The organism is Pseudomonas sp. MEJ108 (assembly GCF_030208985.1).
In the GTDB taxonomy this organism is placed as follows: domain Bacteria; phylum Pseudomonadota; class Gammaproteobacteria; order Pseudomonadales; family Pseudomonadaceae; genus Aquipseudomonas; species Aquipseudomonas fragariae.
Window position 1 is genome coordinate 1 of the sequence record NZ_JARVSW010000009.1, and the last position, 57,671, is coordinate 57,671.

Annotated in this window: 29 protein-coding genes and 2 pseudogenes; 11 read left to right on the forward strand and 20 right to left on the reverse strand. The window is 57.9% G+C overall.

All coding sequences use genetic code 11. The annotated features are described in order from the left end of the window. Positions 1-16,645 (reverse strand): non-ribosomal peptide synthase/polyketide synthase (locus QRN50_RS04890; protein WP_285427502.1); only part of this gene is annotated, 16,645 nt, incomplete at its 3' end. Between the two features lie 657 nt (positions 16,646-17,302). Between QRN50_RS04890 and QRN50_RS04895 the strand changes: the two are divergent. Further along, positions 17,303-17,576 (forward strand): annotated as a pseudogene (locus QRN50_RS04895) (ribonucleotide-diphosphate reductase subunit beta); the annotation flags it as partial. Positions 17,577-17,690: 114 nt separating this feature from the next. Here the strand turns inward: QRN50_RS04895 and QRN50_RS04900 are convergent. The 5 genes from QRN50_RS04900 to QRN50_RS04920 form a co-directional block, all read right to left on the reverse strand. Continuing rightward, positions 17,691-19,778 (reverse strand): AIPR family protein, encoded by a 2,088-nt coding sequence (locus QRN50_RS04900; protein ID WP_096126870.1) that lies wholly within the window; start codon positions 19,776-19,778, stop codon positions 17,691-17,693. A gap of 15 nt (positions 19,779-19,793) precedes the next feature. After that, complete coding sequence (locus tag QRN50_RS04905; RefSeq protein ID WP_096126869.1) at positions 19,794-20,771, reverse strand: PD-(D/E)XK motif protein; 978 nt, start codon at positions 20,769-20,771, stop codon at positions 19,794-19,796. Next, positions 20,734-23,472, reverse strand: coding sequence for a Z1 domain-containing protein (locus QRN50_RS04910; protein ID WP_096126868.1), 2,739 nt, complete (start codon positions 23,470-23,472; stop codon positions 20,734-20,736). Before QRN50_RS04910 ends, QRN50_RS04905 begins: the two co-directional genes overlap by 38 nt. Next, positions 23,469-24,935 (reverse strand): ATP-binding protein, encoded by a 1,467-nt coding sequence (locus tag QRN50_RS04915; RefSeq protein WP_096126867.1) that lies wholly within the window; start codon positions 24,933-24,935, stop codon positions 23,469-23,471. The genes QRN50_RS04910 and QRN50_RS04915 overlap by 4 nt, the downstream gene beginning before the upstream one ends. Before the next feature lie 191 nt (positions 24,936-25,126). Next, positions 25,127-26,725 carry a DNA cytosine methyltransferase gene (locus QRN50_RS04920; RefSeq protein ID WP_096126866.1) on the reverse strand — a complete coding sequence of 533 codons (1,599 nt, stop codon included), beginning with the start codon at positions 26,723-26,725 and terminating at the stop codon, positions 25,127-25,129. 28 nt (positions 26,726-26,753) lie between these two features. Here QRN50_RS04920 and QRN50_RS04925 point away from each other — a divergent pair, with 28 nt between their 5' ends. Further along, a complete protein-coding gene (locus QRN50_RS04925) occupies positions 26,754-27,173 on the forward strand; it encodes a very short patch repair endonuclease (RefSeq protein WP_096126865.1) in 420 nt (139 codons plus the stop codon). Positions 27,174-27,511: 338 nt separating this feature from the next. Beyond that, on the forward strand, positions 27,512-28,066 hold the full coding sequence (locus QRN50_RS04930) for a BRO-N domain-containing protein (RefSeq protein ID WP_096126864.1): 555 nt from the start codon (positions 27,512-27,514) through the stop codon (positions 28,064-28,066). Positions 28,067-28,118: 52 nt separating this feature from the next. Here QRN50_RS04930 and QRN50_RS04935 read toward each other — a convergent pair whose 3' ends face one another. From QRN50_RS04935 to QRN50_RS25805, 7 genes and pseudogenes are all read right to left on the reverse strand, one after another. Continuing rightward, positions 28,119-28,409: a hypothetical protein gene (locus QRN50_RS04935; RefSeq protein WP_096126863.1), complete on the reverse strand. Its 291-nt coding sequence runs from the start codon at positions 28,407-28,409 to the stop codon at positions 28,119-28,121. Between the two features lie 424 nt (positions 28,410-28,833). Further along, entirely contained in the window at positions 28,834-29,202 is a 369-nt protein-coding gene (locus tag QRN50_RS04940) for a hypothetical protein (RefSeq protein ID WP_074952072.1), read from the reverse strand. Next, positions 29,199-30,416: a DUF6861 domain-containing protein gene (locus QRN50_RS25705; RefSeq protein WP_342671335.1), complete on the reverse strand. Its 1,218-nt coding sequence runs from the start codon at positions 30,414-30,416 to the stop codon at positions 29,199-29,201. Before QRN50_RS25705 ends, QRN50_RS04940 begins: the two co-directional genes overlap by 4 nt. 639 nt (positions 30,417-31,055) lie before the next feature. Next, entirely contained in the window at positions 31,056-34,172 is a 3,117-nt protein-coding gene (locus QRN50_RS04950; protein ID WP_096126862.1) for an autotransporter serine protease, read from the reverse strand. 91 nt (positions 34,173-34,263) lie between these two features. After that, positions 34,264-37,269, reverse strand: a complete 3,006-nt coding sequence (eprS, locus tag QRN50_RS04955) for an autotransporter serine peptidase EprS (protein ID WP_096126861.1) — start codon at positions 37,267-37,269, stop codon at positions 34,264-34,266. Positions 37,270-37,751: 482 nt separating this feature from the next. Beyond that, positions 37,752-38,786, reverse strand: coding sequence for a methyl-accepting chemotaxis protein (locus tag QRN50_RS04960; RefSeq protein ID WP_419178427.1), 1,035 nt, complete (start codon positions 38,784-38,786; stop codon positions 37,752-37,754). 249 nt (positions 38,787-39,035) lie between these two features. Further along, positions 39,036-39,317, reverse strand: a pseudogene (locus QRN50_RS25805) (PAS domain-containing protein); the annotation flags it as partial. 242 nt (positions 39,318-39,559) lie between these two features. Between QRN50_RS25805 and QRN50_RS04965 the strand changes: the two are divergent. Beyond that, positions 39,560-39,910, forward strand: a complete 351-nt coding sequence (locus QRN50_RS04965; protein WP_003402554.1) for a topoisomerase DNA-binding C4 zinc finger domain-containing protein — start codon at positions 39,560-39,562, stop codon at positions 39,908-39,910. A gap of 32 nt (positions 39,911-39,942) precedes the next feature. On the opposite strand, the gene QRN50_RS04970 is transcribed toward QRN50_RS04965, so the two are convergent. From QRN50_RS04970 to recQ, 3 genes are all read right to left on the reverse strand, one after another. Further along, entirely contained in the window at positions 39,943-42,162 is a 2,220-nt protein-coding gene (locus QRN50_RS04970) for a motility hub landmark protein FimV (RefSeq protein ID WP_096126859.1), read from the reverse strand. A gap of 95 nt (positions 42,163-42,257) precedes the next feature. Continuing rightward, a complete protein-coding gene (locus QRN50_RS04975) occupies positions 42,258-42,692 on the reverse strand; it encodes a MarR family transcriptional regulator (protein WP_024651731.1) in 435 nt (144 codons plus the stop codon). A gap of 93 nt (positions 42,693-42,785) precedes the next feature. Continuing rightward, on the reverse strand, positions 42,786-44,915 hold the full coding sequence (recQ, locus tag QRN50_RS04980; RefSeq protein WP_003402551.1) for a DNA helicase RecQ: 2,130 nt from the start codon (positions 44,913-44,915) through the stop codon (positions 42,786-42,788). A 177-nt stretch (positions 44,916-45,092) separates the two neighbouring features. Between recQ and QRN50_RS04985 the strand changes: the two genes are divergently transcribed. After that, the gene (locus QRN50_RS04985; protein ID WP_053275859.1) at positions 45,093-45,680 is read left to right on the forward strand and encodes a UPF0149 family protein; all 588 of its coding nucleotides are present in this window, start codon (positions 45,093-45,095) and stop codon (positions 45,678-45,680) included. 10 nt (positions 45,681-45,690) lie between these two features. Then, entirely contained in the window at positions 45,691-46,104 is a 414-nt protein-coding gene (locus tag QRN50_RS04990) for a YbaN family protein (RefSeq protein ID WP_053275858.1), read from the forward strand. A 38-nt stretch (positions 46,105-46,142) separates the two neighbouring features. Here QRN50_RS04990 and pap read toward each other — a convergent pair whose 3' ends face one another. Next, positions 46,143-47,639: a polyphosphate:AMP phosphotransferase gene (pap, locus tag QRN50_RS04995; RefSeq protein WP_003402546.1), complete on the reverse strand. Its 1,497-nt coding sequence runs from the start codon at positions 47,637-47,639 to the stop codon at positions 46,143-46,145. 148 nt (positions 47,640-47,787) lie between these two features. Here pap and mnmC point away from each other — a divergent pair, with 148 nt between their 5' ends. The 4 genes from mnmC (at position 47,788) to QRN50_RS05015 (ending at position 54,207) form a co-directional block, all read left to right on the forward strand. Continuing rightward, positions 47,788-49,785, forward strand: a complete 1,998-nt coding sequence (gene mnmC / locus QRN50_RS05000) for a bifunctional tRNA (5-methylaminomethyl-2-thiouridine)(34)-methyltransferase MnmC2/FAD-dependent 5-carboxymethylaminomethyl-2-thiouridine(34) oxidoreductase MnmC1 (protein WP_096126858.1) — start codon at positions 47,788-47,790, stop codon at positions 49,783-49,785. A gap of 202 nt (positions 49,786-49,987) precedes the next feature. Further along, positions 49,988-50,656 (forward strand): ABC transporter ATP-binding protein, encoded by a 669-nt coding sequence (locus QRN50_RS05005; RefSeq protein WP_096126857.1) that lies wholly within the window; start codon positions 49,988-49,990, stop codon positions 50,654-50,656. A gap of 1 nt (position 50,657) precedes the next feature. Next, a complete protein-coding gene (locus tag QRN50_RS05010) occupies positions 50,658-53,138 on the forward strand; it encodes an ABC transporter permease (protein WP_096126856.1) in 2,481 nt (826 codons plus the stop codon). After that, positions 53,128-54,207, forward strand: a complete 1,080-nt coding sequence (locus QRN50_RS05015) for a lipocalin-like domain-containing protein (RefSeq protein ID WP_096104013.1) — start codon at positions 53,128-53,130, stop codon at positions 54,205-54,207. Before QRN50_RS05010 ends, QRN50_RS05015 begins: the two co-directional genes overlap by 11 nt. A gap of 69 nt (positions 54,208-54,276) precedes the next feature. Here the strand turns inward: QRN50_RS05015 and QRN50_RS05020 are convergent, their stop codons facing one another. Continuing rightward, positions 54,277-54,807 carry a DUF4760 domain-containing protein gene (locus QRN50_RS05020; RefSeq protein WP_003402541.1) on the reverse strand — a complete coding sequence of 177 codons (531 nt, stop codon included), beginning with the start codon at positions 54,805-54,807 and terminating at the stop codon, positions 54,277-54,279. Between the two features lie 745 nt (positions 54,808-55,552). On the opposite strand from QRN50_RS05020, the gene QRN50_RS05025 reads away from it, so the two are divergent. Continuing rightward, entirely contained in the window at positions 55,553-56,191 is a 639-nt protein-coding gene (locus tag QRN50_RS05025; RefSeq protein WP_096126873.1) for a hypothetical protein, read from the forward strand. A 20-nt stretch (positions 56,192-56,211) separates the two neighbouring features. On the opposite strand, the gene QRN50_RS05030 is transcribed toward QRN50_RS05025, so the two are convergent. Beyond that, positions 56,212-57,456 (reverse strand): SGNH/GDSL hydrolase family protein, encoded by a 1,245-nt coding sequence (locus QRN50_RS05030; protein ID WP_096126855.1) that lies wholly within the window; start codon positions 57,454-57,456, stop codon positions 56,212-56,214. Further along, on the reverse strand, positions 57,453-57,632 hold the full coding sequence (locus tag QRN50_RS05035) for a hypothetical protein (RefSeq protein ID WP_058399409.1): 180 nt from the start codon (positions 57,630-57,632) through the stop codon (positions 57,453-57,455). The genes QRN50_RS05030 and QRN50_RS05035 overlap by 4 nt, the downstream gene beginning before the upstream one ends. Positions 57,633-57,671 lie beyond the last annotated feature (39 nt).

Here is a 57,671-nt window from a genome sequence, read left to right on the forward strand (position 1 = left end):
TGCGCAACGGTGGGCGGCGGTGGTCGGTTGGCAGCTCCAGCAAGGCCGGTGCGCCGCTCAGGTGCTGCCGCCAGAAGTCGACCTGCGTTTGCAGCGTCTCGCCCTGCAACCACTGCCGCTGCCACGCGGCGTAGTCGACATACTGGAAGGCCAGTGCCGGCAGAGGGTCGGCCAGCCCCTGGCTGAAGGCCCGGTACAACGTACCGATTTCGTGCAGCAGAACGCCCGTCGACCAACCGTCCGAAACGATATGGTGCTGCGTCACCAGCAGGATGTGCTCCGTCTCCGACAGTTGCACAAGCCGTCCGCGAATCAGCGGCCCCCTCGACAAGTCGAACGGCGCCAGCGCCTCCTCGCCAGCGAGCTGCTGCACCGCCTCGTGTTGCGCTGCGCTGTCCAGAGCGCGCAGGTCATGAGTGACCAGGGCGAAACCCTGGGTCTCCGGCGCGATCACCTGGATCGCCTGACCCTCGTGCAAGGCAAAATGGGTGCGCAGGGTTTCGTGGCGCGCCACGATCCGGTCCAGCGTGGCCTGCAAGGCCTCGCTGTCCAATCGGCCGCGCAAGCGCAGCCCCGCCGGGATGTGATAGGCGGCTCCCGCCGCCCGATCCAGTTGATCAAGGAACCACAAGCGCTGCTGCGCCCACGACAGCGGCAATGGCAGATCGCGGTCGACCAGCGTCAACGGCGTCTGCGCCGAGAGCCGGGCGTTCGCCACCTGACGTGCCAGACCTTGCAGCGTCGGCTCGGCGAACACATCCCGCAGTGCTACCTCGACTTCGAAGCGCTGACGCAGACGCGAAACCAGTTGCACCGCCAGTAAAGAATGGCCACCCAGTTCGAAGAAGTGGTCATGGCGACCCACCCGCTCCAGCCCCAGCAACGCCTGCCAGATCTCCGCCAGCGCATGCTCGACTTCACCTGCCGGCGCCTCGTAATCACGGCTGGCATAAGCGTCGTCCTCCGGCGCCGGCAATGCCCGACGATCCAGCTTGCCGCTCGGCGTTTGCGGGAAACGCGCCAGCGTTACGAAGGCACTCGGAATCATGTATTCCGCCAGCCCTTGCGACAGCTGCTCGCGCAACTGCGCCGCCGACAACACGGCGCCTTCCTGCGCCGTCAGGTACGCCACCAGGCGTTTGTCGCCGGGACGGTGCTCGCGCGCCACTACCACCGCCTCCCTGACCCCGGGGCAAGCCGCCAGCTGCGACTCAATCTCGCCCAGCTCGATACGGAAACCCCGGAGCTTGACCTGATCGTCGTTGCGCCCCAGGTACTCGATATTGCCGTCCGCCAGCCAGCGCCCCAGATCGCCGCTCCTGTACATCCGCGCTGTCGGCTCGGCACTGAATGGGTCGTCCAGGAACCGCTCCGCCGTCAGTTCCGGCATATTCAGATAGCCACGGGCAACCCCCGCACCGCCGATATGGATCTCGCCAATGACCCCGATCGGTACCGGCTGGCCATGTGCATCCAGCAGGTAAATCCGTGTATTCGCGATCGGACGGCCTATCGGAAGTGAATGACCCGCTTGAACAGCGCTGTCGCACAGGTAAAAAGTAGAGTCACCCGCCGCTTCCGACGAACCGTAGAAATTCAGTATCGTGGCCGAAGGTAACCAGGCGCGAGTGCGAGCAAGCAGGGAGGACGAAAACACCTCGCCACTGCAAACGATCAGCCGCTTTTCTGGCGAAACTTGTCGGTTCTCTATTCTCGACAGTTCTTCCAGCAGTGAAGGGACAAGAACCAGACGGGTCAACTGATGCTCTGTAACCGCCTGCCATAGCTGTAGCGGATCCCTGGAGGCCAGCGGCGACACGATATGCAGTTGCGCGCCAAACAGTAAGGGCATCAGCGTTTCAGTCACCGAATCAAGAAAACTGATCGACGTTTTTTGTGCATGCTTTTCGAGTCGCTGACCACCGAAAGTGTTATGCATCCAGTAAAGACGGTTAACCATGGCCTGATGTGGACCGCCCACGCCTTTGGGTTTACCGGAGGAACCCGAGGTATAAATCACATAGGCCAGGTGCTGCGGCGTGATGGCCGGCACCACGGGATTGTGTTCAGGTTCAACCTCCCAGTCGCCCTCTTGCAGATCGAGCGTCCGCACCGCCAACTCGCCCAGTAACCTCCGGGTCTCGGCCTGCACCAGCACCGCCACCGGTGCGCTGTCCTCAAGCATGTAGCGCAACCGCTGCTCCGGATACGCAGGGTCAAGCGGCACATATGCACCACCTGCCTTAAAAATACCCAGCAAGCCCACCACCATTTCCAGGCTGCGTTGCGCACAGATCGCGACCCGATCATCCGGCTGGATACCCAGGCCGATCAGATAATGTGCCAGTCGATTCGCCCGCGCGTTGAGTTCGCCATAGGTCAGGCTTCCGGCGTCATCGACCACCGCGAGGGCATCCGGTTGTTGTGCCACCTGTTCCTCGAACAGTTGATGGATCAACGTGTCCGCCGGGTAGGCCGCTGCCGTATCGTTGAACGACTCCAGTACCTGCCGACGTTGCTCGCAGGACAGCAGCGGCAGTTCTCCGACCGATTGCTGGTCATCCGCCACCATGCCTTCCAGAAGTACCTGCAGGTGCCCCGCGATCCGCTCGATCGTCGCACGCTCGAACAGATCGCTCGCGTATTCCAGAGAGCCGATCAAACCGCCATCCGCCTCGACCAGCGCAAGCGACAGGTCGAACTGGGCCGTCGTGTGCGGCGCTTGCAGCGGCTCCAGGCTCAGCTCCGGCAGGCTGAGTTCGCCGCCGCCCGGGGTGTTGTTCAGCGCCAGCATGACCTGGAAGATCGGGCTATGGCCCAGGCTGCGCGGTGGTTGCAGCGCCTCGACCACCTGCTCGAACGGCAGGTCCTGATGCGCATGCGCCGCCAGCATGACCGCCTTGACCTGCTCCAGCAACGCCGCCACGCTCAGGCGCCCTTCCGGCCTGATGCGCAGCGCCAGTGTGTTGACGAAGAAGCCGATCAGCGACTCCAGTTCGCTGCGCGGACGATTCGCCACCGGCGTGCCGATCACCACATCATCCTGCCCGCTGAAGCGGCTCAACAGACTCGACCAGCCCACCAGCAAGGTCATGAACAGCGTCGCACCGTGACGCTGGCCCAACTGTCGCAACCCCGCCGTCAATGCCGGGCTCAGGGCCAGGCTCACCCTTCCACCTGCGTAACTGCGCAACGGTGGGCGGCGATGGTCGGTTGGCAGCTCCAGCAAGGCCGGTGCGCCGCTCAGGTGCTGCCGCCAGAAATCGACCTGCGTTTGCAGGGTTTCGCCCTGCAACCATTGCCGCTGCCACGCCGCGTAGTCGACATACTGGAAGGCCAGTGCCGGCAGAGGGTCGGCCAGCCCTTGGCTGAAGGCGCGGTACAACGTACCGATTTCGTGCAGCAGAACGCCCGTCGACCAACCGTCCGAAACGATATGGTGCTGTGTCACCAGCAGGATGTGCTCCGTCTCCGACAGTTGCACAAGCCGCCCGCGGATCAGCGGGCCGCTCGACAAGTCGAACGGCGCCAGCGCCTCCTCGCGAGCGAGCCGCTCTACGGCCTCGTGTTGCGCCGCGCTGTCCAAAGCGCGCAGGTCATGGCTCGCCAGGGCGAAACCTTGGGTCTCCGGCGCGATCACCTGGATCGCCTGGCCCTCGTGCAAGGCAAAGTGGGTGCGCAGTGCTTCGTGGCGCGCAACGATCCGGTCCAGCGTGGCCTGCAAGGCGTCGCTGTCCAATCGGCCGCGCAAGCGCAGCCCCGCCGGGATGTGATAGGCGGCTCCCGCCGCCCGGTCCAGTTGATCAAGGAACCACAAGCGTTGTTGCGCCCACGACAGCGGCAATGGCAGATCGCGGTCGACCGGCGTCAACGGCGTCTGCGCCGAGAGCCGGGCGTTCGCCACCTGACGTGCCAGACCTTGCAGTGTCGGCTCGGCAAACACATCCCGCAGCGCCACCTCGACTTCGAAGCGCTGACGCAGACGCGAAACCAGCTGCACCGCCAGCAACGAATGGCCGCCCAGTTCGAAGAAGTGGTCATGACGCCCTACCCGCTCCAGCCCCAGCAACGCCTGCCAGATCTCTGCCAGCGCATGCTCGATTTCACCAGCAGGCGCCTCGTAGCCACGGCTGGCATAAGCGTCGTCCTCCGGCGCCGGCAATGCCCGACGATCCAGCTTGCCGTTCGGCGTTAGCGGGAAACGCGCCAGCGTTACAAAGGCACTCGGGATCATGTACTCCGCCAGCCCTTGCGACAGTTGCTCGCGCAACTGTGCCGCCGACAACTCGACACTTTCCTGCGCCGTCAGGTACGCCACCAGGCGTTTGTCGCCGGGACGGTGCTCGCGCACCAGCACCACCGCCTCCCTGACACCGGGGCAAGCCGCCAGCTGCGACTCGATCTCGCCCAGCTCGATACGGAAGCCGCGGAGCTTGACCTGATCGTCGTTGCGCCCCAGGTACTCGATATTGCCGTCCGCCAGCCAGCGTCCCAAATCGCCGCTCCTGTACATCCGCGCCGCCGGCTCGGCACTGAACGGGTCGTCCAGGAAACGCTCCGCCGTCAATTCCGGCAGATTCAGATAACCCCGGGCAACCCCCGCACCGCCGATATGAATCTCGCCGCTGACCCCGATGGGCACCGGCTGGCCGTGTGCATCCAATAGGTAAATGCGTGTGTTGCCGATGGGGCGGCCAATAGGAATCGAGCGCGAATTGTCGGACAGCGCATGGATCTCATAGGTGCTGGCAAAGGTCGTTGTTTCCGTTGGTCCATAGCCATTGATCAGATGCCTCGGGCGATGGGCGCGGGACAAAACCTTCGCAACGCTCACTGGATCGAGCACATCCCCACCGACCAGGAGATATCGCAGCTTTGAGAAGGCAACGGCGAGTACATCGACATATTCATTGAACAATCCAGCAGTCAACCATAAAGCGCTCACGCCACCTTCAATCAATACATGGTTCAAGCGCGCGGGATTGAGCAGCGTCGCCTGAGACACAACCAACAGTTTCGCCCCATTGAGCAGCGCACTCCAGATTTCCCAGGTCGAAGCGTCGAAGGCCGTATTGGCGCCATGCGCAACGCAATCCTCTGTGGTGATCCTGGCATAAGGATTATTGATAACCAGACGCAGCACACTGCGGTGCTCAATCAGCACGCCCTTCGGCTCTCCCGAGGAGCCGGATGTATACATCACATAAGCCGGCATTCTCGACGTCAGCTCCAGGGCATCAAGATCCGGATTGCCACACGGCAGCCCACCGGTCCCTGAGGACAGGTCCACGCTGTCCAACACGACCTGCGGCACATTCACCGCCGGCAGGCATTCCTGCAGAGCCTCTTGCACCAGCACTGCTACCGGCGCGCTGTCTTCCAGCATGTAGCGCAATCGCTCAGGCGGATACCCAGGGTCCAGCGGCACGTACGCACCGCCCGCCTTCAGAATACCCAGCAAGCCCACCACCATTTCCAGGCTGCGCTGCGCACAGATCGCAACCCGATCATCCGGCTGGATACCCAGGCCGATCAGATAATGTGCCAGTCGATTCGCCCGGGCGTTGAGTTCGCCATAAGTCAGGCTTGCGGTTTCATCGACCACCGCGAGGGCATCCGGTTGTTGCGCCGCCTGCTCCTCGAACAGTTGATGGAGCAACCTGTCCGCCGGGTAGGCCGCTGCCGTATCGTTGAACGACTCCAACACCTGCCGACGTTGCTCACAGGACAGCAGCGGCAGTTGTCCGACCGCTTGCTGGTCATCCGCCACCATGCCTTCCAAGAGCACTTGCAGGTGCCCCGCCATCCGCTCGATCGTCGCGCGTTCGAACAGATCGCTCGCGTATTCCAGAGAGCCGATCAAGCCGCCATCCGCCTCGACCAGCGCAAGCGACAGGTCGAACTGGGCCGTCGTGTGCGGCGCTTGCAGCGGCTCCAGGCTCAGCTCCGGCAGGCTGAGTTCGCCGCCGCCCGGGGTGTTGTTCAGCGCCAGCATGACCTGGAAGATCGGGCTATGGCCCAGGCTGCGCGGGGGCTGCAGCGCCTCCACCACCTGCTCGAACGGCAGGTCCTGATGCGCATGCGCCGCCAGCATGACCGCCTTGACCTGCTCCAGCAACGCCGCCACGCTCAGGTGCCCTTGCGGCCTGATGTGCAGCGCCAGTGTGTTGACGAAGAAGCCGATCAGCGATTCCAGTTCGCTGCGCGGACGATTTGCCACCGGCGTGCCGATCACCACATCGTCCTGTCCGCTGAAGCGGCTCAGCAGACTCGACCAGCCCACCAGCAAGGTCATGAACAGCGTCGCACCGTGACGCTGGCCCAACTGGCGCAACCCTGCCGTCAATGCCGGGCTCAGGGCCAGGCTCACCCTTCCGCCTGCGTAACTGCGCAACGGTGGGCGGCGGTGGTCGGTTGGCAGCTCCAGCAAGGCCGGTGCGCCACTCAGGTGCTGCCGCCAGAAGTCGACCTGCGTGTGCAGGGTTTCGCCCTGCAGCCACCGCCGCTGCCACGCCGCGTAGTCGACATACTGGAAGGCCAGTGCCGGCAGAGGGTCGGGCAGCCCCTGGCTGAAGGCGCGGTACAACGTACCGATTTCCTGCAGCAGAACGCCCGTCGACCAACCGTCCGAAACGATATGGTGCTGCGTCACCAGCAGGATGTGCTCCGTCTGCGACAGTTGCACAAGTCGTCCGCGAATCAGCGGACCACTCGACAAGTCGAACGGCGCCAGCGCCTCATCGCGAGCGAGCCGCTCTACGGCCTCGTGTTGTGCCGCGCTGTCCAGAGCGCGCAGGTCATGGCTCGCCAGGGCGAAACCCTGGGTCTCCGGCGCGATCACCTGGATCGCCTGGCCCTCGTGCAAGGCAAAATGGGTGCGCAGGGTTTCGTGGCGCGCCACGATCCGGTCCAGCGTGGCCTGCAAGGCCTCGCTGTCCAATCGGCCGCGCAAGCGCAGTCCCGCCGGGATGTGATAAGCGGCTCCCGCCGCCCGATCCAGTTGATCGAGGAACCACAAGCGCTGCTGCGCCCACGACAGCGGCAATGGCAGATTGCGGTCGACCGGCGTCAACGGCGTCTGCGCCGAGAGCCGGGCATTCGCCACTTGGCGTGCCAGACCTTGCAGCGTCGGCTCGGCAAACACATCCCGCAGTGCCACCTCGACTTCGAAGCGCTGACGCAGACGCGACACCAGTTGTACCGCCAGTAACGAATGGCCGCCCAGTTCGAAGAAGTGGTCATGACGACCTACCCGCTCCAGCCCCAGCAATGCCTGCCAGATCTGCGCCAGCGCATGCTCGACGTCACCTGCCGGCGCCTCGTAATCACGACTGGCATAAGCGTCGTCCTCCGGCGCCGGCAATGCCCGTCGATCCAGCTTGCCGTTTGGCGTTAGCGGGAAACGCGCCAGCGTTACGAAGGCACTCGGAATCATGTACTCCGCCAGCCCTTGCGACAGTTGCTCACGCAACTGCGCCGCCGACAACTCGACACCTTCCTGCGCCGTCAGGTACGCCACCAGGCGTTTGTCACCGGGACGGTGCTCGCGTACCAGCACCACCGCCTCCCTGACTCCGGAGCAAGCCGCCAGCTGTGACTCGATCTCGCCCAGCTCGATACGGAAGCCACGGAGCTTGACCTGATCGTCGTTACGCCCCAGATACTCGATATTGCCGTCCGCCAGCCAGCGCCCCAGATCGCCGCTCCTGTACATCCGCGCTGTCGGCTCGGCACTGAACGGGTCATCCAGGAAACGCTCCGCCGTCAGTTCCGGCAGATTCAGATAGCCACGGGCAACCCCCGCACCGCCGATATGGATCTCGCCGCTGACCCCGATCGGTACCGGCTGGCCGTGCGCATCCAACAGGTAAATCCGTGTGTTCGATATCGGACGGCCGATTGGAAATACCGAAGACCGATAACAGTCGATATCGTCAATCAGTCTGTGCCAGGCCACCACGTCGCTACACTCCGTGGGCCCGTAACTGTTAATGAATTCGGGCCTCGGCTCGGGAAGCATTTCCAGCCTGGCGACTTGAATAGGCTCTCCGCCCAGTACCACCCGGCGAATGCTGTCGAGCTGTCTTGAATCGTTTGCATCGATGAGTGTGTTGAACGCACTGGGTGAAAGATTGATGTGGGTAATACACTCGCGTTGAATCTGCTCCAGCAGCACTTCGGGAATGAAAGCCTCTCTGGCCAGGTGCAGTGTTCCACCGACCAATAACGGACCGAGAATATTTTTTTGCGTCAGATCGAAGCTATAGGAGGAAACAAGCAGCACGGCATCATCGGAAGCCAGTTTCAGCTCGGCCAGATACCAGTGCATCAGGTTTAGAAAGCCCCTTTGCTCGATCAACACGCCCTTGGGTTGGCCGCTCGAGCCTGAGGTATAGATCACATAGGCCAGATGATCCGGCTTGACGGCTCGCGCCACTGGATCATGGTCAGCCTCAGCTTCCCAGCACCCGCCTTCCAGGTCCAGCAGCGGCACCGCCAACTCGCCCGGCAACGCCCGGGTCGCACTCTGCACCAGCACCGCCGCCGGCGCGCTGTCTTCCAGCATGTAGCGCAACCGCTGCTCCGGATACGCCGGGTCCAGCGGCACGTAAGCAGCGCCCGCCTTCAGGATCCCCAGCAAGCCCACCACCATTTCCGGGCTGCGCTCTACGCAGATCGCCACCCGGTCATCCGGCCCGATGCCCAGGCCGATCAGATGATGCGCCAACTGGTTGGCGCGCGCATTCAGTTGCGCATAAGTGAATGTGCGCGCCTCAAATACCAGCGCAATCGCTTCTGGCGTCTTTTCCACTTGCGCTTCGAATAACTGATGGACGCAGGCGCCTTGCGGGTAATCCACGGCCGTCGCATTCCACTCCTGCAGCAACTGACGCTCGGATCGCGGCAGCATCTCCAGACTGCGCAGCAACGACTCAGGTGAGTGTTCCAGCGCATCGACCAGACTCTCCAGCGCCGTCTCCATGTAAGCACATACCCGCTGCGGATCGATCCCCGCCGTGGCTTGAACGGTCAGGGCAAAGCCCTCGCCCAGATCGTCCACAGCCAGTGTCAGCGGATAGTTGGTTCGCTCATTCCAGCCCAGGACCTCGATTCCGCCCCAGGCGCGGTCTCCCTGCTCCGAGACTTGCGGCTCGGCGCTGTGGCGGTAATTCAGCAGCGCGCTGAACAGCGGCAACGGCGGAGCAATGGCGCTGCAGCGTTGCGCCAGCGCCAACGACGCATGTTCGTGACCGAGCAGCGCGGTCAGGCGGGCATGCGTGGCCTTCACCCCCTCACGCACGCCTTGCTCACCGACGTTCAGGCACAACGGCAAGGTGTTGATGAACATCCCCAACGAGCGGTCGGCGCCATCGCCCCCCTGCATGCGTCCCAGCAACACCGTACCGAATACCACGTCTTCCCGGCCCGACGTGCGCCCCAGCACCTGCGCCCAGGCCAGATGATGCAGGCTGGCAGCACTAACGCCCAGACTTTTGGCTTGCCGACGGATCCTGCCCGCCAGATCTGCGGACACCGCCTGCCTGGCTTGCTTGATGTCCCGACCATCGCCCTGCACATCGTGCAAACCGAATGGCAGCGTCGGTTCTGTCACCTGACCGAGCATTTCCTGGAAGAACGCTTCATGCGCCGCTTGGCTTACGCCCAATCGCGCCTGCGCCACATGATTGCGATAGGGTACCGAATCCGGCAGGCCGGCTGCCTGCCCCAGCAGATCCGCCTGCACCTCACGTTGCACCACTTCCAGCGCCATATGGTCCAGCACCATGTGGTGAAACAGCAGAATCGCCACCCAGCGACTATTCGCTTCGTCGTAGGCGTAAGCCATCTTCATCAAGGGCGCTTTCGTCAAATCCAGCCGAAAATGCCTGGGGTCGAAGCGCTCCTGGAGTTGCTGTTCGATGTCTCCGTCGGCCGCCTTCAGCGCCAACGCCTCCACGGCCAATGGCGCTTCGCGCCAGACTGTCTGAACCGGCTCGTCAAGCCCCTCCCACAGCACTGCTGTTCTCAAGATGTCATGCCTGGCAATCACGCCCTGAAGTGCCCGCACAAACGCCTTCAAGTGATCTTCGCTTGGCAGCGCAAAACGCGTATTTAGCAAATAGGGATCACCCTCGACCGACGCAAGGTGGTGGAACAACACCCCTTCCTGCAGTGGCGCCAGTGCATAGATATCCTGGACGTTCGCCGTCCCGCCTGGCACAGCACGCACAATCCGCTCGATGGCGTCCTCGCTCAGGTCCGCGAGCGGTAACATCGACGGTGTAATTCGTGTGCACCCGACCACGATTCCGTTGGCGGGTACTTCCACCTGATGACCGTTACCCAATACCTCGGCAAACGCCGAAAGGGTTGGCTGGGCAAACAGCATCCGCACATCCGCCGACAGTCCCGCTTGACGCATCCGGCCCATCAGACTGACGGCCAGTAGCGAATGCCCACCCAGCTCGAAGAAGTGATCGTGGCGACCCACCCGTTCGACACCAAGCAGCTCTTGCCAGATTTCGGCAAGCGCCCTCTCGACCGTCCCGCACGGCGCTTCGTAGCCGCGGCTCACATAAGCGTCAGCCTCCGGCACAGGCAACGCCCGGCGATTCAGCTTGCCGTTAGGTGTCAGCGGCCACCCCGGCAATTTCACATACGCGGCCGGCACCATGTACTCCGGAAGACTCGCCTGCAAGGCCGCCCGTAGCGTCTGCACCGCAATAGTCTCTTTCGCTTCTCGCGTCGTGTAATACGCGATCAGACGTTTATCACCCGGCGTGTCTTCCCGGGCAATCACCACCGCCTCTCCGACACCAGGGCACCCAGCCAGCTGCGCCTCAATCTCGCCCAGTTCGATACGGAAGCCACGGAGCTTGACCTGATCGTCGTTGCGTCCCAGGTATTCGATATTGCCGTCCGCCAGCCAACGACCCAAATCGCCGCTCCTGTACATCCGCGCCGTCGGGTCGTTGCTGAAACGGTCTTTCACGAACCGCTCTGCGGTCAGCGCATCACGATTCAAATAGCCGCGCGCGAGCTGTATACCCGCGATATAAATCTCGCCGCAGACGCCAACCGGGACCGGTTGCATGTGCGGGTCCAGCAGATACATCAGGGTATTGGCGACCGGCCGGCCGATCGGCACGATCCCCGCATGCAGGTCGGGCACACAGTGCCAGTAGGTGACGTCGACAGCGGCTTCAGTGGGGCCATACAGGTTATGCAATTGCGCATGTGCAAAGCGTTGCTCGAAGTGCTTTTGCAAACTATAGGGCAACGCCTCGCCGCTACAGAACACCTGCCGCAATGTGCTACAGGCCAGCGGGCCAGCCTGATTGAGGAAGCTCTGCAACATGGACGGTACGAAATGCAATATCGTGACACCCGAGTCTGCGATCAACCCGGCCAGATACTCGGGGTCCTGATGACCTCCCGGACGCGCGATCACCAATTGCGCACCCGCGAGCAAGGGTAGAAAAAATTCCCAGACCGACACGTCAAAACCGAACGGTGTCTTTTGCAAGACGCGGTCTTCGCGACTCAGCCGATATTGGTCCTGTGCCCACAACAGGCGGTTCACAATGGCGCGATGCTCGATCATCACGCCCTTGGGCTGACCGGTCGAACCCGAGGTATAGATCACATAAGCCAGGTGCTGTGGCGTGACCGTCGGCAACACACGATCATGCTTGGCTTCAGCCGCCCGGTTCACGCTTTGCAGATCCAGCACCGGCATTGCCAGCGCCCCCAGCAAGTCCCGGGTCGTACGCTGCACCAGCACCGCCACCGGCGCGCTGTCCTCCAGCATGTAGCGCAACCGCTCCGGCGGATACCCAGGGTCCAGCGGCACGTAGGCACCGCCCGCCTTCAGGATCCCCAGCAAGCCCACCACCATCTCCACACTGCGTTCCACACAGATCGCCACGCGGTCGTCCGGAGCAATGCCCAGTGACAGCAAGACATCAGCCACCTGATTGCTGCGTTCGTTGAGGTCCGCGTATGTCACACGCTCGTTGCCGCACACCAGTGCAAGCGCTTGAGGCTGCTGCTGCGCTTGCTGTTCGAAAAGTTGATGGACCAATAGATCCTGTTGCCAGGCATGATGTGTCGCGTTGAACTCGACAAGCACTTGCCGACGTTCGGTTTCGCCCAAAAGCTCGATCGCGCCCACCACCTGGCGCTCGTTCTCGACCATCGCACGCAGCACCCGTTCCAGATACGCCACGTAGCGTTGGGCCGTCTCGCGGTCGAACAGCGCCGTCGCATATTCCAGCGAACCGACGATCCGTCCCTCCACCTCCGCCAAGTCGAGGGACACATCGTACTTGGTGGTGCGTGCTACCGAATCCAGCAGCGTTAGCTCCAGCCCCGCCAACGCCAGTTCTGCCGGCGGCGTGTTCTGCCACGACAGCATCGCCTGGAACAGCGGGCTATGGGACAAGCTGCGCACCGGCTTGAGCAACTCCACCACCTGCTCGAACGGCAGATCCTGGTGTTCATACGCCTCCAGCGTGCAGGCCTTGACGCGACTCAGCAATGTCTCGACCGTCGGATCGTTCGACACATTCACGCGCAACGCCAGGGTATTGACAAAAAACCCGATCAGGCCCTCGACCTCAGCGCTCATCCGGTTCGCCACCGGCGAACCGATCACCACCTCATCCTGCCCCGACAAACGACTCAATACCGTCGCCCAGCCCGCCAGCAATGTCATGAACAGGGTCGTGCCGTGCCGCCGACTCAGCGCCTTGAGCTCGTGGCTCAGCGTCGCATCCAGCACCACGGGCACCGCATCGCCCGTATAGTCCTGCTGCGCCGGACGGACACGATCAGAGGGCAACATCAGCAATGCCGGCGCATCGAGTAGAGCGGTCTGCCAGTAGGTACTTTGCTTGTGCAATACCGCGCCGCTCAACCAGCCTCGTTGCCACACCGCATAGTCCGCGTACTGGATCGACAACTGCGGCAACGGGTCTGCCTCAGCTTGGCAACCGCTCGCGTAGAGTGCTCCCAACTCGCGCGTCAACACGCCCATCGACCAGCCATCCGATACGATGTGGTGCATCGTCAACAGCAACACATGCTCTGCATCGCTCAGCCGAACCAGACTCCCTCGAATCAGCGGTCCCTGCTGAAGATCGAAGCGCCCAATGGCTTCTTCGTTAATCAGTCGTGCCAACTCACTCGAGCTATCGGCATGCGTCGTGAGATCGTACTTGCGCAACGGGCAGCCTGTTTCCTCGGGATGGATGCACAGCTCTACGGCCTGATCCCCGGTCTGGACAAACGTTGTGCGCAGTACTTCGTGACGCGCCACAATGCGGTTCAACGCACGCTGCAAGGCCGCCTCATCCAGCGCGCCGACGATGCGCAGCCCCGCCGGTATGTGGTAAGCAGCGCTGGCACCTTCCATTTGCGCCAGAAACCACAACCGTTGCTGAGCAAACGACAGCGGCAGTCGCGCCTCTCGTGACGTTTGCACAATCTGCGGCAACGTATTGTTTTGTGCCTGCGCCACCACGCAGGCAAGCGCCTCGAGCTGCGGATGGGCGAATAACGCGGCCAGTTCCAACTCCACGTTCAAACGCTGCCGGACCAGGGAGATAAGCCTCATCGCCAGCAGCGAATGCCCACCCAGCTCGAAGAAGTGATCATTGCGCCCCGCCCGATCAACACCGAGCAGCTCCTGCCAGATATCCGCCAGCGCACGCTCGACTTCGCCTGCCGGCGCCTCGTAGTCACGACTGGCATAAGCGTCGTCCCCCGGCGCCGGCAATGCCCGCCGATCCAGCTTGCCGTTCGGTGTCAGCGGCCATTCGGACAATTTCACATACGCCGCCGGCACCATGTATTCCGGCAGCCTCGCCTGCAAGGCAGCACGTAACGTCTGTGCCGTAATCGCCTGTGCAGCTTCCTGCATCGTGTAATACGCCGTCAGACGCTTTTCACCCGGCGTATCCTCCTGGGCAATCACCACCGCGTCCCTGATGTCCGCGATCTGTCTCAGTTGCGCCTCGATCTCGCCCAGCTCGATACGAACTCCCCGGAGCTTGACCTGATCGTCATTGCGCCCCAGGTACTCGATATTGCCGTCCGCCAACCAGCGTCCCAGATCGCCGGTCCTGTACATCCGCGCCGCCAGTTCGGCACTGAACGGGTCATCCAGAAAACGCTCCGCCGTCAGTTCCGGCCTGTTCAGATAACCCCGGGCAACCCCTGCGCCGCCGATATAAATCTCGCCGCTCACCCCGATGGGTACCGGCTGGCCGTGCGCATCCAACAGGTAAACCTGCGTATTGGCTATCGGACGGCCTATGTGCAATACCGACTGCGTTGCATCGACCAGACCGGATGTGGCCACAACCGTGGTCTCGGTCGGACCATAGTTGTTGATCAGCGCAACCCGACTATCCGGATTGGGAAACTGACGCAACCGGTCTCCACCGATCAGCAACGTTTGCAGCGACGCCGGCTCGATCCCTTGGGCGAACGCAATCTCGGCAATCGGCGTAGGCAAGAAGCTCACATCCAGTTCTTGCCGACGCCACCATCCCAGCAGCACATCGACATCATTGCCAAGCGCTTGTCCAGGCAACAGCGACAGGCTGGCTCCCACGCACAGCGCTGGCCATAGTTCCCAGACGCAAGCATCGAAACCGACGCCCGCCACGCTCGAAACCCGCTTGCGATGGGTCAGATTGAACGCCTCGCAATGCCAGGCCACTAGGTTCACGAGATTGCGGTGCTCGATCATCACGCCCTTGGGCTGGCCGGTCGAACCCGAGGTATAGATCACATAAGCCAGGTGCTGTGGCGCGACCGTCGGCAACACGCAGTCATGCTCGGCTTCAGCCGCCCGGTTCACGCTTTGCAGATCCAGCACCGGCATCGCCAGCGCACCTAGCAAGTCCCGGGTCGTACGCTGCACCAGCACCGCCACCGGCGCGCTGTCCTCCAGCATGTAGCGCAACCGCTCCGGCGGATACCCAGGGTCCAGCGGCACGTAGGCACCGCCCGCCTTCAGAATCCCCAGCAAGCCCACCACCATCTCCACACTGCGCTCCACACAGATCGCTACACGGTCGTCCGGAGCAATGCCCAGCGACAGCAAGACATCAGCCACCTGATTGCTGCGTTCGCTGAGTTCAGCGTAGGTCACACGCTGGTCGCCGCAGACCAGTGCAAGCGCTTGAGGCTGCTGCTGCGCTTGCTGTTCGAAAAGCTGATGGACCAATAGATCCTGTTGCAAGGCCTGATGTGTCGCGTTGAACTCGACAAGCACTTGCCGGCGTTCCGCTTTCCCCATAAGCGCAAGCTGGCCAATCGGCGTCGATTCATGAGCGGCAACCGACTCCAGGAGCAGCGTAATGCGGTCCCGAATCCGCTCAACTTCGTCCGGGCGAAAGCAGGCCAGATTGAAGTTGAAGTCAACGACTACATCTTCATCCGAATAGTAATCACAGATAGCGATTGAGAGCGGCGTCTGATCGAAGCCGCTGTACATCCTGATCGCCTTCGAAGGGGCGCCGCCAAAGACAAAGTCTGCGTCAAATTTTTCGAATGAAAGCGTGATATCGAAGATCTGCTTGCGCCTGGAATGGCCAATATTCAGAGCACGATTCAGTTCGGCAATCGGGAAGTGCTCGTGGCGGTAGCAGCGTCGCAATTCGGCGGCCACATCGCCCATCAATTCGAGCAGGGAACGATTGGGGTCAACCCGTACGCCGACCGGGATGACAGAAGAAAACATCCCGATCGTCTGCTTCTGGCGGGCCGTCGTGCGGTTATGCAGGGGCATGCCGATGATGACTTCTTCTGCACCACCGACGCGTGAAAAATAGGCACTGACGACTGCAAAGAATACCGTGACAGGAGAAAGGCCATGCTCGGTGGCAACCGCGGCCACAGCATTGAACAGGTCACGCTTGATCGTCGAGCGAATATGACCGCTCTTGCACATCGAACCCACGGCATGGTCGCCGGACCACTGCAGCAGGGATGGCGGTATATGTGCGTAACGTTCGCGCCAAAACGACCGGTCACGCTCCAGGCGCGGCGAATTCAGATAGGCCTGGTCTTTGGCCAAGAAGTCGCTGTAGGAAGGGCCTTCCTCGAACGCGTCGATGCCCACCAGTAAATTGTTGTAGGCCTTCTCGACTGCATGGCAAAACAGCGTCACCCCTGCGCCGTCCATGACCAAATGATGGTAGCGGCCCAGCCAGTAGTGACGGGATGCACTGCACCGTACGAGCTGCGCCTCCCAAAGAATGCCTTCCAATGGATTGAACGGTCGGGAAAATGCGTGTTGAAGGTATTCCTGCGCTCGCTCGACACTGTCACCGTAGTCTGAAAAATCGACGAGCGCGAGTGTGATATCGACAGATGGCAGCACCCTCTGCCGGGCTATATCACCCTCTTGGAACAAGGCAAGCCGTAGCGCATCGTTATGCTTGGCAACGAGCTTGATAGCCTTCTCGAACATCGGAATATCGAGATCACCTTTGATCTCCAGCGTCATGCCGATGTTGTACAGCGGTATGTCCGAATTCGCTATTTGACCGAGCCAGATACCCTGCTGTACTGAGGATAGTTCATACGAGACATTGGAGTTGTTCGATACGTGTTGATGTGACGACGTCATGCGTAAACATCCCTGATTTTAATATCCTTTCGGGAGCCGAGTGACGATGTTCGCGGCCCTGCCGAATTCCTGTAGTGCTGACCAGGTTCCCTACAGAACTCGGTAGTTACAGCACAAGTTTGTCGCAGATAAACCGGTTGTCAGAACCTGGCTTGCCCTGTCTGCATGACTGCCATAGGGGCCTGGGAGAATGTCATCGATGTGCCCACAGTACCGGCTAGTAGCACCTTGATACTTCCGGCCTGCGGGTTTCTCTATATTTCCCCCTAAGTCGTGAACGGCCCGAACCGACGAAAAAAGACGCTGACCCCGGATAAGCTGCTAGACCTGCAATAATAGCGTTGACACTTACAAAGAGAAAAACACAAATGAAGTGCTTGTCCCGCATTACCAGTGCAACCATCCCGCATTCAATAAACCGTTTTCGCTTCATTTGTCACAGCAAAAAGCGGGCATATAACCTTACCTGGAGGCGCTGGATTGATCGGTGGGCTCGGGGTTTGAACTTTGCTCAAGGCGCTGCTCGATTGGCTGGCCAGCCGCTTGGTTTCATTGAAGCCTGTCACGCTGAACAGTCCGAAGTCAGTAGGCGCCCCCGTGCCCAAGTAGCCCGTTAGCGGCATCAGACCATAGAGTCCCCCGTGCGCAACGTGCGCACAGATGATCCAGCAACGCACCCAGCTGGAAATCGAATACGCCCGCGACACCATGCCCCGCAGCGTACTCGGCATGAACGCAGCGATGATGGAGGACTATCTGAATTTCATCGCTAACCGCCGCCTGAGCTAGATTGGCTTGAAGGAAAAGTGTCCAGAGACGACCAACCCGTTCCCTTGGATGAGCGAGATCATCGCCTTGAAGAAAGAGAGGAATTTCTTTGAGCACTCGGGTTATTGAGTATCAGACAGGTGGGGCGTTGAGCTGGGATTAAGGTTTAAGGTTTAAGGTTTAAGGTTTGAAGTGAAAAGGCCAATTAGCAAAAGTTTCTTGGCCTTTTTCTCTATATAAACCCGAATAATGACAAGAGCCTAAAACGTTAAGAAAATCACATAGCAATGAATCCTTCATTGATCATCGCATCACGAATTTTCCATATCTCGATACATTGCTTCTCAGTGGGCAACTTTTTAGGTATTTGAGAAGCTATCATTAAAAGACTGTGTTGCTTAGGCGTTAGATGGTTATGCTTCCCTCCCCAATTAAGCATTCGATTCCACTCCGCGCCAGGCACACTAGCAACCTGAATCTGAATTTCAATTCCATCATCGGTTTTTTGAGTTTTTCTGGACTTCTTACCTTCATCAACCACCGAGCTCACATCGACGAGTCTTTCATAGAAGTCGTTTTTAAACGGTATATCAAGCAGTTTAACCTGCTCCCAACAGGCTTGTGTTTTAGCCCATTCAGTCACGTTATCTTTAGGTCGCTCAGAATCAGTTAAAACTTCAAAAACACATTTAGCAACTACTACGAGCTGACTGACAAGCCATTCTGGAACGCATTGCAGATCCCAAATCGCACGAAGATCTAACTGCTTCCCTAACGCTTGTTCGGATATCATATTATGCAGCTTGGCAACCGTATAAGTCACAATGTTAGCTCTGTAACCTCCTTGGTACCAAGGTTGCTGGCTTACAAGTGCCTCTAACCTTTTAAATATTATAGCCAACGAAACAAGCGAGCGAAAATAATCTTCATTGTAATTTTTTCCATCATTAGACCAGAGCTTAGAAATAACATCTGCAAAAAGCATGAAGTTCTTTTGAGCCCCCATACTTACTTTATGAGGCATTTCTCGCCAACTATTTTCATATTTGGCCACGTCAGTTTTATTAAACAACTGTGATTTGGGATTTTGAATAAGAAACTGATTTTTTTGGGCAGCTGTAAGCTTAGCTTGCTCATTCGCAAACTGTCCACGGGCACGTTCATAGAACCAGTGCGTGCCATGCTGAGCCCCACCGATAGGGGAAGTAAAAATACGGCGAGAAAACTCCTCCAGTCGGATGTGATAGGGGTGATTTGAAAAAAAATCAGCGTCACTTACCTTATTCTGACTGTTGGCATATCTAGCGATTTCCGGCGTGAGCATACCAACCCGCTCGGGAGAGAGAATTGACAACTTCATCTGGACCATTACGTTAGAAAGATCAGCAAAATCCTTCTTTCCTGAAGATCCACGCTTTGCATAGGCGAGCGAAGCGGTAGTTTGCCCACCATTAACGATCTGTAGATTAGTAACATTTGTTATACGTAATCCCGCTGGGGTCTCTTGGATTACGACGTTTTCAGCAGTGGCGGCTATACCGTTATTGAAAGCAAAAAACATTTCCGGACGATGACGTATGGTATTTTGTATAGCAGAATTCACTTTGCCTTTGGTGCTTAGAAAAGTCCGAACATTACCCTCTAACAATCTACTACCGTACTTATCATAGATATCCGCCAAAGAATCTCCAGATATCATACACAGATAAGCATCATACTCGTCGCCGGACTGGACTGCGGCTAGAAATGGCAGGCCAGGGCTATCGGCGGTACAAAAATCCACAGAAAGCTCATCTCGTCCAGTAGCGGACACGTACGCAGAATGAAAGCGAGCTATGTCCCAGATATGCAGCTCCACAGGAACATCTTTAACTTCTTCTTCAAACCAATCCTTCTGTCTACTTTTTGAAACCCTATCAGTAACAAAATAAAATTTATATCTTGTAATCTTTGAATGCCAATCCATCAAGTCACAAGCCAGACCGTATCCAGGATTACTCTCATCAACTGATCCGTCAGTTAAAGATCCATTCAGAGCCTCCTCTAAATAGGAGCGAAGTTGTTCAAAAGCACGTTTTACGTCTTGAGTAACGAATGTTCCCATTTCGTCATCATTAAAGAACTCGGCCACCATTAAAGTTAGAGAACTATCAGCATCATCGTAATAGTAGCCATCTACACGTAGCTTTCTCTTTTTGATGCCTACACCCTCAAAACGGCAACTCTCAAAAGAAAAAAACTCCTCAGCATCTATAAGACGATCACCGCAGTCATCAACAAACACTGCACGAATAAAATCTTTCGTTGATTCAGCTCTGGCCCTAACTGTTTCGATAAACTCTCGATGAAAGTCTTCCAAATTCATTATCTACTCTCCAGCTCAGGCGACAGAGACTTTGAAAGTCTCACACAGCGAAATATCCAGCTTATACCTTGTTTCACTAATGCCATTTGGCAGCATCGCCTTGGTGATACAAGGAAATCCTAGGCCTACGCTATAACTAGAAACCTCCCTTACAACAAGGTTTATTTCATCATACTCAGAGCGTTCTATATACCCTGCCCTGAATAGTGCTTTATCAAACACAACTCTCGAATCATAAGAAGCTTTGATTGATGCCCTAAGCTTTTTTACTAAAGAGTTCAATGTAAAGGCACCTACAGACATAGTGGAACAGTTAGCTACTTCATACACAACTAGTACTATTTCTCGTACTGACGAGTCGAGTTGTCGCTCCGACGAAATAAATATATCAGAAATACCTGGTCGCAAAGTTTTTACTTCCCATGCGATAGTGTCCATCTGAAAGTCCTGATCAGCCAAGTAAGGCCCCACCCAACTCGCTACAGATAAGCTACAACCATAGATTTCGGTTAAATCGTGCAGATATAATAATTCACCGCATAGACCTCTGATTTCTGACTCCGACAAAAGACCTAAATCACCTCTTTCGAAAAGTAACCGCCAACTAGCCAATCTCTGCAAGACAAACCCTAACGCTTCTTCTATGTTAGGAATATCACGTGATGACTCTATTAAGTCGCTACATAGCAAAGAGAATATTTCAAGTAGAGCAATATCTTCGAGCATCAGGAATAATGACCAGCGGCCGTCATCACGTGCCACGCACTTCACTCGTACCAGTTTCAAGTCGCTTTGAAAATCCGGTCGACTATTACAGATCAAGAGTAACGTGTGCCTGCCATCTTTGTCGAAACCAAGATAAAAGTCCAGTGAGTGGGAAGCGTCTACCCTACTGAAGCCGGCGCCTAATTTTTCCGAAGAACCCGACGAAGTTGAACTCCAAAGAAACACTGAGTTATTCATCGTCTTGGTCATCCTCATCCTCATCCTCATCGTCTGACTCAATGCTAGAAGTATCCCCTGAAAGTATATTTCTCAGCTCAACAAGGTTGATCCTATAAGCAATTCGATGACTTGCCATGTCTAGTTCGGGAAAACTGAGACCGATCGCTACCAATGCGTCGCATCCTTGGGGAGTAAAAGATGTAGCGTTACTATCGGTGCTTTTTGAATTTATCAGGTGGAGAAGCAATAACGGTCTTTGGCGAACCGCAGTATATTTACTACCTGGAACAGTCTTTGATTTATTCCTAGAGTCCGAACGAAATAAAGCTTCTACACTTTCAATCTCTGACGAAGTTAATCCTATTTTTTCATCAGCAGCAGAACCGACTCGTAATTTGCTACCATTAATCAACAAAGCGCGGATGGATTCGTCTTCAGTTATATTGCGTCGTCTTGGTTTTACAGTGAGCCCAGGGACAAAATCATAACTACCACCTTCTCCACTAGGGATCGCGACCTCCCATTTTCTAAGCTTATCATCGTCAGACTTCTCAATAAAATCAGCTAAACTCGAGGTTTGCAGTTTTACGCTTAAAGGATGATTTACAAACGATCTCAAAAATTTCACTATGAGCGCTTTTGAAACTCCGTACCAGATGGGAAACTTTGCCTCCTCCCGTACATTATTACTCATAACTTCAAGGACAAAACTTTGTGCAGCTTTATAATTACCAATGAGAATGGCAGGATCTTTTAGCAGCCTAGGCGACTCTAAACTCTCTTGAGAAATAGATATTGTTTGTACGATTTCATCAGTGTAACGCATCTTGTTTTTTGCGGTGATCAGTAGCGACTCAGGATGGGATCTGACTTTCAGTCCAAAATCTATTGGTTTAAGCCGAGAGATCTGCATCCGCCTGACCTCTCCTCTAAGCTCATCAGTAGCTTGAGATATATGAGAGTAGAAATCAAAGGTTTCATTGGACATCCATATCTTAAATAGGTCTTCGTATCCTGTTCTATACCCGAACCATCTCCCCATCTGGAGCAGAGCATCGTACATCTGCGTACCACGGAAGAAGTAACTAATACAAAGCCCTTCAAGAGTCAACCCCCTAGCAAGACTATTCCCACCTACAGCAACTACCCTTAATCCATACTCTTTATAAGATGAGTAATCCAAGCTTGCAGGACCACTTTTCTGATTGACTGCTACGACCTGTATAGGCAAATTAGCTGCAGTCAATCCGGCTTGAATTTTAGCCCAAGGTATATTTAGACCGCTGTAGAACTTATTGTAACAAGCGTGTAACTTTCGAATAGAGTCATTACGTAATGCTTCTGTTGTTGAAAGCGAGGCATAGTTTCTTATGTCAGACTGCATCAGTCTAACCTCATGATCCAAGATATCTCTAATTTGGTTCTGAACATGCGTGAAGTGACTAACATTTACCAGCATTGATCTGTGCTTAGGCGTTCCAGGACGAAGATCCATAATCGTGTTTATTATAAAAAAACACGACACCGCTTCAAGCATACTGTCAGGGACAGCATCGATGACACTGTCAGAAGACATCCCCTTTGGAAAATACTCTTCCGCATCCCAAATAGGCTCAACACACTTTAAATCTGCATTATCACCAAATATCCGATGTGCGCCAACATAGTTGGATGGCGCATCTAATGCATATATGAAGTCTCTTGGAAAGAGATCATCGCCCTCCATTTCGGTTGTAGTATCTGGATTTATGAAGACATTAGCAAAAGGAGTTGCAGTAAAGCCTACATAACTGGAGCGCGGAAAAACCTTAAGTAAGCCCCTGATACCCGAATTAATCGCAGTAGCTTTTTTGGGGTTAGTATTAATAGATGCGTTATCAGCTTCATCATCTATAAGCAAAAGCGGCAAATCTATATTGCCAGATCCACTAGCATTAAAGGTGACTAACCAGTCAGCAAGATTCTCCAATATTCTTTTATTCTTTTTAACTACCAGAAGAACAGGCTCTTTATAGTCTTTAAGCTTGAAACCCAACTGATTTACAGTTGCGGCCTTGAAATCTCCAACGGTAGATGTAAAAACGCCTGCGGACCTGGCAGCATCGATAAGCCCAACACCAATTTCTTTACGATGACGCTTTCGATTATTTACAACACCAGAACTATCCAAGCCTACGAAACCTGAATCAAGCCGTTCTTGAGTCTGTCTCCTCAGACTTTCTAACGTTCCAGTGAGCAAAATAACAAGTTTGTACCCTGCATCCGCAGCCTTACATATCAACCCAGTATAGTTTGAAGTTTTACCGGACTGAACATCGCCCATCACAAGCCCCCGACGAGGCCACCCAACAGAATCTTTGGGATTACCTAATAAGTCCAGTATCTCATCAGTAACCTTGTCTAAAGAGCTGACAACTTTTGGCCCCCACCCCTGCTTGAGCAGATCAGCTTGGTAACGCTCCCAATAGAAAGGATCAATGTCAGCCTTTCGCGCTCGTAGCCAAGGGTTATGCTCATCATAAACGTAGCTGCCTAAGCCCATATCCAAAGTTAGAGCAACATGTAATCTTTTTATAACGTTTTCGAATTCGAAATCTGAAACTGCGTATATAGGTATCGCTCTCAAGCAGGTCGCAAGCTCAAGAATCTCAAGCTCAGTAGGAATACCATCAACTGTTAATGCAGTAATAACACCCAACTCTAATCTGCGACCATTAGGTGACAACTGATATCTGGCATCACTGCTCATAATTCATATTCCTTTACAATATCTTTAGTTAAATTTGGATGTAAACTGAATGGCTCAAGCAAATGCAAAGTCGACAACAGCCTAGAACGTGCATCCGAATTTTTAGGCAGTTGGGAAAAAAGATTTCCAACTAGCTCTCTCAATCGCTCCATCGATTCATCATCGTTAAATCCAGAGCGAATATCTCCTGCCATTTGCGAATACAAAGCTTCCGCTGGAAACGAATTCTCAATCACACTCAACAACAAATCAAATAACGGAACATTAGATGCTTCCAAGCTATTCCTATATTCAACAATCATCGGATACTCACGATTTATATCGTAACGCACCCCTCCTCTAGCAATAACCTCATGCCAGACGGGAGACGTCTTTGAGCCCTCAACCTTCCTGCCCTTAAATTTAATAGTTCTACCACTGGCCTCTCTGATTCTTTCTACTGTCCTCTTTAGATTAATTCTTACCGCTTCAGGAGGATGCGCAGCGGACTTTTTTATATCCAATGTCCACAAATAATCTAATGAATTTGGGATATCGACTCTGACTCGAGCCAGCTTACTCAGCTCATCTTTTTTCGCCAGTCGAAACCAAGTACCCCATATAATAAGCCTTTTATTCCGGTAAATATAAAAGCCCTGCTGCGCTTTTATTCCTTCACTTCTCCCAGCATGAAGTACTTCTGAAGAAGACATTTTATTAACGTGCGGCAATATATAAGGCTTTACCGAAACCCGTTGCCCCGAAATTGTAAAATTATCTTCATCTAATATCTGAGTTGCTTTATGATCGGCCCAGAAAGGATCTATCGCCTGTAAGGGAGCACCATTCAAAAAAACGCTCAAGCGCTGTTTTGTATGATAACTTGAAATAAACCTGTGAAACACCAAAGAAAGATGGTCTCGCACATATAGCATTTTTTCGCCTAGGGCAGACTCAACAGACCTTTCGCCTACAACCAAATTATCTAGATTCTGCCAAAGCACGACAGTACCAGAATCTTGTTTGCTCAGCTCATCGTAATGCGGAAGAACTTCATAATCCGCGGGATCAAGAGCCAGCATTACCCAAGTACCCTTATCGATTACAACGTCTAGATCCCAACAAAATGCACTTACGCACCCTTCATGTTTTGAAACTACAGTCAGACGCCTGCATTGAGACAGGGATGAAGTCTTAAGACCCAGCCCGTACCGACCCATATCATCAGACTTTCGCTCATAGATAGGACTCGTGCTTCCATGTCTCATCGCATTGTGAAGGACGTCGGAAGACATTCCAATGCCATCGTCGATCAACGCTACATAAGGATCGTCATATGGCCTAAATTCAATATTTATAGTTTTAGCTTGCGCTGAAATACTGTTGTCTATCAGATCTGCCAAAGCAGATTCCAATGTATAGCCAATAGACCGCATGGATTCGAGAAGTGATGCTGCATTAGGCGGGTTATCAATCTCTCTCATAACCAGTGCGCCAAATAAAATGCACTGTTAGTAGACACTCTTCTATTCAACATTCCATGTCCTCATATGCATGATCCGGGTGCTTCGCCCCCAAAAAAAGGAGTTTTGCACCTAATGTCAAGAGCCACCCTTTCGCCAGCATTCATCTCATAAAATAAGAGGGAGCGCAAGCTCATATTCGTCCTTAAATCCTATCTATCCGCGGCAGTGCTTTTCTGAGCGATAATGCGCTCAATCACGGTGGCGATTTTTCTTGCTAGGAGAGGGGGGACGGCGTTACCGACTTGATGGTACTGCTGAGTACGGTTGCCCAAGAAAAAGTAATTGTCTGGGAAGGTTTGAAGACGGGCAGCCTCTCTAACTGTCAAGCTCCTACATTGATTAGGATCATAATGAATAAAATAGTGGCCGTCTTTGGAAATATGACTCGTGATGGTGGATGACGTTTGGTTTTTCACTTGAACCCTAAAGCGGTCGCTAAACTTTCCAGTCTCCCAATTTTTGTGCAAAGGTGCTAAACCCGGCAAATCGAATTGATGATGACCTTTTGGCGATATGTTGTGCGCCTGAGCATATGTTGCGGCATATACATAACGCTTTAAATCTGCGCTCATATGACCGCGCGCTTCATGATTTAACCAAACCCCCAACTGAGAATCCAGAAACCACTCATTTAAACCGCTATCTTTTATACTACCATCCCAAAACTTGTCTTTCTTTACCCGTAAACCACCGTTATTAAGTCGCCCACCTGAGAATGACTCTCTTACAATTTTCAACTCTATTTCAAGTGAAAGATCACGCTTCCCCGATGCAGCTAAATCTTTATACAGGCCATCTAGGTGCGTTAGAATGTCACCACACCATACATCGGCGTTATCTTTTCCTCGGGATAAGATACTACGAAGTGGTGGTAAGGTACCAATCATCTCGCTTACGGTAGCACCCTTAGTTGGTACTAGCTTAAGATTGTCCAATCCACTTACATAGTCTTCAGAAATCCCGACTAATATTACTCGATGTCGACTCTGGGGAATCCCGTAGTTTTCTGAGCGAACGACAAAACTGCTCAGGTTAATATCATCAGTATTCATCCCAGATTCATATACATCATCGGAAGCCAATGAAAAAATCTTATACTTAGAGCCGCTATCAGTTTTAACTCCTAAAGCAGCGTCAGGATCTGACAAATCTTTCAGTATCTGGGGAAATATTTGTTCTCCTGCTATTTTCGACGAGAGAATACCTTTTACGTTCTCCATCACAAATACGGCAGGCTTTTTACTTTGAATTATTCTCAAATACTCTCTATACAAAAAGTGGCGACTATCGTCCTCAGCTTTATATTCAGAGTTTCCTTTATTCCGTGCACGTCCTACAAGAGAATAAGCTTGGCATGGAGGCCCACCAATTAAAACCCATGGTTTGCTAGTATCTAACCTGTCCTCGAGTATTGCATCAAGTTCTGCATTTCCCTCAATGCTGCCCAACTTTATTTGACGCGCTTCGCTGTCAGCATACTTCCACTGCTCGAAACTATCTCCTGTCCATGGTTGGACAGCGCTGTTTGTTTCACAAAATCTATAATAGTCTTTTAAAGCATCCGGGTTTTGTTTTTTCAAAGCACGGTAAAAAGCCCTAAGTCTCAGCGTATTTCTTGCGAACGGATCCATCTCTGCGGAGACTAATACCTCAAAGCTTTTTCCATTATTTAGGGAAGAAAAGCCTTCGCCAAGGCCGCCAGGACCAGCAAAAAGGTCCACAACCTGCAAAGGTTCAACTGTTTTCATTTGTCAAGTCTGCCAAGGGGTGAACGTAATGGACATCGTAGACAGTGCGACGCGATCGAGAATGATGTCTGGTATCAGGGGGAAGAACACTCGTCCCGAGCTGTTGGTGAGAAAATTTCTTCATGCTCATGGCTTTCGGTTCCGGCTCCATCGGAAGGACCTACCTGGAAATCCCGACATTGTACTGCCGAAACTAAAGACCTGTATATTTGTACATGGATGTTTTTGGCATCGGCACCCGGGATGCCGGTACGCAACGATGCCTAAGACAAGACCCGAATTCTGGGCAGAAAAATTTTCCAAGAACGTTGCTAGAGATGCGAAGTCAATCTTAGCTCTCAGACAGCTCGGCTGGAGCACAATAATAATATGGGAGTGTCAGCTCAAGGCGCCAGAGCTAACCAAAAGCGCCTATCTTCAGGATTTAAAGAAGGCCTTGGACGAATGATTTCGCAGACCTCAGCATCACTCACGCTAGCATTTGATACGACGATTTTTCAGAAAAATCCTACGCGTTAGCACCTTGTCCATCTATCTGATGCCTAATACCCTTTCACCGCGCCTAAGAAACGCCCAAGAAACTCAAATGTAGCGGCCTGACCGCTTCCGATAAAATGCGGCTTTTTGTACCTGCGGCCTTCGGCTGCGCGTCCTAAAATCTCTGATATGTCGGGAGTGGACCAATACAAGACCCGCAAGGGGAATACGTCCGGCCTTTTCTACATTGGGGTTTCTTAGCTCCCGACGCCTAGCTCTCAAAAAGCTAAAAATGTAGAGATAACCTAGATGCTTCACATCGCAAACCTAAATCAGACTAAGCCCCTCACCCCAACCCCCTTCCACCGCCACAACCGCCAGCTCCTCGCCCTCCTCCTCGAAAACCAACCCTGGTTCAGCGCCGGCGATCTCGGTCGCATGATCGGCTGGCCATTGAACGAGCGGACGCTGCGCAAGCTGGACGCCGACCAGCACCGGATGATCACGCTCGACCTGCACGGCGAAGCACAGCCGGAGTTGATGGTCAGTGAGTCGGGTGCATATGCGATGATGGTGCATCACTATCACGCGGAGAATCGTGGGTTGCGACAATGGATTACCAATGAGGTGGTGCCTGCGTTGCGGGATGGGCAGCTGCCGTTCGATGACTGCACGCCGAACCTGAGCCTGCTGCAGTGGCCGGGGTTGTCGGTGAGCATGTTGCACTGGCACAGCGAGCCGTGGATACGGTTGCGGGATATGCCGATGATGCTGGTGCATCCACAGATGCAGGTTGAGGCGCGGCCGCGTCGTTTGGGCAGGTCTTGGTGGCGGGCGGTGCTGCCTGCCTCTCGGCTGGGTTGAATGCGGCGTGATGGCCGTGCCGTGTGGGTGACGGCCATTGTGTCTCGTCGGATCAGTCTTTCAGGCGGCGTCGGTAGTCGTTGATCATTTCTTTCGTGACGTCATCCTTGTAGCAGATGGGCGCGTAGCTGCCTTTGCGGCTGTACGCGCTGCGTTTGCCACATTGACTGCCATTGCGGGCAGAGTTGTAGGGGCATGGGCAGTTGCCGGGGTAGCTGTCGATGGATTCCTGGATGATGGCTTTGACGATTGAGGCGTCTGTTACCTGGGCTTCTCTGGCCTGCACGGTGAAGGCGCAGAGCAATGCGAGTATGGCGACGAAGCCTGTCCCTGTTTTTTTCATGGCTATTCCTTAGCGAGTGCAGACGAGTGTCTGTTGCAAGGTTTTACCATGGCATCACTAGGCCATCAATTTTTAGTGAGGTCCTTGTCCGGGTCTTGTCACGTCGCGGGAGGGAGTTTTGAGACGTGTGAGGTTTTTGTCATAGCGCACAGGGTCCGCTATATGGGGCGCACGTGAATGCGCTTGTCGCTATACAAAAATCCGAGTGAGTTCGGAAAAAGGGCTAAAAAACGACGTCGCAGACTAGATTTAACCCCAGTGGGGTGAACTAAACCTTCTGCCAGAATCGAAAACAGACTTATGTATAACAACGAGCGCTCTAAGTGGTGATGATGCTTGGGAGGCTCTGTGTCCAATTCAGAGTGTGCAGTGCAACGAAGACTCGTGATACACATCGTCATCTTGGCAATACCACTTTTAAAAGTCAGGAAATCACATCAAGACGTCCACAGGAGAAACTGATCATATCTCCGACGTTGATGTCTCCGGGTAGTACATCATCCAATTCAATAGTGATTTCACCCGCAACCACCAGCGATTTTTCAACACTAGCCACCTCAGCCAGAATTTCATGAACGAATCCATCGTCAATACGTAGTACGTATGGCTGAGAGCCTGCCGCCATCTTGGCTACATTTTTTATTGATATCGCAAGGACAGGCTCAAGCAGCATGTCCCCGACATTCATATGACATGGATGACAAAAGGCTACGCACTGAGTCTCAGCATCACCGATTGTCAGCATCGCTTCCAGAGCATCTTTCGAGATCCACTCACACTTTTTAATTATCATTTGGAAAACCCTAGACTTGGAGCCTTTCGCGCAAGCTCACTCACAGTTTTAACGTGAAACGTTGTTATATTACCAGTCGTTCTATCAACGCCTACAAATCCATATTTAGCACTACCTTCACCACCAATCATCTTCACATAGCCATTCATTTCAGGTACAAAATCGCCATTTCTAATCACATGATTTGCGTCATCTAAATAGTTTTTAATATTATATTCACTTTTTCCAAACGCACTCATCAACTCTGAGCCGTGCTTTTCAAAGTGTTTAACTGCCTCATCACCTTTAAAAAATCTAGTTGCAGAATAGTTATTTAAAAGCTTTGGACTATCGTCGGCAACCTCTTTTTCATCTAAAGTCGAACCTGACCTGCCTTGTTCGGGTGATTCTGGTTCATGACGGCTTGATGATGAAGATGAGGGTCCCTGTTTATCAAGCGCCCCCCTACGCGGCTCCGGCCTCTGCAAATCAGGTCGTTTCTTCAGGTCATTTTCATGCTCAAGCATCCACTGGCCCAGTCGCTCGCCTTTGGCGCTGGCCCGCATTTCATTTGCCAAGGCACGAGCGTTACCGCGGCCGCGTGTGATGTACTGAACCATCGCGCCCAATAGCAGAATCACTACTTCAACGTGCCCTTGTGCGATTTCCTGAACCGCACTGTTCTGTGCGACCGGGTCGTCTCCCATGAAGGAACTCCACCCTTGTTCGCGGGGGCCTTGCCATGCTGTGCTGATACCGCGAGTGTAGTAATGAATGATGCGCGGAAAGCCATCGACGACAGATTCAGCGATGGATTCCAGACCAAGAATCCCCAGTATGAAAGTACTGGCCTGCGCCCCTAATGCAGCGCCCATTAAACCACCGGGAGCAGCACCCACCCCGAAAAAAAGTGCGCCCGCGCTTGCACCGGCGACCCCTCCGACAAAAGCACTGCCGACGACGATCATGGCCATCTGTGTGACTACGTCGATCAAGTCCTTGATGATGCTGGAGATGTCGAGGTCAACGAAACGTTGTCCCAGTATGCGACAAGCCTCCCATTCGGCGCGGTCGAACGCGGACCGGACACAATTGAACCGGCGAATGATCAGCGCGGGCGACGGGACGGGTTCATTTCGATGCGTGCGAAAATGGCCCCCTCTGTAGGGCTCGATGTCACGGTCAAGCTTTCGCCGTATGTCATCCCATGAGGGCAGCATGTGAAAAAAGAACATTCAGTGTCTCCCTGACAATTCTTGATACAGCTCTGCCTGAGCAACTTAACAGAAGAAGTGCAAAAAATTCCAAGAGCCGCATGGCACCTGCAAAAATTCGGAAAATTCGTACATCAGCGTTGGTTGTTCAAAAACAGCCTTTGCCTGAGTCCTATTCGGGCGTGTGGGGAAGATGTGAAGCTGAATTTGGATATCGTCTCCGAGCGGAGGAATGAAATCTATATACCAGCCCTGTGACCGATTCGGAGAACGAGCTTCTACACGGAAGGCGTAGGCGCTTCAGTAGGTGAAGACGGCTACGATGGGCTGCGAAGCGGCCCTGAAACTGGTGACCTCGTTTGAACCTGATATACCGGGTGCACAGGTTTTGCTGCCGGTTCCCGGCAGATCGCGAACAAGTTCGCTCCTACGCCCTACGGGCAGAAGCGGGTCAGCGAAACGTCGACCGGTGCGCCCCACGGCCTACGGCCAGAAGCCGGAGTTGTGAGTGATCAGGCATTTGCCTGATGGCTTGGATATGACGCAGAGCGTCACGAAATGCGTGCCAACGCGGAGCATTGGCACGATAGTCATACGGAGCGATGGGCAAGCTAGGTGTCTAGAGCCTGCGGGGCTACTTCACCCCGCAGGCATCCCCCATCAGAACTGCCAGTCCAGCGACAGACCCACACCGTGGGTTTTATCCCGCGCACCCAGCAAACCGTTGTAGTCCAGGTTGATGCGCGCATCCCTGCCCAGTGCCAGGCTGGCGCGGGCGCCGACGACGGCGGCGTCGCGGTCCATGGAGACGCTTTGTACGTTGAAGCTGTTGCCGGCGCTGGCGAAGGCCAGGTGTTGTTCCGACGAGGTGTCGCTCAGGTTGTGCTGCCAGCCGAGGGTGGCGGAGACATCCAGTTTTTGTGTGTCGTTGAGGTTGAAGCGGTTTCCGGCGCGCATGCCCAGGGTCGAGAGCACGGTGTCGCGGGTGTCGTCACTGCCTTTAAGGGCAGTGGCGCCGCCTTTTTCGGTGAAGCTGTCGCTGTCGAAGTGTACGTAAGCCAGGTTGGCGAATGGCTCCAGTGCCAGCGGTTGTAGGTTCAGGCGGTAGGCGGCTTCGGTGAACACCTGGCTCGACTGGGCGTCGCGCTTGACCTTCTGACGGTCGGAAAACGCGCCGAATTGCAGGTCGCGTTTCACGTCGATGCGGTGCCAGCTGTGCGATGCGCCTGCGGTGAGGCGCAGTGCGCCCTGTTCGTGGCCGATGTAGGCGCCCAGGTGGTAGCTGTCTGCCGAGGCCCGCGAGTGGGTGTCGTCGCCCAGGTTCAGCGAGGTGTCGCTGTAACCGGCCATCGCGCCCAAGCGGGTGTGCTCGCTGATCAGGCCGTCCACACCGGCAAGCAGGCCGCCCAGCGATGAGGTCGAGCTGGCGCTGTCGCTGCTGCCGCTGTTTTTGCCCCAGGCACCCAGCGCTTTGACCCACACTGAATTGTCTTCACTGCCCGGTGCTGGCTGGTCGTACAAGCCTTCTACGCGCAGACGATCACCCACAGCGTCGCGCAGTTGGCGACTGTCGTTGATCAGTTGTGTGGCGATGGCCGGATGCACCTCGCCCGACAGTTGGGTGAAGGCACGCCGTGCGCTGGCCGTGTCCTGGCTGAGGATGATGCTCTCGTAAACCGAGTTGCCCGCACTCAGTTGCTCGATGGCCTGGGCCACGCTGCGCTGGTTGTCGGTTTGTGCGGCGCTGGCGAAGCTGTCGCCATTGCGTGCAAGGGCCAGGGTCACGCCGGTGCCGGTATAGGCCAGGTTGCCGTCCAGGAATGCGTAGTTATCGGTCACAGAACCGAACTGACCCTGAACGCCGCCAGCCGCCTGCAGCACGTTGAACTGCTGACCCAGAACGCTGCGGGTCTGGTTGCTACTGAGCAGTGCGGGGTTGTCGTTTTCCAGAGACAGGGCCATGTTGGCGCCGCTCACGGTCGCGGTGCCGCCGACCACGATGCGGTCGCTGGCGGTGGGTGACAATTCCACCGCGTAGGTCGAGCCCGGCGCCAGGTTGAGGTCGCCCGCCACTTGCAAGGTGCCGATGGAGTTGCCCGGCGCGACGGTGCCGCCCTGGTTGGCATTCAGCGACGCGACGCGGCCATTGCCACCCAGAATGCCGCCGTTGTTGACGGTGACGGCCGAGGCCAGAGAGCCGTTGATGGCCAGGCGTCCTTGATTGACCAGGGTCGGGCCGCTGTAGCTGTTGGCCCCGCTCAACACCAGGGTGCCGATGCCTTGCTTGGTCAGGCCGCCGTGGCCGGAGATGTCGTTGCTCCACACGTCCAGTCCGCATTGCGGGCCGGTGCAGGTGCGCTGCGTCGGTTTGCCGGCATCGACAATCGCGCCGACACCGGGCAGGTCGGCCACGAACTGGCTGTCGCCGTAGGCGCCGTCGATACGAAACTCGGCAGGAATGTCCGCTTCGGTGACGAACATGCTCGGGCCGTTGATGGCCTTGCCGAGGTTGATCATGCCCCAGCCGTACAGCGCGTCGACGCCCGGCGCGCCAAGGTCGGTGGCGGTGGTTTTCAGGACGTCGGCGACCTGCGCGCCGGTCATGTACGGGAAGCGCTCCATCAGCACAGCCATGCTGCCTGCCACGTGAGGTGCGGCCATCGAGGTGCCGTTCTTGTTGGCCCAGCCGACGGTCAGGTCTGCCAGGCTGGTGCCGTTGAGCACCGAGCTGTAGATGCGCGTGCCCGGTGCCGAGACGCAGAAGCTGGCGGTGTAGCCGCAGCGCGACGAGAAGGTGCTCAACGTGTAGGGCGTGGTAGCGGCCGCTGCGGCATCCGGGTTTTGTTGCAGGGCGGCGACGGTCAGCCAGTTGGGCGCGATCTCCGGTACGAAGTAGCCGAGCCCTGCCATCGCGTCGGGGTTATTGAGGTTGTAGTCGTTACCAGCGGCGAAGATGGTTACCACGCCGCTGCGTGCTGCGTCGATCGCGCCCTGATACGCGCCACCCGGACGCGTGCCGAGGATCTGGCGAATCTGGTCGAACTGCACTTGTGCGTCCTGCACGGTGAAGTGCGGGAACGCCGGATCGCGCCCGCCTTTGTCGAAACGGTCGGTGATGCCGATGCCCCAGCTGTTGTTGATGACCCGTGCGCCACTGTTGACCAACGCGTTCCAGCCTGCCTGATACACCGCGCCGTCGTTGCCCAGCACGATGCCGTCTTCCGGGCCCGGGTCGCCGTTGTCGGCGCTGATGATTTGCGCGTTGTAGGCCACGCCGTGCATCGGCCCGCCGTCACGATTGCCACCGGCAATGCCACCGACGTGGGTGCCGTGGTTACCGAGTTTGCCGCCGGAGTCCAGGCTCGGTGCGCCGTCGTAACGGAAAGCGTCGCCCGCCTTCACCGGGATGTACGGGTCGGTGTATTCGCGGATGCCGCTGGTGACCAGATTGACCACCTTGTCGGGGCTGTCGAATTCCGGATGCGGGGCGTAGACCGGCTGGTCGAAGATGCCCAGTTTGATGCCCTTACCGCTGTAACCTCCGGCATAGGCTTGATCAGCGTTGATCGCGCCCAGGCCCCAGTCGGCATTGAACTCGGCGCTGCGCCAGCTGGCGGCGTTGCCTGCCTGCCCTGCTTCTACATAAGGTGCGGCATGAGCCACGCCCAGTGTCGCCAGGTAGCAGGCGAGCGCGCCGCAGGAGGCGCGATTGACCGCTCGAATGGCTTGTCTTAGGGATTTGACAGAGGTGTGTCGGGTACTGAATGCATCTTTCATGAAAATTACCGTCCTTAGTTAACGCGCACGAATCTCCGCGCGCATGCATCTGCATGCGCGTCGTTCTTTTGGGTTTAGGGTTGTCTACTGCTTAGAACTGCCAGTTAAGACTCAGGCCGACACCGTGACTTTTCTCACGATTGGCCAGCTGGCCGCTGTAATCAAGGCTGATCCTTGCCTCCTTGCTCAACGCCAGACTGGCGTGAGCACCGACCAGCGCGGCGTCACGCACCAGCGGCGAGCTTTCGATGCCGAAGCTGTTGCCGCTGGAAGCGAATGCCAGGTGCTGTTCGGAATCGGTGTTGCTCAGGTTGTGCTGCCAGCCGAGGCTACCGGACAGGTCGACCTTCTGCCGGTCGCTGATCGCGATGGTCTTCAGGGCACGCAGGCCCAGAGTGCTGAGTACCGCATCACGGTTATCACTACCGGCAGACAGCGCAGCAGCGTCGCCCTTCTCGGTGAAGCCATCGGTGTTCAGGTGGACATAGGCCAGATTGGCGAACGGCTCAAGCGTGGCGGGTTGCAGGTGAATGCGATACGCCGCCTCGGTGAACACTTGGGTGCTCTGCGCATCGTGTTTGGTTTTCTCCTTGCCCGCTGCACCGCCGACCTGCACGTCGCGTTGCGCATCGATGCGATGCCAGCTGTGTGCGGCGCCGAGGGTCAGGCGCAGTGCACCGATTTCATGGCCCAGGTACGCGCCCAAATGGTAGCTGTCCACCGACGCCCGCGAATGCGTGCCGGAGCCCATGTTCAACGAGCTGTCGCTGTAGCCTGCGACGACGCCCAGACGCGTGTCATCGGCAAGGTTGCCATCGACACCGGCCAGCAGCCCGCCAATCGAAGAGGTGTAACCCGCTGTGTCGTCACGCGAGTCGGTCTTGCCCCAGGCACCCAGCGCCTTGAGCCAGACGTTGTCTTGTGCGGCAGTGTTGCCATCAGTGCCGAACACGCTGGCACCCAGGCGCTCACCCACGGCATCGCGGACCTGACGGCTGTCGTTGATCAACACGCTGCCGATGGCCGGGTAAATTTCGCCGGACAATTGCTGGAAGCTGTCGCGTGCAGAGGCAGCGCTCTGGGTGAGCAGCAGGTTTTCGTACACCGCGTTACCGGCGCCGAGTTGTTCAGCGGCAGTCGCCACCGCAGCCTGGTTGGAGGTTTGCGCCACGCTGTTGAAAGCGGCGGTTTGCTCGACGTTCAGTGCGACCGCGTTGGCTGCGTAGTCGAGTCGACCACCGAGGAAGGCGTAGTTGGAGGACACGCTGCCAAACTGACCGTTGATGCCATTGGCGGCTTGCAGCACGTTGTACTGGCGACCGACCACGCTTTGGACGGGTGCAGCACTCAAGGCCACTGGCGTCGCATTCTCCAGCGCCAGTGTCATGTTCGCGCCTGACACAGTGGCGCTGCCGGTGGCGACGATGCGGTCACTGGCGGTTGGTGAAAGCTCCACGGCGTAGGTTGAACCCGGCTCGAGGGTTACATCGCCATTGACCTGCAATGTACCGATGGAATTACCCGGCGCGACAATACCGCCGTTGCGCGCTGTCAGCCCGCCGATCTGGCCGTTGCCGCCCAGCGTACCGCCCGCGTTGACCTGCACGGCTGACACCAGCGACCCATTGACCGACAGCACGCCGCCGTTGACCAAGGTGTCACCGCGATAGGTGTTGGCACCGTCGAGAATCAGGCGGCCTGCGCCGGATTTGATCAGGCTGCCCTGATACTGGCGCTGTGCAGCAGCGGCGGCGCGAGCGGTGCCAGTGGCGTAATCGGTTTGATCCTGTTGGCTGGCGGTGCTGGCAACACCGTTCTGCCAGCCTTTGCTGATCAGCGTCTGCTGCCAGGTGGCCTGCTCGGCGCTGTCCTCGGCCTGACGCTGGACCAGCGCCTGATCGGAAATATTATTGCTCCACACATCAGTCAACCCTGCACCCAGATTGGCATCGAAGGTGCCGAGCAATTGGCCCGGACCACGCATCGCCCGCTCCAGGTTCGCCACACCCCAGCCGACGCTGTTGGTCGGTGCCTGAGTAATCGAACCGTCGAGCTGGGTGGCGGTGGTCAGCAGCACTTGCAGCGCCTGCTCGTTGGTCATGTACGGGAAGCGTTCCATCACCAGCGCCAGTGCGCCGGTGGCATGCGGCGCGGACATCGAGGTGCCGGATTTGATGCCATAGCCGCCGCCCGGCACGGTGCTGTTGACCAGCCGACCGGGCATGGTGATGCACCAGTATTTGGACAGGCCGCACTGGTTGTAGCGTTGACCGTTGCTGCTGTCGAGGCCCGACACGGCCAGCCAGTGGCCTTCAAGATCCGGCTCGAAAAAAGGCAGCGAAGCGCGCACGCTGGCGTTGGCGTAACCGGTGTTGCCTGCGCTGAAGACGTTGATCACGCCCTTGCGCGAGACATTCGCCGCTTCGTCCAGCCAGGTGCCGCGGTTGTAGTGCTGAGCGTAGGCAGCGCGCACGCCCGCTTCGGTGGCGTAGGTCACGTCGGCCGGCTGGCTGCCCCAGCTGTTGTTGATGGCGCGCACGCCCGCATCCGCCAGGGCGCCGTACACCGCCTTGAAATACTGCGGGTCAGGGTTGGGGCCGAACAGGAAGCTGTCATTCTGGTTGGTGTTGCCGACGTAGACCTGGGCGTTGTAGGCCACGCCGTGCATGCCGACGCCATCACGCGCCGCGCCCATGGTGCCGGTGACGTGCGTGCCGTGGGTGTCGTTGTTCGGGTTGATGGCGCCGGTGATGCTGAACGGTGAGCCGTCAACGTAGGTGCCGGTGGCGGTGACTGCGTGGTAGCGGGACGGCGTGGCTTCCGGGTGGGACGGGTCGAAACCCGAGTCCAGCGCACCGATCTTGACGCCTGCCCCGGTGATGCCGGCGGCGTAGGCCTGATCAGCCTGGATACGGCCCAGACCCCAGTCGCTCTGGAATTCTGCCGAGCGCCAGCTGGCCGCGTCACCCGGCTTGCCCTGCTCGACATAGTCAGCATAAGCCGAGCAGCCAAACGTAAAAGACAGCGCACACAGCGCACCTGTTGCTACAGGCTTGAACGAATAACGGACAACACCCACGCACTTCGACTTTTGCATCCCTGCACACCTGATACTGGTTGGCTCTTGATTGAGCGATTCCAGAACATAGTCCGCAGTTTAAAACTTGGCAACAGTTTTATTTCAATTCTGATACAAAGGTTAAGACATAAGGAAAACGCATCGCAGAACATATATATCGTTGATAGGCGCTTGAATCTATTGAGATTATTTTGGATTTTATTGTGCCGTTGAATTATTGAGTAGTGGCCATTTAATTGCACGCAACTTGTTTTTCCTGCGCTCTACCCACTGTTTCCAGTAACAGTTGCCAACGGCGTTACTTGTCTGAAAGCACCGAGACTTGTCCGGTAATAACAAATGTCCATTCGGAGATTCCCGGAAAAAGCTGACGCAGAGCGTCATGAATGGCATGCCCACGCGGAGCGATGGGCACAATAAGTGGCGGTCGATATCGTTCCCACGCTCCGCGTGGTAATGCCGTTCAGGACGCTCCGCGTCCTATCCAGGGAGTGGCCTGCCTAGCGGCTGAACCGTTCCGCCAGACTGTGCAGATACTGCGCCATTTCTTCCAGCTCGCTGCTGATCTGCGAGCCTTGCTGCGCCTGGCTGGCGCTCTCGTCGCAGAGTTGCGCGATGCGGGTGATTTGCTGGCTGATGGTTTCCGCAACGTGGCTCTGTTCTTCAGACGCCGACGCCATCTGCTGGCTCATGCCGGTGATGCGGGTCACCGACTGGCTGATGCCATCCAGCGCCTTCTGCACGGCTTCAACGCTGGCGACACTCTCCTGAGAGATCTGCTCGCCCTTGTTGGCGGTCTTTACCGCCCGGTCGGCGCCATCGCGCAGCGAGGTGATGATTTGCTGGATCTGCTCGGTCGACGACTGCGTGCGAGACGCCAGCGAGCGTACCTCGTCGGCCACCACCGCAAAACCACGTCCCTGTTCACCGGCACGCGCCGCTTCGATGGCGGCGTTGAGCGCCAGCAAATTGGTTTGCTGAGCGATCGAGGTGATCACATCGACCACACTGCCGATCGATTGAGTCGCATCAGCCAGTTCCCCCACGGCGTTGCCAATATCGGTAACCGAGGTGGCCATGTGCCGAATCGCCAACAGGCTTTCATCGGCCAGGCCACGCCCCTGTTGCGCCAGCTTGTCGGCCTCTTCGGCAGCATGGGCGGTGTTCTGCACGTTGTGGGTGACTTCCTGAATGGTCGCCGCCATCTGGTTGATAGCCGTGGCTGACTGATCGGCCTCGCTGCGCTGCTGATCCAGCGACTCGGCCTGACGCAGGGACAATTGTGCTGACCGACCGGCATGCTGGCGCACGCTTTCGCCAGTATCCGCCAGTCGCGTCAGGGCCGTTTGCAGGCGCGCCTCTTCGCTGAGCATGGCCAGGTCGAGCTGCGCCTGCGGACCGCGACTGTCGCTGTAGGTCAGCGCAATCAGTGCACTGGTGAAGGCCTTGGGGTGTTCCTCAAGGGTTTTGCGGATGCTGCTGCGCTGACGTACTTCAAGAAAAACGCCCAACACGACCATCACAATCGGGATCATGATGATCGACGGCAAATCGTCGAGCAGGTAAACACCCACAGCCAGCGCAAGCGCGCAGAGAATCATCGGTAACTGACGAATCAGGTGATAGGCCGCCGAGCTGCTGGCGGACACCGCCGCCTTGCCAGCCCGCAACCGCGCATAGAGTGCTTCGGCACGCCGCACCTGATCGCGGGTCGGCAGCGAGCGCACCGACTCGTACCCGACGATACGGCCGTTTTCGTACACCGCGGTTACATAAGCGCTGACCCAGTAGTAATCGCCCTGCCTGGAGCGATTCTTGACCACGCCCATCCACGGCTTGCCCTGTTTGATGGTTTCCCACATATGCGCGAACACCGAGGCTGGCATGTCCGGGTGGCGCACCAGGTTATGCGGCTGCCCGACCAGCTCTTCGCGAGTAAAGCCGCTCAGGGTGACGAAAGCGTCGTTGCAGTAAGTGATGTGGCTGTTGAGGTCGGTGGTAGAGATCAGACGTTCAGAGGCCGGAAAAGTCCGCTCAGTCTGCGTGATAGGCATGTTGACGCGCATTAAGAATCGCTCCGTGATAATGCTGATACTCAGGGCAGTTGTTGAAGGTGTAGCACAGCGTTTCAAAGACAGCCGATAGTCATGATGCACTGTTATCGCCCACAGGACTCAGGGTTTAAAAAGCGCTCGGGGGTTACGCCGCTCAATAAACGGCAGGCATGAGGGCCGAGTCAGGTATTTGCGCCACGACGAGGATGCCTGCACCATGCTGCCCTGATCGCGACCCGACCCAAGGCAATCCCATGGCACGCAACACGGCCTCTGCGCTGAAATCACTGATCAAGGCACTGCGCGGCTTATGGAGCCGGGTTGCACGAGGCACACCGAGCCAGCGACAGCCCCCGGAGCCCGCTACGCCTGCAGTGCAGTCGCCTGAGCCACAAGCGCCGGTCAGAACCCGCCGCGCCAAACCCGACAAGAAGCCCCGTCAAGCTGCGCCGCCAACACCCGCGACGGAGCCTGCGGCACCTGCATGTCCGCACTGCCGGAAAACCATGGTGATCAAGGTGGCGCGCACCGGCAAGAACGCCGGGGAATTCTGGGGTTGTGTGGCCTATCCGAAATGCCGGGGGATCCGACCGATCTTTCGCTAAACGCCAGACCGGTCGCCCCTCAAGAGCTGCGCTCAGCTGATGCTGGCCAGCAGCTCCCGCGCCATGCGCTGATGCTCTTCGTCGGACTCGTCAATGATCTGCTGGAGGATTTCACGGGCCGATTCGAGATCGCCGTCCTCGATCAGCACCTGCGCCTGATTGATCTGGCTGAGCGGCGGCTCTTCCAGGTCCAGCAGGTCGAAATCGGCGTCATCGTTCATGAAACTGTCGAGGAAATCGTCACTCAGACCGTCGGCGGCGGATGGCACGATTACCTCAACAGGCTCAACGACCTCAGGCTCGGAGAAATCACTGAGGAACTGTTCGTCCGAGAGTTCGAAGACTTCCGGCAGTTGGGTCAGGTCCGAAGAAAAACCGGGATCGACTTCAACGGGGGCTGGCGCAGCGGCAGGCTTAGCACGCGGCGGTGGGCTGTCGAACGGGTCGACCAGGTCCCAATCGGCGTCCATCGAAAGGTCATCCAGATTCAACTGAAACTCGTCGGCGGGCTGCGGATTCAGCGCCGCAGCGGCGCTTTCATCCAGCTGCGCGGCGGGTTCTGGCTCAGGCTCGGGCTGCAGGTAGCGCGAAGGCTCGGGCTCGGATTTCTCGAACGACAGTGTGCTGGCTGCCACCGCGGCAGCCGGGACGATTGCCGCCAAGGGAGCGACCTCGGCAGCCTTGAGTTGCGGGAAGCGATCGCGGATGTCCTGAATGGTCTGCGGATCGACGCCATGCTCCAGCGCGGCCTGTTCTTCGCGAACGAAACCGCTGCCGTCGCCCTGTTCAGCGAGCAACTCCAGCAGGCGGATGCGAATGTCATCACGCTCAGGCTGGGTTTCCAGGGCGCTGCGCAGAATACCCATCGCCTCGGTGAACCGCCCGTAGGCGATGTAAATGCTCACGCCGTCCAGCGCATCCGGGGCAGAGCCAGCGGAACGTTGTGCTGGCGATGGCTTGGCCGGAGGCGGTGTCGACGGGCTCTGCACCACGGGTTGCGGCGCCACGGCAGGCACTTCGAACACCGGCAGCATGGCGGCCTGAGCGGGCTTGATCAACGGGTCATCCGGGCTGATAGCGGACGCTCCGGACTCCATACGCTGCTGACGTCGTTTCGAATAAGCAAACGCCACCAGCAGCAGCACAATCAATACTGCAGCGAGCAATATCGGCAGGCTCAGGAAGGAATCGCTGCCCGACGCAGCAACAGGTTGCGCAGGAGCGGCAGGCGCAGCTACCGGCGTGGCGGGTGCAGGTGTGGTTGTTGCAGGTGCAGGTACAGCTGGCGTAGCGGCGGATTGCGCCGTGGCCAGATCGCTGCGCAAAGCAATGATCTGTTTGTCCTTGCCGCTCATCTGCTCTTGCAGTTCCTGAGTCTGGGCCTTGAGCGCCTCCAGCGACTGAGTCAATTGCTGGTTTTCGATGGCAGCAGCCGACAACTGCTCGGCGGTGCGCTGCAGTTCGGCAGGCTTTGGCGACGGCGCCGCAGCGCTTGCGGCAGGCGCTGCGGCGGTTGGCAGCACTGCGGCGTCCGGCAGCAACAGATCCTGGCCGACTTTAAGCGCAGAGCCGGCGCCTGCGGCGAAGACCTGCGGGTTGAGCGAACGGATGCCGTCCGCCAGCTGGCTGGCCGATACCTTGTTGCCCGGTCCCTGCAAGCGGCTGGCGATACCATTCAGCGTGTCGCCACTGGCAACCGTATAGTGTTTGCCCTGCACGGCCGCCGGTGGCGCGACCGGCATGCGGCTTTCCGAGGCGGAGCTGGCCGAGCGCTGCTGGTTGCGGCTGCGCGTGGCGGCCAGGCCTTGCGCCGAGGTGGCAGGATCGAGCAGCAAGGTGTATTCGTGCAGCAAATCGCCATTCGGCCGCGCCAGCTGAACGAGGAAACTCAGGTAGGGTTCGGTGACCGGCTTGCTGGACACCACCCGGATCACGCCGCGGTCACCGCGCAGTACCGGCGTGAAGCGCAGATCATTGAGAAAGAACACGCGTTCCATGCCTGCTTTGGCGAACGCTTCGGGCGAAGCGAGCCGGGCGACCACCTCTTCATTGCTCAGACCGCCGGTTTCCAACAGCTGAATCTCGGCATCCAACGGCTGGTTGAGCGCCGAATGCAAGGTGATTTCACCCAGGCCCAACGCCGACGCCAGCGTGGAGCAGGTCAGCAACGAAACCGCCAACACGCCCTTGCCAAACGCCTCGCGCGCCTTGCGACCTGCACCTTCGACAGCAGCCAGTGAACTCTTCAGCATGCGAACCCTTATGGAAACCACGGCAGGCTTCTCACGTAATCAGATGGACGTCAGTATCCGTTTAACGATTATGGTTGAGAATGCGCAGCTTCGTCTCAGGATCTTTCCAGATTGGCCAGAATCTGCGAATGCACGCGCATGCTGACGCGCAAATCCTCCTCGCTCACGCCCTCGAACAACTCGATACGCAATACATTGGCGATGTTTTCAATTTTTTCGATCAGGGGCAATGCCGTGTCACTGAGCAGGATCTTTTTCGCACGGCGATCTTCGAGCACTGCCTGACGCTGCACCAGGCCCTGTTTTTCAAGACTGTCGAGCAAACGCGCCAGGGTGGGGCCTTCTACGCCAACGCTTTGAGCCAGCTCGCGCTGGGTGGGCGGTTCGGTAAAGCGCGCGAGGTGCAGCAAAACCAGCCAGCGGGCCTGGGACAGGCCAAGATCGGCCAGCCGACGATCCAGCTCGGCGCGCCAGCCCCGGGTGAGGTGTCCGAGTTGCATCCCGAAACGATGTTCGTCAGTCAATGGCATAAGGTAACTCGTGATTCAAACTAATTATTAGCGAGCTAAGCATGGTCCTTATGATCAGGCAAGCGTGAGGCGGTGACGTTTCGTCGCACGCCGTTATACCTCAAACTCCGATTGCAGCGCTGCACGCACGCAATACAAAACACCCTCAGGCACCCGCCCGGCAAACTGCTCGGCAATCGCCGACACCGGCGGCAGTTCGCCTTCGCCGTCGAGAAAGGCGTCCTGCACCTCACCCAGCAGGTCCTCCGGCAAGTCCAGCGCCTGCTCGATGGATAACTGCTGCTTGCCGATGGCTTCGGCCAGCAGGGTGTAGACATTCTTTTCCGAGCACTGCAACTGACCGGCGATCTGCGTCGGGGTCATACCCGCGCGCGCCAGGCTGATCAGTTCGTGACGCACATCGGCGACCACCCGTGGTGCCTCGGCCTTGCCGCTGAGCACTTCGAGAAAGGCTTCGCCATAACGCTCCAGCTTGCGCGCACCGACGCCACTGACCTTGGCCATCTCGGCCATCGATCCGGGTTTGCTGCGCAGCATTTCCAGAAGGGTCGAGTCCGGGAAAATAACGTAAGGCGGCACGCCGTGCTCTTCGGCCAGCTTGCGGCGCAGCGCGCGCAGGGCTTCCCACTGCTCGCGCTCTTCGCCACGCACCAGTTGACTGGCCGGGCTGCCGGAACTGCTTCTCGACGTGGTTTGTGGCTTGAGGTCCTGGCGCAGTTCCAGAGAAACTTCGCCACGCAGCAAAGGGCGGCACGTCTCGCTGAGGCGCAGGCCGCCATAGCCTTCAAGGTCGATGTCCGCCAGACCGCGCGCAACCAGCTGGCGGAACAGCGAGCGCCACTCGGACTCGGTGCGCGCCTTGCCGACCCCGAACACCGACAGGTGCTGATGACCGAAGCTCTCCACCTTGTCGTTGGACTTGCCGAGCAACACGTCAACCAGATGACCGACGCCATAACGCTGGCCGGTACGGTAGATGGCCGACAGCGCCTGACGCGCAGGTTCGGTGGCATCCCAGGTTTGCACGCCATCGACGCAGTTGTCGCAATGGCCGCACGGGTTGGGCATGTCTTCGTCGAAATAGGCCAGCAGGGTCTGCCGACGGCAACGGGTTTCTTCGCACAGGGCCAGCATGGCATCGAGCTTGTGCTGCTCCAGCCGTTTGTGGCGCTCGTCGCCTTCGGAGTTCTGCAGCATCTGCTTGAGCATCAGCACGTCTTGCAGACCGTAGGCCATCCAGGCATCGGCGGGCAGGCCATCACGCCCTGCCCGGCCGGTTTCCTGATAATAAGCCTCAAGCGATTTGGGCAGGTCCATGTGCGCGACAAAACGCACGTTGGGCTTGTCGATGCCCATGCCGAACGCGATGGTGGCAACCATGATCAGCCCTTCCTCGTTGAGAAAGCGCTTCTGGTTGGCCGCCCGGGTTTCGGACGGCAGACCGGCGTGATAAGGCAGCGCGGGATAGCCGTTGTCACTCAGGAATACGGCGACCTCATCGACCTTCTTGCGCGACAGGCAGTAAACGATACCGGCGTCGCTGCGGCGCTCGGAAAGAAACGCCAGCAGCTGCTTGCGCGGCTGTTCCTTGGGCACGATGCGATAGAAGATGTTGGGCCGGTCGAAGCTCGACAGAAAGCGCTCGGCGTTCTGCAGGTGCAGACGCGTGACGATTTCTTCACGGGTGCGCTTGTCGGCGGTGGCGGTCAGCGCGATGCGCGGCACCTCTGGAAACAGCTCGGCGAGTTGCCCCAGTTGCAGGTATTCAGGGCGGAAGTCATGGCCCCATTGCGACACGCAGTGCGCTTCGTCGATGGCAAACAGGGCGATCTTGAGGTTTTGCAGGAATGACAGCATGCGCGGCTGGACCAGGCGCTCCGGGGCGAGGTAGAGCATTTTGACTTCGCCCAGACGAATGCGGTTGGCCAGGTCGCGCTGCTGCTCGGCGCTGAGGGTCGAGTTGAGTGCAGCAGCCGACACGCCCAGCTCATCCAGCGTGGCAACCTGGTCGTCCATCAGCGCGATGAGTGGCGACACGACCACGCACAGCCCGTCACGCAACAGCCCCGGCACCTGAAAACACAGGGACTTGCCGCCACCGGTGGGCATCAGCACCAGCGCATCACCACCGCTGGCTACACGCTCAATAATGGCACCCTGGCGACCACGAAAGCTGTCGTAACCGAAGATGTCTTTAAGTACGCGTTGTGCCTGCTCAAGCATAAAAAACCCCGGAATATCCTGCTGCACTGCAAAACGGGGGAGTATACCCGAGCACTCGGGAGCAATGGATGACTGGGACATGAGCGGTCGAAATTAACTGCAATTGGCCTGCGCGCTGGCGCCACGGACGCTCAGGGCCTAGAATCCAGCATCGTTTATTTTCAAGGTAGCGCTTCCATGTCCTTCGCTGAGCAATTAACCCGCCTGCAAGTCTTCCTCGATGCAGATGAACTGCACGAAGAAGCACTGGACTACGTGGCCGCGCATGGCTACCTGACCGCCCTGTCCATCTGCGCTGAAGAGGTGCCGGAACGCGAGTGGATCGACGCGCTGTTCTCCGAGCCGCCGCAGTACTCCAGCGAAGCGCAACAGACAGAAGTCGAAGCGACGCTGATCGCTCTCAAGGCACACATTGCCCGCCAGCTGGCTTCGGACGAAGAGTTCGAGCTGCCCTGCGATCTGGACCTGGGCGACGACCCGGATGATTCCGACCTGCGCGGCTGGTGCATCGGCTTCATGGAAGGCGTGTTCCTGCGTGAGAACGCCTGGTTTATAAGCGCCGAAGACGAAGTCAGCGAAATGCTCCTGCCGATCATGGTCGGTTCGGGCCTGTTCGACGAGCAGCTGGAGTTCGCCGACATCGCCCAGGACGCCAACCTGATGGACGACATGATCGTGCAGATCCCCGAAGCGCTGACCGCCCTGTACCTGCTCTGCCAGGCACCGGACGAAAAGCCGGCGATCCTCAAGCCCCGCCATCACTGAGTCGGCGCCTATGGCGCAAGGTTCACCGCGCACCAGCCGTCATAAGTCGGTGCGCTATCTGCTTGTAGCGGTCGGCTGGCTGAGCGTGGTGCTGGGTGTCATCGGCATCTTCCTGCCGGTGCTGCCCACCACGCCTTTTCTGCTGCTGGCCGCTGCCTGTTTCGCGCGCAGCTCTCCGCGCTTCTACGACTGGCTGGTCAACCACCCGCAGCTCGGTCCGTGGGTTCGTGATTACCTCGAAGGCAACGGCATCCCGCTCAAGGGCAAGGTCTACGCCATCGGCCTGATGTGGCTCAGCATCAGCCTGTCCTGCTACCTGGTGCCCTCCCCCTGGGCACGCGTCTTCATGCTGACCAGCGCAGTGCTGGTGACGCTCTATATTCTCAGGCAGAAGACGCGAGCGCCGGGCGATCGTACGAGGTAGCGCCGCCCCAAGCGGACGCCACCGCAACACTCAGACCGTCACTTCTTTTTGTCCTTGGCGAACGCCGCTTCCAGCGCTTCGTTGAGGGTGCGCAACACCTTGACCCTGGCCCAGCGTTTGTCGTTGGCCTCGATCAATGTCCACGGCGCGATTTCGGTGCTGGTGCGATCCACCATGTCGCCGACTGCCTGGCGGTAGTCAGGCCATTTCTTGCGGTTGCGCCAGTCGTCCTCGGTGATCTTGTAGCGCTTGAACGGGATCTTTTCGCGCTCCTTGAAACGCTCCAGTTGGGTCTGCTGATCGATGGCCAGCCAGAACTTGACCACCACAACGCCTGCGTCGGTGAGCTGCTCTTCGAAGTCATTGATTTCCGAATACGCGCGCTTCCAGTCCGACTCGCTGCAAAAACCCTCGACCCGCTCGACCAGCACGCGGCCGTACCACGAGCGATCGAAGATGGTGAATTTGCCGCGCGCCGGTATCTGCCGCCAGAAACGCCACAGATACGGTTGTGCGCGCTCGTCCTGGGTGGGCGCGGCGATCGGCACGATGGCGTATTGACGCGGGTCCAGTGCCGCCGCCACACGTCGGATCGCACCGCCCTTGCCTGCCGCATCGTTGCCTTCGAACACTGCCAGCAGCGCGTGGCTTTTCATGCGCTTGTCGCGCATGTTGCCGGACAGCCGCGCCTGCTCGGTAATCAACTGTTGCTGATAATCGTCCTTGCTCAGGTTCAGGCTCAGGTCGAGGCTGTCGAGCAGGGTCAGCTCGTTGCTGTGAATCGCCAGCGGCCCGACCGTCAGCGCAGCGGTCTCGGGCTCGGCCTTGTTCAGCGCGGCCTGCATGCCTTCCAGCAACAGGCGGCCGACGGTCAGGCTGCGGTAGTTGGCGTCCACACCCTCGATCACATGCCAGGGGGCGTATTCGCGACTGGTGCGACGCAGGACCCGTTCGCCGAAGCGCACGAACTTGTCGTAGGTCTTGGACTGCTGCCAGTCCAGCGGGCTGATGCGCCAGCTGTGCAGCGGATCATCCTTGAGGGTCTTGAGGCGCAGCTTCATCTGTTTTTTGGACAGGTGAAACCAGAACTTGAAGATCAGCGCGCCTTCATCGCAGAGCATCTTTTCCAGACGTTCGGCGCCGCTGATGGCCTGATCGAGCACGGCGTCCTTGAAGCGCCCGTGAACCCTGTCCTGAAGCATCTGGCTGTACCAGTTGCCAAAGAAAATACCCATGCGGCCCTTGGCCGGCAATTGCCGCCAGTAGCGCCAGACGGGCGGATGAGCGAGTTCTTCGTCGGTCTGCTGATCGAAGGTACGCACCTCGATCAGGCGCGGGTCCATCCACTCACTGAGCAGTTTGACGGTCTCGCCCTTACCCGCGCCTTCTATGCCGTTGATCAGCACGATGATCTGGCGACCAGCCTGCTCGTGCAGGTCTATCTGCGCTTCGAGCAACGCTTCGCGCAGTTGCGGCAACGCTGCCTCGTAAGTCTCATCGTCAATGACATGACCGATTTCAGCGGATTCAAACATGCACAGCTCCTGATTGATGTGGGCTCAGAGAACGACTGATGGAGATTGTGACCATTGATTGCAGGCATCGGTCAATCCGCACATCCTTGATAGCACTTTTCTCTGCGCAGACGGCTAAAATGCCGCCACTGCCTTCGCTGAGCCCGACATGACCATTACCCGCCACGCCCAGATCGACTGGGACGAACACGGCAACCCGCATTCCCGCGATTTTTCCGACGTGTACTTTTCCACCGAGTCCGGTCTGGACGAAACGCGCCATGTGTTTCTGGTGCAGAACGACCTGCGCCGGCGCTTCACTGAATTGCCGGATGAAGGCCGGTTGATCATTGGTGAAACCGGCTTCGGCACCGGGCTGAATTTCCTTTGTGCCTGGCAGTTGTTCGACGAGTGCGCGCCCGCCAATGCGCGCCTGCAGTTCGTCAGCGTCGAGAAATACCCGTTGAGCCACGCCGACCTGCAGCGTGCCCTGGCGTTGTGGCCCGAGCTGTCGCCGTTCGCGGGTCAATTGCTCGACCAGTATGTGGCTGTGCACGAAGGCTTTCAGCGTCTGGTGTTCGCCGGCGGCCGCGTGACCCTGACGCTGCTGATCGGCGATGCACTGCAGATGCTGCCGCAACTGGACGGGCAGATGGACGCGTGGTTTCTCGACGGTTTTGCGCCAGCGAAAAACCCGGAAATGTGGACTCCGGAGCTGTTTGCCGAACTGGCGCGCCTGTCCACATCGAGCACCACGATTGGTACGTTTACCAGCACCGGCTGGGTGCGCCGCTCGCTGAATGCGGCAGGTTTCAAGATGAAGCGCGTGCCGGGCATCGGCCACAAATGGGAAGTGCTGCGTGGCACGTTTATCGCCTGGCCAGAGGACGTGGCGCATCCGCCTGCTGCCAAGCCGTGGTTCGCCCGCCCCGCGCCGATTGGCGGCGAGCGCAAAGCGCTGGTGATTGGCGCGGGTCTGGCCGGCTGTGCCACGGCGCAGAGTCTGGCGCAGCGCGGCTGGCAGGTCAGCCTGCTGGAGCGCCACGCCGCACCGGCGCAGGAAGCGTCGGGTAATCCGCAAGGCGTGCTGTATTTGAAACTGTCGGCGCACGGTACCACGCTGTCGCAGTTGATCCTCAGCGGTTTTGGCCATACGCGAAGGCTGCTTGAACGCTTGCAGCGCGGGGTCGACTGGGACGCTTGCGGGGTGCTGCAACTGACCTTCGATGACAAGGAAGCGCTGCGCCAGAAACAACTGGCCGATGCCTTCCCGGAATCACTTCTGCACCTGCTGGACAAGCCTGCCGCCGAAGCACAAAGCGGCGTTGCACTGAACAGTGGCGGGCTGTTTTATCCCGAAGGCGGCTGGGTTCATCCGCCTGCGTTGTGTCACGCACAGGCTGCGCACGCCAATATCCGCCTGATCGCTCATCAGCAGGCGCTGGAGCTGAGACGTGTCGATGATCAGTGGCAGGTCTGGAGTGAGGAACAGTTGATCGACAGCGCTCCGGTCGTGGTGCTGGCCGGTGCAGCTGATATCCAGCAGTTTTCGCAGAGCGCCGATTTGCCGCTCAAGCGCATTCGCGGGCAGATCACCCGCCTGCCACAGACTCAGGCCAGCACGGCATTGCGCAGCGTGGTGTGCGCCGAGGGTTATGTGGCTCCGGCGCGTCTGGGCGAGCATACGCTCGGGGCGAGTTTCGATTTCAACAGCACTGATCTGACGCCAAACCTGGCCGATCACCTGGACAATCTGGGGCTGTTGCGGGAGATTTCGGAAGACCTCACTTCGCGCCTCGATACCGCCGATTTGTCGCCCGAGCAATTGCAGGGACGCGCGGCGTTTCGCTGCACCAGCCCGGATTACCTGCCCATCGTCGGGCCGCTGGCCGATCGCGAGGCGTTCATGCAAGCCTATGCCGCGCTGGGCAAGGATGCGCGTCAGGTGCCGGACATAGCCTGCCCTTGGCTGGATGGGCTGTACGTTAACAGCGGCCACGGTTCGCGCGGCCTGATCACCGCGCCGCTGTGTGGCGAACTGATCGCCGCCTGGCTCGACAACGAACCACTGCCCCTGCCACGCGGCGTCGCCGAGGCCTGCCACCCCAACCGCTTTGCCCTGCGCGGGCTGATTCGCGGCAAGGGGAAACAGACTGTCGGGCACTGAAACCCGCAGATAATCCTCGCTTGCACGACAGTTGAGATTAGCGTTCCCTACGCTCCAGTGGAATGCAGCTCTCGACGCTCTGCGTCGAAAAGAGTACGCAGAGCGTCCTGAACGGCATGCCGACGCGGAGCGTCGCACGATATTTCCTACGAGCACGCTCAGGCGCTACTCTTGAGCGTCTGTCAGAACAATTGGGCCGCTCATGCTGCAAGTGCGAAACGTATTCAAGCGCTACACCACGGCACAGGGACCGCTGGATGTCTTGCGTGGTGTCGATCTGCATCTGGCACAGGGCGAAAGCCTGGCGTTGATGGGTGAATCGGGCAGTGGCAAGAGCACCTTGCTGCATCTGGTGGCAGGCCTGGATCAGGTCGACGATGGCAGCATCGAGTTCGCAGGCCAGCGTCTGGACCTGATGAACGAAAGCCAGCTGGCCAACTGGCGGCGTACCGAAATCGGTCTGGTGTTTCAGCAGTTCAACCTGATCGGCAGCCTGAAAATAGCCGACAACCTGGCGTTTCAGGCACGCTTGGCCGGGCGTGTTGATGCGGATTGGCAGGCGCATTTGATCGAGCGCCTGGGTCTGGGGGCTTTGCTGGATCGCTACCCCGAACAACTCTCCGGCGGACAGCAGCAACGTGTAGCGATAGGCCGCGCCCTCGCCTCCCGACCCGGCCTGCTGCTGGCTGACGAACCCACCGGCAATCTCGATGAAGCCACCAGCGACGAGGTGCTGCAACTGCTGCTGGATATCCTCGCCGACAGCCCTACCAGCCTGCTGATGGTCACCCACAGCCCGCGCGTCGCGCAGCGGTTGTCGCGTAAAGTGGTGCTGCATCTGGGCCGTCTGGCTGACGAAGGCGAGCGTTGAGATGCGGGTTTTCTACTGGACGCTGCGCGCCCTGCTGAGTCATTGGCGCCGTCATCCGGTGCAGTTTTTCAGTGTATTGACCGGTTTGTGGCTGGCTACCGCGCTGCTCACCGGTGTGCAGGCGCTCAATAGCCAGGCGCGAGAAAGCTACCAGCGCGCCAGCCAGCTGATTGGCGGCGAGCCGCAGACCCGTATCACCGCCAGCAGCGGCGGGCTGTTCCCGCAGGCGTTATTTATCGAGCTGCGCCGTGAAGGCTGGCCCGTGTCGCCCATGCTGCAAGGCCGCATCGTGCTTCAAGGGCGCGAAGACCGTCGCCTGCAACTGATGGGTATCGAGCCGGTGACCTTGCCGACCGGCTCGGCACTGGCCGGGCAGACGCTGAACGCCGAACAGGTCGTGGACTTCCTCACACCGCCGGGTATGACCTGGATTGCACCGCAGACCCTGCAAGCGCTGGGGCTTGAGGAAGGCCAGCAGCCGCTGACCGAAACCGGCGTCGCGCTGCCCCCCTTGCGCGCCAAACCCGACATGGCGCCTGGCGTTTTGCTGACTGACATAGGCTTTGCGCAACCGTTGCTGGGCCAGTCGGGGCAGTTGTCCGAAATGCTGCTGGCCAAGGATTTTGCCCGGCAGAACCCCGTGCTGCCGGCAGCCCTGAATGACCTGCTGGTGATCAAGAAAAGCGGCGAAGAAAACAATCTGGAGCGCCTCACCGAGAGCTTCCACCTGAACCTGAACGCACTCGGGGTGCTGTCCTTCATCGTCGGTCTGTTCATTGTCCACGCCGCCATTGGCCTGGCCCTTGAACAGCGTCGCGGCCTGCTGCGCAACCTGCGTGCCTGTGGCGTCAGCGCACGTCTGTTGATAGCTGCGCTGGGCGTAGAACTTGGGGCACTGGCGCTGTTGGGCGGTGTTTTTGGTGTGGTCAGCGGCTATCTGCTGGCCAGCCTGTTATTGCCGGATGTCGCGGCCAGCCTGCGCGGCTTGTATGGCGCGGAAGTCGCCGGCCAGTTGAACCTCAGTCTGTGGTGGTGGCTGAGCGGTATCGGCCTGAGTCTGCTTGGCGCGTTGCTGGCCGGTGCCAACAGCCTGTTGCGAGCTGCGCGCCTGCCGTTGCTGGCGCTGGCCGATGCCCAGGCATGGCAGCAAGCCCACGCGCGATGGTTGCAGCGCCAGGCGTGGGTGGCGGTGCTGGGCGCGGTGGTTGGCGTGAGTGCGCTGGTGTTCGGCACCAGCCTGATGCTGGGGTTTGTGATGATGTCCGCCCTGCTGCTCAGTGCCGCGCTGGCCCTGCCGGTTTTGCTGGACGCCATGCTTGGCGGTCTGTTGAAGCGCAGCCGCTCGGTGCTCGGGCAATGGTTTGTGGCGGATTGCCGTCAACAGCTGCCCGCCCTGAGTCTGGCGCTGATGGCCCTGTTGCTGGCAATGGCCGCGAACATCGGCGCAGGCAGCATGACCTCGGGTTTTCGCCAGACGTTCAACAGTTGGCTGGAGCAACGCCTGACGGCCGAATTGTATGTCAGCCCGCAGAACCCCGAGCAGGCCGGGCCGCTGAACACCTGGCTGAACCAGCAACCGGATATCAGCGCCGTGCTGCCCAACTGGCAGGTGCCGGTGCAAGTCCAGGGCTGGCCTGCGGACCTGTTTGGCGTGATCGATCACAGCATCTATCGCCAGCACTGGGCGCTTCTGGAATCCGTCGCCGGTGATCCGTGGAATGTTTTGCGCGATGAAGACACGGTCATGCTCAGCGAACAATTGGCACGCCGCCTCCAACTGGGGCTGCAAGATACGCTGAGCATCCCGGTGCCCAATGGCAAGTGGACCCCGCGCATCGTCGGGATCTATGCCGACTATGGCAATCCGAAGGGCCATATGCTGGTCAATGCCCGGCACCTGCTCGCCCACTGGCCGCAATCGGTGCCGGTGCGTTTCAACCTGAGGGTCGATCAGGCGGCAATCCCGTCGCTGGTCACCCGGCTGCAAGCGCGTTTCAAGCTGGACGATAATCACATCATCGATCAGAGCCAGCTCAAGGGTTGGTCGAGCCAGGTCTTTGAACGTACGTTTGCCGCCACGGCCGCACTCAACAGCCTGACATTGGGCGTGGCTGGCGTGGCGCTGTTCATCAGCCTGCTGACTCAAAGCCAGAGCCGCCTCGGGCAGCTCGCCCCGTTGTGGGCGCTGGGGGTCACTCGACGGCAATTGATGCTGCTCAACCTGGGACAGACCTGGCTGCTGGCGGTCCTGACACTGGTGCTCGCGCTGCCACTCGGGCTGCTGCTGGCCTGGTGCCTGGATGCGGTGATCAACGTTCGAGCCTTTGGCTGGCGCCTGCCGCTGCAGGTGTTCCCGCTGCAACTGCTGCAATTGATGGCGCTGGCGATGCTGGCGACTTTGCTGGCCTCGGCCTGGCCACTGCTGAAACTGTACCGCAGCCGTCCAGCGGACCTACTCAGGACATTCGCCAATGAACCGTAAATGGCTGATGCCGCTGGTCATCGTCGTGCTGCTCTCCGCCTGCGACGACAAACCACAACCTGAAAGCGGTTTCGCCGGTCTGGGCAATACGGCCGACAGCTATGCGCAGGTGACACCCGGCAAGGTCTTTTCATTCCCGCAGGACCACGGCCAGCACCCCGGCTTTCGGATCGAGTGGTGGTACATCACCGCCACCCTCAAGGATGACGCGGGCCAGCAGTTCGGCGTGCAATGGACCCTGTTTCGCAATGCCCTACGCCCCGGCCAACAGACCGGCAGCGGCTGGAATGACGGCACGATCTGGCTGGGCCATGCAGCGGCGACTTCTAGCAGCGGTCATTATGTGGCGGAGCGTTACGCGCGCGGCGGTATCGGTCAGGCCGACGTGACGCTGGCACCCTTCTCGGCGTGGATCGATGACTGGGCATTTACCAGCCATGTCCGCAGCGGTGATCCGCTGGCGGCCATGCAGCTGAAGGCCAGCGGCAAGGACTTCCGCTACAACCTGAACCTGACATCCAGCAAGCCGTTGGTGCTGCAGGGTGAACAGGGCTACAGCCAGAAATCGGAGGCGGGCCAGGCGTCGTACTACTACAGCCAGCCGTTCTTCGACGCCAAAGGCAGCGTGATCATTGAGGGCAAAACACATCAGGTCACCGGTAAAGCATGGCTGGACCGCGAATGGAGCAGTCAGCCACTGACCGCCAACCAGAGCGGCTGGGACTGGTTTTCGCTGCAACTGGCAGACGGTGATCGCCTGATGCTCTATCGCATCCGCCACAAGAGCACTGCCCCCTACCTGACCGGTAACTGGATCAGCGCCGACGGCACCACCCGGATGCTGCACGCCAACGAGATCAGCCTTGAGCCACTGAAAGAAACCTCGATCGGCGAGCATAAAGTGCCCACCCGCTGGAGAATCAGGGTCCCCGACCGAAATCTGGACATCATCAGCGAAGCGCTGAACCCTGCTGCCTGGATGGGCGTGAGTATCCCCTACTGGGAGGGGCCGGTGAGGTTCAGCGGGAGTCAGGAAGGCGTGGGGTATCTGGAGATGACCGGGTATTGAGCGGGTCTGCTGGCAGTTGCGCCTTCAATTCGAAACACCTGTTGGCGCGGGGACAACCACCGACGCACCTCAGGCTGACTTTTTGAAATAGGGCCATGTGCTCAGGTTTTTCAGAGGACGCTCATCCCAAGACAAAGCCATTTTTTCAAAATGTCTGTAAAACGTGTCCTTCTGCTCCTTGTAACGCACCGCGTCTATAAAGGGCTTGGCTTTCTTGTACAGGCTCACGACATTTGAATGGTTGGACTGGCGCAGCATTTCCTCGTGGTAGATCCCTTGAACAATACCAACGGCCACTCGCTCCCAATGGTTCAGCACGTACTTGACCGCTTCCTTTTCCTTGCGATCAGCCTCGTTGCAGGACAAAAGCAAATCCTTCATCGGCGACTGGGCATCATGCATGGCGGCGATGCGCGCGTTACCCAGTTGCAACTGCTCATCCAGCCGGCACCCAAATAACAGGTCTGCGGTCTGTTTCTTCTTTGCAGTCGCCAGCACCATGTACATCGAAACGATTGCAGTGAGCACTCCGCAGAACAGGAGAACATTGCGCAGAGCTTCTTTTGCCAACAGCTCGGCCAGAGCCAGACACATATCCATATGATTTTTCTCATAAAAAAATGGAGACCGATCGGGGCTCCATTTGAAATTCCTGAACAAGTTTAAAAGCCTTCGTACTCTTCGCAAGCCTGTGCGACGTGCTTGTTCATATCGATACCCCTTTATGTATGCCGAGTGAGTTGACGTGCTTTCATGTGCCCCAAACTAGCGTGCTGCAAACATCACCGTCAATGAGCCGAATCCGCTTTACATGTCAGAAAAATCCGCCCTAAAGCGGGTGCGGTAAGCACGACAGCAACCCCAACCCAGTGAAAGCATCAATTCCAGAAGCAAGCACCCAACCAGCTGAAAACAAACGCTTATAACTTTTTGATCTAAAACTACCATGCCCTCACTGGGTCAGTTTCTGGGTGACTGCACTTTCTCAGTCACCTCCCCAACGGAAACCCGGTAAGGACTTATGTGCGGATTAGCAGGTGTATGACAGATGCGGTAAATAGGGGGTCATAGCGCTGCTGAATGGCACTAAAACCCCCTATAGGGAACATTGATTGGTACGAAAAGTGGTACGAGTTTACGCACACCAAACCCTCCCCCGGCGTCCTGCCGACGAACACCACTCCCCAAATCTAAAAGACTCAACTACTGTATGCCCATACAGCAATTGAGAATCACCCCCATGAACGAGAGCAACAGCTCAGACGCCTTGGCCGAATGGCACAAAAGGCTCAACGACAGGAGGCAATGGACGAACCCTGCAGTCACCTACCGGTTTCTGGCGCGCATGGCCGAAGACATGCAGACCGGCGGGCTGATCGATCCATTGGAGCGCTTTGAGCTCTTCGAGCTGGCCAGCGCTGCTTTCTGCCACTTCACCGAGGAAGGCAACCACGAATGGCGGCATCAGGCGTCGGACTATCTGGCCTACAACAAGGGCGGCGTCGTAGTCGGCAGCCTGCTGAACTCCCGATACGTGCTTCATGAGGCCGACCAGTCGCCCTATCACGCCGCCCACTTCGCTTTTCTCGACGAGAAAAACGACCTCATCATGCGGGACTACAAGAAGTACGGCGTGCTCGAGGGTCGCTACATCTATACCGAAACCGGCCAGACGCTGACACTGGTTGAGCAATCCAGGCAGATCAACGGTGTGAGCTATCAACGCCTGAGCGATGAGGATCAATATCGAGCGCTCGTCGACGCTTCAGCGGTAGCCCTCGACCAAGGCGATTTCAACGCCTACGTTTCGCTATGGGAGCGTCATAGCTACTCGATATTTATAAGATGTCTTCACTGCCTGGATGGTTTCGCAGTGCGTGACGATTGCACGCACTGTGACGGTCGAGGCTTTATCGAAGACCCGCAGTGCCCGAACAAGCTGCCGCCGTCACTCAGCCGCCAAAGGGGCGTTCCGGCAGAGTAGCGGAGCGGCGCCTCGCCCATCTACACCTTGCGTATCCCGAACTGCGCGGCCTTGACCGTAGAGTCCTGCGGCACACCTGCAGCCAGGTACAGGCCCATGCGCGAGGCGATCACGGTTTCACTCAGGTCAATCGTGCCGCGCTGCGTTTCCAGTGCCCCGGAAAAGCTGGCCGGCATGGTGAACGGCTCTTGGTACTTGTCCATTGACCGATAGTAAAACGTGGACGACGCGCCGTTGACCGTCCTAGTGATAGTCAACTCAGCCTCCCAGGCCAGGATGCCGCGCGACGACCCCATGATTTCCACCGCCGACACCATTTCGATAACGTCGCCGGCCGCCAGGTTGGTCTGTACCACGTTGGCCGTAGGTTGCATGTAGATGTAGCCGCCCGCCGCCGCCATGTTGCCACGCAGCTCGATGCACTGCGCCTCACCATAGGCGGCAGGCTCCTTGTACCACCGCGTGGTGATCCCGGTCAGGCCAGAGCCAACGGCTTTGTAGCCGTCCGCCAGCACTGACCCGGCCACAGCGTTCACGCCCGCCGGTAGCGCGCCGCCAGTGCCCGCCAGTAGAGGGTTGGCATTGAGGCAGCCGAACGGGCGTATGGCCGAGTAAACGTCGCCAGCGTCAATGGGCAGCGGGATGCCGGGGAATTCGAAGTTGGCGGTGATGATCGGCACCACCCGCGAACTGATGAACTCGGCGCCCAGGATGTTGGGATGCAGGCCCTCGACTGTCATCGCTTCGGTGAAGCCGTCCCAGATGTTCACGACCGGCACGAACTGGCTGACGTAGTTCAACACCCAGTCCTTGTAAGCGATCGCATCGGCCAGCGCCTGCCCGGTCAACGCCCTGCTACCGAAGCGCGGCGTACCAGTGCCGACGATCAGGTACTTGCCGGGCGTGTTCAGGAACGCGGTGACGATCTTCATCACATTGGCTTTCGTGTCAGCCAGGCTCATACCTGCCGTGGTGCTGTCATTGGTGCGTGACAGCAGCAGCCAAAGGTCGGCAGTGGACGATGCAATGCAGGCCGGAAGCCTGGCCAGAAACTGCCCGGTGTGGTCCCCGAGCTTGCCCTGGTTGTCGACGTAGCTCGGGAATAGGCCGGTACGCGCCGCGATCCAGGCCGCATAACCATAGGCCTCGGTGCCGAACGCTGTCGCCGCGATAGTGTGGCAGTTGCCCGAGAAGCTATCGCCGAGCAGACCCAGGCCGCGCCGGATCGGTTGGCGACGTGGGATTGGGTTGACCAGAAGGCTCATGCGTAGACCTCAAATGAAGCACCAGCAGCGGGCACGTAGCGGATCGTCGCGGGCGGAATGCTCAGCGGATAGCCACCGTCTTTCCAGAACGTGTCGGTGGTGATCCAGTTATCACCGGCCTGGATCTGGACCGTCACCGACCCGCCGTTCGCCTTCACTGCCAACGTCACTTTCATGGTGCGGTCATAGGTTTCTTGTTTCGTCACTGTCTGCAC

Bases quoted from the DNA above. Each gene is read 5' to 3' on its own strand.
- QRN50_RS04900 (WP_096126870.1), bottom strand. From the start codon at position 19,778: ATGAATTTGGAAGACTTTCATCGAGAGTTTATCGAAACAGTTAGGGCC.
- QRN50_RS04905 (WP_096126869.1), bottom strand. From the start codon at position 20,771: ATGAGGATGAGGATGAGGATGACCAAGACGATGAATAACTCAGTGTTT.
- QRN50_RS04910 (WP_096126868.1), bottom strand. From the start codon at position 23,472: ATGAGCAGTGATGCCAGATATCAGTTGTCACCTAATGGTCGCAGATTA.
- QRN50_RS04915 (WP_096126867.1), bottom strand. From the start codon at position 24,935: ATGAGAGAGATTGATAACCCGCCTAATGCAGCATCACTTCTCGAATCC.
- QRN50_RS04920 (WP_096126866.1), bottom strand. From the start codon at position 26,725: ATGAAAACAGTTGAACCTTTGCAGGTTGTGGACCTTTTTGCTGGTCCT.
- QRN50_RS04925 (WP_096126865.1), top strand. From the start codon at position 26,754: ATGGACATCGTAGACAGTGCGACGCGATCGAGAATGATGTCTGGTATC.
- QRN50_RS04930 (WP_096126864.1), top strand. From the start codon at position 27,512: ATGCTTCACATCGCAAACCTAAATCAGACTAAGCCCCTCACCCCAACC.
- QRN50_RS04935 (WP_096126863.1), bottom strand. From the start codon at position 28,409: ATGAAAAAAACAGGGACAGGCTTCGTCGCCATACTCGCATTGCTCTGC.
- QRN50_RS04940 (WP_074952072.1), bottom strand. From the start codon at position 29,202: ATGATAATTAAAAAGTGTGAGTGGATCTCGAAAGATGCTCTGGAAGCG.
- QRN50_RS25705 (WP_342671335.1), bottom strand. From the start codon at position 30,416: ATGTTCTTTTTTCACATGCTGCCCTCATGGGATGACATACGGCGAAAG.
- QRN50_RS04950 (WP_096126862.1), bottom strand. From the start codon at position 34,172: ATGAAAGATGCATTCAGTACCCGACACACCTCTGTCAAATCCCTAAGA.
- eprS (WP_096126861.1), bottom strand. From the start codon at position 37,269: ATGCAAAAGTCGAAGTGCGTGGGTGTTGTCCGTTATTCGTTCAAGCCT.
- QRN50_RS04960 (WP_419178427.1), bottom strand. From the start codon at position 38,786: ATGATCCCGATTGTGATGGTCGTGTTGGGCGTTTTTCTTGAAGTACGT.
- QRN50_RS04965 (WP_003402554.1), top strand. From the start codon at position 39,560: ATGGCACGCAACACGGCCTCTGCGCTGAAATCACTGATCAAGGCACTG.
- QRN50_RS04970 (WP_096126859.1), bottom strand. From the start codon at position 42,162: ATGCTGAAGAGTTCACTGGCTGCTGTCGAAGGTGCAGGTCGCAAGGCG.
- QRN50_RS04975 (WP_024651731.1), bottom strand. From the start codon at position 42,692: ATGCCATTGACTGACGAACATCGTTTCGGGATGCAACTCGGACACCTC.
- recQ (WP_003402551.1), bottom strand. From the start codon at position 44,915: ATGCTTGAGCAGGCACAACGCGTACTTAAAGACATCTTCGGTTACGAC.
- QRN50_RS04985 (WP_053275859.1), top strand. From the start codon at position 45,093: ATGTCCTTCGCTGAGCAATTAACCCGCCTGCAAGTCTTCCTCGATGCA.
- QRN50_RS04990 (WP_053275858.1), top strand. From the start codon at position 45,691: ATGGCGCAAGGTTCACCGCGCACCAGCCGTCATAAGTCGGTGCGCTAT.
- pap (WP_003402546.1), bottom strand. From the start codon at position 47,639: ATGTTTGAATCCGCTGAAATCGGTCATGTCATTGACGATGAGACTTAC.
- mnmC (WP_096126858.1), top strand. From the start codon at position 47,788: ATGACCATTACCCGCCACGCCCAGATCGACTGGGACGAACACGGCAAC.
- QRN50_RS05005 (WP_096126857.1), top strand. From the start codon at position 49,988: ATGCTGCAAGTGCGAAACGTATTCAAGCGCTACACCACGGCACAGGGA.
- QRN50_RS05010 (WP_096126856.1), top strand. From the start codon at position 50,658: ATGCGGGTTTTCTACTGGACGCTGCGCGCCCTGCTGAGTCATTGGCGC.
- QRN50_RS05015 (WP_096104013.1), top strand. From the start codon at position 53,128: ATGAACCGTAAATGGCTGATGCCGCTGGTCATCGTCGTGCTGCTCTCC.
- QRN50_RS05020 (WP_003402541.1), bottom strand. From the start codon at position 54,807: ATGGATATGTGTCTGGCTCTGGCCGAGCTGTTGGCAAAAGAAGCTCTG.
- QRN50_RS05025 (WP_096126873.1), top strand. From the start codon at position 55,553: ATGGCCGAAGACATGCAGACCGGCGGGCTGATCGATCCATTGGAGCGC.
- QRN50_RS05030 (WP_096126855.1), bottom strand. From the start codon at position 57,456: ATGAGCCTTCTGGTCAACCCAATCCCACGTCGCCAACCGATCCGGCGC.
- QRN50_RS05035 (WP_058399409.1), bottom strand. From the start codon at position 57,632: ATGAAAGTGACGTTGGCAGTGAAGGCGAACGGCGGGTCGGTGACGGTC.